Below are 57671 nucleotides of genomic sequence, written 5' to 3' on the forward strand. Positions count from 1 at the left end.
ATCAAAGTATTGACCAGGCTGCAACACAGCAGAAAAATTATCGGGAACAGCAGCATACATTTCACTCGCCTGCGAGGCTATGCTGACTTTACCTTCCAGAAGTGAGGCTTGATATTGTCCATTCCACGTATTGAGATTAAAGTGCGTACCTAACACCTGGAGCGTATGCCCAAGAGAATGCACATAAAACGGCACCCGACGTCCGGAAATTTCCAGCTGTTTGATTTCGAAATATGCTTCGCCCTCCACTTTGACATCACGTCGATCTCCGACAAAAGACACAGGATAGGTTACCGAGGAGTTGGCATTGACCCACATCTTCGAACCATCCGACAAGACCATGTTCACAAAACCTCCTGCAGCTGTCTTTACAGTATTATAAGTAATACCTTCATCGGTCTGAATATTGATATAATTAAACTGTCCATTAGCAGATTTGACGATAAGGAACTTACCTGTATTCAGCGTATCCCCCTCCTTGAGCAAAGAAAGGTCATACTCTTCTTGATTGTCTAGAACAATCTTAACATTGGCCTCTATCGGTGCCGTAATCTGATCTAAATCTACTAGCTCTAGAGGCTTTATTTGTTGCTTGATCCAAAATATGCCGCCCACTACCAAAACAAGAGCCGCCGCAATGGAGCTCCATTTTCTCCAAGGTATAACACCATCTTGTTTCGGAATTTTGTACACCCTACGGTCCAAGCCCTTCATGACACGGTTCAGCTGTGCAGGAGATATTTTCTTATCCACATTCAAATCTGAATACCAAGCTTCAACAAGCTCACACTCCTCTTCGGAGCAAACATTTGCCAAGTATCGTTTTAACAGATCTTTATTTGGTTCCATTTTAATTCGTCAGCTCTATAGTTTACAATTACTAAAGAAAACAGTAATCTTCCCTTAACATATAAAACTAGACGAGCAACTTAAAACTTTGTCCCTAGAAAAGTAAAAAAAGGTAGAGGATGAATAATTTGGATTTCAATTTCTTCAGTATAGCACTATACTGATTACGCACTGTTTTTTCAGAAATCCCCAACTGCTCGGCTATTTCGGGATTTTTATACCCTTCCATACGTAGTTTCAGAAGCTGTTGCTCTCTTTCAGAAAATTCAGCCATAACCTGATCGATTTGTTCCAAAAACATTTTTTCACGTACGCGGTAATCCGTCTTTTCGACCACAAAAGATGAAGCGTAAGATTTTAAGGAGTTGATATACTTCTGTCCATGGTTAGAATGAATCAGAATATCAATAATCCGGTTACGTAATGCTGTATAAAGATAAGCCCTAACACTAATCTGAACAATAAATTCTTGCCTGCTATCCCACAGCTTAGCCAGAACATCATGCACAGCATCTTCTGCTTGCTCAGAATCAATCTTTTGAAGAGCATGAAGCAACAACGGTCTCTTAAACCGTTCATACAAACACGTAAAGGCTTCTTGGTCATTTGAGCGAATCAATTCAACCAACTCGATATCGGACAACTCACTGTACTGAAACATCAACGAATCAAACAATTACAGAAAAAAGTTAATAATTAATGCTATTTTTCAAATGTACACAATTACATCTGAAAACAAACTTTTACTATTGTTTAGTTTCTAAGGCATATTCTTTAATGTTACCTCAATTTAAATTCCATCTGTTGCAGCAATTGCGGCACGAAACGAAATCTCAGCAAAACACCCTGTAGAAAACTGCCCATCCCGAGTGGCATTAATAGATCAAAATGCACACATACTTTATGAGTTAATTTCTTATTTTGCAACAAGTCAATCGTAAAAACGGGACCACAAGTCTTAGCCTCATTTCAAAAAGCTTAAAAACATGATTTTAGAAGTAGCAGTATTAAACGTAAAGCCTGGCAGAACCCAAGACTTTGAAAAAGACTTTCAAATAGCTACTCAATATATTTCGTCCATAGAGGGCTATCTGAAACACTCCTTACAGAAGTGCATAGAAGTAGATAACCAATATCTCTTATTGGTAGAATGGACTTCAGTCGAAGCACATGAAGTAGGATTTCGTCAGTCACCGCAATACCAACAGTGGAAAGCCTTACTGCACCATTATTACGACCCTTTTCCCCAAGTTCTACATTACGAAAGCATATAACCAACTATGATAAACTACAATAACAAAACATTTGTTGCTGTTGCCAACAGTGATAACGGAGAAACATCCGCTGATACCGTATTTAACTACAAACAAGAAGGCTCAATGCTTACGGCACATTATCAAGGCGGTAAAATAATTTATGGTCATCTGATTGGAATTGTGGACGAAGCAGGTATTATAGATATGCGCTACCACCAAATAAACAGTGAAGGTAAATTAATGACCGGAAAATGTATTTCTCGACCGGAAATTCTAACGAATGGAAAAATACGGTTGCATGAAGAGTGGCAGTGGACATCAGGGGACTTATCTTCTGGTCAATCTATTGTGGAAGAGATCTAACCTACTGTTGCAATCATTATATTCTAGGTAGTGGCTATAGTCTACGCCCTGCTATAAACAAGATGGTTCCCTATGAAGTTGAGACAATCTCTCGCTCAAAGTCCCCTTAAGTCCGTACAAGTCCGCTAAAGTCCGTTCAAGTCCGTCCTACCTTCGGTATAGCTGGGGTATAGCCGGTATTATCCCTTATACATTCTATATTACGATATATCTGATCAACTGAACACATTCCAACGAATCCATAGAAGCCTACGGCAACCGACTCAGAACAAGACACCGCGAAATGGTGAATCTTATGGGTTTTGATATGAGTGTATAGGGAAAGAGGAAATAGATATCAGTTCGGCAATACTTCTACCGAACTGATATTTTAAGCAGCTAAGTGTACTCTTTCGTCAATGTAATTCCGATGAGTCGAATTCGTTGAAAGCTTCATTTCGCTTACTCGAGTCCGTGTCCTTACCTAGTTTCATACTGCATTCACTATACATATACTGTCTATACACGCTATAGCAAGGGTAAAAGCGAGTTGTATCTATAGTCTCTGCGCCTCTAATCCACGCTATACTCGGACTCAACACGGAGTTGACACGGACTCAGCATGGAGACACTGTACTTTGGACTAGTATCCACAGTACCTCTTTAGTACATCAGACAGCCTATAGAAAGGTATTGCATAAACAAACAACAAACGCTGAACCCATTCTTGTCAATTGACAGCTGTTAATAAAACCGTTTACCAGACGACGCGGTGTGACGATCAAGACCACAAACTGCAATATCATTTCTAATCTTTATTCCTTTGCAAACTGTTTAGTTGTCAAATGCTCGCCAAAATGATGAACAATTTCGCTTAACACATAATCCTGTTGCATACGGTTAAATGCCGATGTCGCATCAGAAATTAAAAATGTATTGTACCCCTTTTCGTGGGCATCACGCAGAGTGCTTTCTACGCAAACGTGGGTGGCATATCCAACTAAATACAAGTTTTCGATTTTGTTGTTACGTAGATATGCGTCCAAATTTGAACCAGTAAAGCCACTTGCACCAACACGGCCTGTAACTATAAATTCGCTTTCCATCGGTTTTACCGTTTCATAGAATTGTGAACCAAATTCATTAATAGGGAAAGTTCCCGCACTTGGTATAGCTTTGCGCAGACCGCTTTTGCCGTTTGCTAATTCGGGATAGCCTTTTTCAAAACGTAATCCCACGTGAATAACTTCTATATTGTTCTTTCTTGCGTAATCCAATGCCTTTTCGATATTAGCTATTGAGTTGTGCATCATTTCCTTATCCTTTACCAATGCTTTATACAATTTACCATCTTGGTGCATCCATTCGTTTTGTGTTTCGATAAGGATAAGTGCTGATTTTTCTTGTGCATGTACGTAATTCACACTTAAATAGGTTAGTATAATTAGAATTGTCGTTCTCATATTATTTGATTAAAAAAAGTGAACTACTTATTTTCGGGCCAGCCAACCATCGTGTAACCATTTTTCAGTAATGCGTTTATGCTCGCTGTTATTCCATTTTATGTTTCGTTCAAATGTAATTACAGAGCCATCAAAACCAACAATTACCCACGCATAATCATTTTGTGATGCTCGATAACATTTGTACTTCATTCCTGCTATCACTGTTTTGATTCCGTTAACCAAAATTTCTTCATCGTGTCTTTCTATCCAAAGATTTTTCAGTTCATTAGCTAATGAGTTGTCTAACTTCAACAAAAAGTCTTTTGCTATTTTTTCAGTTTCCGATTTTGAAAGCATCTTGGTATTGGAATACCTTTTATCCATATTGGTAAATCCCAAAACTTGTTTATCCTTTTCTGAAATTACAAAGGAGTAATGTTCGCCTTCGACACCCTTGTTTTCTGTTTTTTCAAAACGAAACAGGTAAGCCTGAACATCATCTGCTTTTACTTTATTTACAGAAAGGAATGAATATCCATTGGGAATTTTTACTGTCTTTTGAAATGCTTCCAAATATGGTTGTGCATCATTCCAAGAAACTTCTTGTGTAGATACAGGGCTTAAACGATTTGCTTTTACAGTCATAGCTATTGTTATTAAAATTGTCAGTAATACTGTTAAAATAATGATTGTCTTTTTCATACCTAAAATGTTCAAAAAATTCAATAATTGTAAATTATTTACAATTGCAAAACAAAGACTATTATTTTATATTTGCAACATTAATTGTAAATAATTTACAAAATGAGCAAAAAGGAATCAAATAAAGATCTGTCATTTGACTTTGACTTTTTAGATAAATTAGTTGTCGGGATTGGTGAGGTATCGCAGATTACGGGTATTCCTACACGTCAAATTCGGTATTGGGAAGAGAAAGGAATTATTACAAGTCTGACTGAAGAAGAAGGTAAAAACAGACGCTACAATTATGAAAACATAAAAAAAATGTTACTCATAAAAGAAATGATTGACGAAGGATATACGCTTGATGCTTCTGCTGAAAAGGTCAAAAAGAGAATGGAAATGATTGAGGAAACGCTGAATAAGCTTACAAAACAGTAATTGCTATACAGATTTTTGTAATAGCAGTCTAAATTGAACCGTGCCACATCACTTCTTTTAGGGCTGGCAACCAGAAGTTCCAAACCTCCGTTTACCAACCCTAAGAGAAACTGCCAAAGGACTTATTTCTATCTCCAAGATACTACATGAAACCTATGACATTGAACGGACTTGCAGTTATCCTCTTACTTATGATTGGCTTTGAGGGGATTTGTCAACAACAGGATAGCATAAAGCTATCGGAGACATATCAAGCTGCTCTGAAGGAATATCATACTTTTGAAGAGCAACACCGCCATTATCATACGACTAAGAATATCCGTTTATCCTATCTGGACTGGGGCGACAACAATAATAAAGATCGTGTCTTCGTATGGTTACATGGGAGTTTAAGCAATGCTTGGGAATTTGCACCGTTTGCGGAGCAATTGGTCGATCGCGGATACCGCGTGATCTCTATTGATCAATATAATTCGGGCAAAACCCCACTTCCCCCATTTGATGCCTCTTTTGATGATCTCTGTCAAGACATTAAAAGTGTATTGGATTCTCTGGAAATATCTTCGGTTATACTAGGAGGTTTTTCAAGAGGCGGCTTCTTAGCGACCAACTTCTATAAATTACACCCCACTTATGTCAAAGGATTGTTTTTAGAAGATGGGGGCTCTGCCGCATTTCATACGAGCTATTTCAAACTCAACTCGAAAGAGCTTCGTCGAAAATTAGCGGAAGTTAATACTCCAAAAGAGATTGAAGAGCAATACTTCGGAATTTATGACAATCGATTTGAAGCGTTTAAAAGTCTATACAATACACAGGATAACGGCAATCAGCCGGAGCTGTTCAGCTTTATTAGACCCTATCAAGAGAAATGGGTGACCTACAGGGGGCAATCGGAATATTACCATATGCAGGATAGCTTACATATGGCAGAGGTCTTGTTCGCTAGTCCGAACGTGAGTCGCTATGCATCCTCTATTGTGCAAGTCGATCCACTAGCCATCTTTCAAAATCTTGGTATTCCCATTCTCCTCTTAGACCCTATTTCCGATCAGGACCCTATACCAGTGTATGAGGAAAACAAATTATTGGCGGCTGCTCATCCACAGTGGATAACACATATCGTCGTCAACAATGTAGAACATAATGTGCACTATACCGAACCTCAGATCTTTATACGAGAAATGATGAATTTTCTAAAACAAATCCATTTAGAAAACATTGATTAAGTCGTTTCTGAAGTAAGTAGGTTTTGGTTTATTTTGATGTTTTTTAGAGCTGTTTTTCAGATTTTTTAATTGTTGACTTTAGTTTCTCAATCTCCGTATTTGCGGTTTCCAGTAATTGGTTCTTTTCCTCTAGCTCCCGCTGCAGGGCCACCATCCTCATCTCCAACACACTAATCTTACGAGAATTTGTCCTTCTGACAGCAGTCAGTAGCTCTTCTAACGTATATAACAGGTATGAACGAAGTCCTACGCGATCTACTTCAACGAGATAAACAGCAGATTCTTTGGAGGTTGCTCCTTCTTTTTCACAAACGATGTTCGCATCCTTCAACCAAGCAATACCTTCTTTATCTGCGTCAGCTACATTGGTATTCTTTTTGATTTTAATCGATTTCTTGCCCCGCTCTAAATTTTTCGATCTCAGCACCCTTATAATAGGCATCAGTCGATGTTCTAATAGTGCTAGCAATTGATTAGGCGAATCATTGGAAAGGATTTTCTTGGACAGCTCCGCTGGTTCACTACTATTCATCCCTACGAAGAAGTTCACCCAGGTACTGGAAGACATTTCCTTTTTAGGAGGCATATTCCAATTGATCCCCATATTGCTCTGTATAAAGACAGTTGGGTACCATACTAACCTATCTAAATCCTCACTGGTCTCTTGAAATGTTCTTAAGCTCATTATTATAACTTAATTAATAATTGTTTCTATAACACCAAATAGTGAAACTGCTACTTGGAGATTCCAACACTGATCCCCTACGCTAAAATTCATTCTAAATATATTCATTTCGAGGTATACCGTCTTTTGATGTTCAAAACTTTAAACCAAAAACTCACTTTTACGACAATTATTAAAACTAAGGTTAAACCTAGATCGGAGTTACTATAATTAAAATATTTTTTGATTATGGGGTAACATTTGACCGACTCTGTTTATATCAATACAGACAATTAAAAAATATAAACTTTTAAATTTTTGAACTATGAAAAATTTTATCAAACCCCTGGGATTAATTGCACTAGTGCTGGTTGCTCTATTTTCTTGTGATAAGAAAGACAGTGTTCCTGTCGAAGAGCCAAAAGAACAAATGTATGCTGTCAATTTTCAATTAGAAGGTGCGGCCTCTTCAAAAGGAGTTCTTGTTGGAACGAAACCAGAATTAGAAAAAGCACTAAAACAATCGGACGGACCTCTAGTGGTCAAGAAGGTATCCAAAAACAACAATATTTTCGAACCCGTTGTAGGAACTACCAATCCGTCATTTGATCAATGTTGGGCAGAAATCCATAATTACTATGAGGCTCATTACGCAGAATGGTTACAAACTGCCAACCAGAATTGTAAGAAAGTGATGATTTGTCTGACCTGTCCTGAGGCTGGAGAAGGGCTCTTTGTTCTTTATGAAATCAAACCTACGGCTCCAAAATGTCTGGAAGCTGTACTTGCTGACGTAGTCTTTTCTCCATTTAATTTTGGAAAAGGTCAGTATGAATCTGGCGAAGTTGGTAAATTCATTGATTCAAAAACTCGATAAATAGACGTTTGAAATATTCCACTCCTTTGAGCGACCATTTTTGAAATGGTCGCTCTTTTACTTACTCTAGGATTCGATCTTTGGTTTTTCCTTCTTTTTTTTCTTACTTTTGCAAAAAAAATATTATGTTTTTCTATTTAAAAATTAGCTAAATAAACTCACTGGCTCTTGTCTCACGATAAGAGATATACCTGTTATTGGAAACCATTGTCTGGTTTCCAGAAGAGTTTTATTATCTAATATTTTTAAAATGAAAAATCAAAAAAAGTCATTCATTTGGCTTATTATATTTCTTGTTGGGTTTCCTCAAATAAGTGAAACCATATACACTCCCTCGCTTTCCGAACTCGCATCATATTATCAAGTCACGGGCAATCAGATTCAGCAAACCTTAAGTATGTATTTTGTTGGCTTCGCAATTGGTGTCTTCTTATGGGGTATACTCTCGGATTTCATCGGACGTAAAGTATCTATGCTGATCGGGATTGTAGTATACATCGTTGGTTCATTTCTATGCCTACATGCAGTCGATTTCCAGGCCTTGCTCTTAGCACGTTTTATCCAAGCTTTGGGTGCTGCCGTAGGATCTAATGTCAGCCAAACCATCCTTCGTGACACCTATAGTGACAAAGAGCGTATTTCGGTTTTTAGTAAAATATCGGCTGTACTCGCTTTCTCTCCTGCGATCGGTCCGCTACTTGGTAGCGTAGTTGTTTCCATATGGGACATCTCGATGTTATTCAAGCTCTTAATTCTAATAGGAAGTATAGCCCTACTTTGGTCAATCAGCAGCTTAGAAGAAACCCTGGACTTTCAAGCGAAGCCACATTACAACTTAAAAAATATTGCTGGCAACATACTTGCTGACCGGACTTTTTGGGTATTGGGTGGACTTATCGGAACAATAAATGGTATTATCTTCAGTTACTATGGAGAAGCGCCATTTATTTTTATAGAGCAGCTGGACTTCTCCCTTATTGAATATGGAAGTATAGGCTTTTTGGTAGCACTGGCTAGCTTCTGTGGGGCTAGGTTCTGTAAGACCATCAGTACCAAATACTCCAATCAATATGTTCTTAATACTGGAAATTTCGTCTTTTTACTGGGAACCTGTACCTATTTGTTAGATGTCTTTTTTCTTTCAGAATGGCGATTCGCATTCATCATCATCTTGCTATTATCGGTTTTTGTGATCATGTTTGGTATTACTTGCATGCTTCCTATCTGCCTAAGCAATGCTTTGATGCAACATAAGCCTTATCTAGGTATAGCAGGCGCTGTTTTAGGTCTGTATTACTACGCTATAGTAGGTAGCATTACCTGGGTGACAAGTTATTTTCACAGCTCATCGTTCCTGACCTTTCCATTACTGCTTTTGTTCTGGTTTGTGGTCAATAGTGGGCTAATAGCATTGAACAGAAAATAAAGACCATCATGATAAGCAAAGAGTCATTCTCTTCGAGAGAATGACTCTTTGCTGTTTATTCATCTTTGCTATTTTGCGTATCGCTTTAACATATCGATATGTTCTATTCCGTCTTCATCATAGGGCTGCCCCTCTGGTTCAAACCCCAATGACTGGTACATAGCTAACAGGTGGTACTGTGCCCCTATTTTTATATCAGCTTTGCCTAGAATAGCATAACAGGCCTCTATCGTTTCTTGCACAATGAGCTTTCCTAATCCCTGTCCTCTGAAATCCGGATTGACGAGAACTCTCCCTAGAGAGATCTCCGTATAAGAAAGTCCCGCGGGTACAACCCGACTGTAAGCCGCAAGCATATTCCCTATATACAGCATCACATGATGGCACGACAGATCTTTGCCGTCTATATCTTGATAAATACAAGTTTGCTCTACCACAAAAACCTCACTCCTCAGTCGTAGTATTTCATAAAGTTCGACATTGGTCAACTCCTCAAAAGCCTTGATTACTATACGTTGCTCCATTTTATCACTTGCTATTTTATGTTTTCAAACCTACATAAATTCACCTTTACCCCCATATAATTTCTTTGAAATAGTAAAAGCGTACACTGTAGTGAACATCTGGACATTTAAGGAACAATTAGAGTTGCATATGCAGAATCGGATAGGCTTTGCCCTGTCCATCTCGTTCGGATCTCCCAACCGTATGGAACCCGACATGTTCGTAAAAACCTACGGCTTGCCGATTCTGCTCATTAACATCCACTTTTACTACATCTAGATTGGCTATACCATACGCTATCAACTTCCGGCCTATTCCCTTGCCCCGCGAGTCATCATGGATAAACAACATCTCCAAGCAACCATCTGCTACTCCCATGAATCCCTGCAAGCCCGCTTCGTCCTCAACACCGTACAATGTCACATAACCGAAATAAACTGGTAATTGTTCTTTATAAAACACAAAATCTTCTTCTTTCAGAAAATCATGGGTATGCTGCACTGCACTAATCCATATTTCTATCAACCGTGGGTAATCCGCCTTTTCTATTTTTCTAATCATAACTATTCATTAAGAGCTACAAAAGTCGCTACTTCATCACTATAAACACTGAACCTGGGTTAAAAAATTCGTTTACGTATTCTGCTTAATGCCTGTGGTGTAATTCCTAAATAGGAGGCAATGTCTTTTAAAGGAATGCTATTGAAAACAGGTCCATACTCTTCCATCATATAGAGATAATACTGCTCTGGCGAATATTTAATTAAGTCAATATTTCTCTTTAACAATCGACTTAGTAGCCTCGCAGTTAAATCGCCAAATGTTATTTTCAAAGGAGGAATAGCTGCATATAGATCATTAACTTTTTCCGTATTGATTCGATAGATAACACTATCTACCAAAAGCTGCACACTGAATTCCGACTTTTCCTGTAGTGTAAAGGATATATTGGACATAGAGAATGTACCTGCTTTACAGAACCAGAATGTCTGTTCCTCTCCTTTATGATTTAACGTCCAACATCGCGCCATACCTTCAGCTATAAAGTAACTATAACGCTCTACCTCACCTTCCTGAATCAGGAAGGTATTCCGCTTGAGGGACATTTTTTCAAAAAAAGAGTCATACAAACGGGATTGCTCGGGATTGATCATACCGAGATCCATATGAAACTCTTCCAATAGTTTTTCTAGAAGCATACCAAGCTATATCTAAAAACAAAATTAATGACTAATCGATCCAATCCCTAAAAAAACAGTTCCTTGATCCAACATCTTTAAACCAAAAAGACAGTAAATAGCAAAAAAAGCCGATATTGTCTCAAAAAAGGAATGGAAGCAATTTTCACGAAAGTCTCCAGCGATTGGAAAAGAAAGCCGTATTTCGATTATTTCTACTATACAATCAAGACGAAATATAATATAACCCACCACCTGGATATTACTACTTTTCTTTCTAAAATCAAGCGTAATGATTTCAAGTTTTACCCTTCATTTCTTTTTGTCATCATGAAGGCTATCAATCAAAATGAGGCATTTAGGATGAGTTTTAATGAAGATGGAGATCTGGGAATCTGGAACTATGTAAATCCCTCTTATACCATTTTTCATGACGATGACAAGACATTTTCTGATGTATGGAGCTATTACAAACCTGACTTCCGTGAATTTTATCAGGAGGTAACGAGTGATATCGAAAAATACAAAGACGTCAAAAAGATTAAGGCGAGAGAAGGTAGACCCGCGAATTTCTGTCCGCTATCCGTACTGCCCTGGTTGAGTTTTGAAAGCTTTAGTCAGGATACCTATCAGGAGAGCAACCTCCTTTTTCCTATCATCCGCTTTGGGAAGTATTATGAGCGGGATGGCAGACACCTCATCCCTGTTTCCGTATTCGTCAACCATGCTGTAGCTGACGGTTACCATACCTCCAAGTTGATAAACGACATCGAAGAACTGGGGAATACCATCAACGGGTGGATGTAGGCTCTTGCTTACTGCCTGTATAGTCGTAGACATTACCCCTGCTATCTTCGAATGTGATATTGCGCTTTGTAGAACCTGTCACTTTTCTGAATCCAGCAACATCAGATATGTCAAGTTTTTGATCTTCAAAATAGACCGCATTATTATCTTTACCTACCCGCCCCTCTAACAATTGGTAGGTTTTTGAATCAGCACCTGGTATACGTCTTAGGTTGTAATAGACATAATTTTTATCTTTTGCGATCAACTCGTTATTGGTCTTAAACAGTACCTGCAAGCTTTTGGGATCGGCATACGGAATCAGCTCACCAAAAACAAAAACGGTGGTTTGGGTTTTCAAAAGGTCATCGTCAATCACTTCAATGGGAAGACTCGTACCCGGTATTTCATTTTCTATAATCCCTCTTTTCTGGAAGGGCTGATAATACCACAACTTGTTCCCGTTGACCAGTATGTATTCTTTATTTACCGCCTCTGCCTTATCCACAGATTTGCTCACGTTCAAAAAACCATTGCTGTTAATTAGATAAATACCTTCTTTATCCTTCATAAAACGTTCGTTGAGGAACTCAAAGCTAGAATAATCTACATTAATAGGGCTATTACGATAATAATAATGTTGCTTATCCTTTGCAAATGAACTGTAAGGACTACTTAATCGTTGAAATGAAACGGGGTCGGCCTGATCTATTGGCGATAGTATATCTTCCCCATGTCGATTGAAATCTATCACATCACCACTGTAGCAATATACATGTGATTTGTCTTTAATTACACCTTTTTCAACGCTAAAAGACGCAACATCTATATCCTCCTGCTTACTTCCCCGAAAATAAACATGGCGACTATCTTTTCCATAAGTTTCCGCAATCGGTTCAAAGGATGCCGGGTCTGCATCCATTTTCTTGGAGCCCCGCTCGAAGCTGTTTCCTCCAGGAATAAAATAGACATTGCCACGCTTGATGTAGTAAGATTCTGACTTGGTAGAGTCAATTACCTTTCCACAGGAAGCACAGGTCACCATCATCGTCAATAATTGAACAGCAGAAAAAATCTTGTTTCGCATGCAGGTTTCTATTTTTCCATAAAGCTAGGAATTACGATCAAAACAATGTTTTGCTTTTTACGATCCGTCACTTTCATTTATAATCTGCCCCTGTCTACAGCATCTTTTTATTAGAATAATTATATATTTAGCACTGTACTAAAAATAAGATGCATAAAGCGTATGAATGATAAGGAAAATAAAGATGCTATGCAAGAACTGGCATCGCAGCTCCGCTGTCCTTCGGGACATCAGGCCGAAGCCATTGCAGACAATATGTCCACCTCCAACCATACCATGATACAGGAAGCGATCTATACATTGACCTTAATGGATAAGAGCACGATACTGGAGATCGGTTTCGGTAATGGTAAGCATATCGCTCAACTACTCGATGTATCGCCCAACATAAAATACCACGGCATCGAGGTGTCTGAGGCCATGCACGATCTCGCTGTCCGCCACAACCAATCTGCCGTCGAGACCGGCAGGGCTCACTTCACTAAAGTAGATGGCAGTGGCTCGCTCCCTTTCCCGGACAATCATTTTACGCATATTTTTTCGGTAAACACCTTGTACTTCTGGCCCGATATTGAGCTTTCACTACGAGAAATACACCGCACATTACAAGATGAAGGCCAGCTGGTACTCACATTCGTAGAAAAGGAGTTTGGATCGAAGCTTCCTTTTACACAACATGGGTTTACTTTGTATACGGACGACGAGCTTGCAGAATACCTCTATGAGATTGGATTTGAAGAGATACAATCTATGACGTACCATGATGATACCATCAGTAAAGATGGAACGCCTGTAAAACGTACTTTCCTAACGGTACATGCTGTGAAAAGTGAAAATGGATAATAGCTGGACTACATGATACTAAAGTGCCGAAACATCATCAGTCCACCGATACCGATAGAAACAAAAGGATAGCCTTTCTGTAGGGGCATCGCATAATCATAGCCTACTCTACAGTGGAAAAATCCCTGATACTCTACATAGAGGTGTGGACTCACACGAAACTGATTGTCCATTCCTTTATTAAAATCAAATAGGTAGCCGGTCTGCACATTAGCTGAGACCAAGAAGTCTTTGTATCTATTATCAACTATATACCGGACAAAACCGAGTTGTGGGGCTAAGCCTGAAGGCTGTTTAGAATTTTTACTGGTGTAATCTACCCCTACCGTAAAGTCGTAATTCTTATCGGTGTTAAATACGAGAGGCACATTTAGTGCGGCCTGAAACATAGGCCTTTTATCTTGCTTCATTCCTAAACTGAAAATTTGGGCAACAGCTCCCGATATACCAAAAAACACAGCTAGTATTAGACACAGACAATATCTCTCCATGAATAAAGTACAGCAATATATATGCCTTAATTTATCATTTAGATTATTTCTTGTCAGACAAACCATTACAAATCGAACATTAGTCTATAAAAATTGAACATGTATTGCTTTTGGGAAAAGTTAACTTTGTAAACTATACCCTTACGGTTACCAAAAGAACAATGCAATGAAATTACCCTTTGAATCTTATACCTCTCGTTGGAAAACAATGTTTGAAACGCTTAAAGAAGAGCTGAGCGAAAAGCTATCCATTCTTTCTCCCGCTATCGAACATATCGGAAGTACATCGGTAGAAGGTCTCTCTGCCAAGCCGATCATTGATATCATGATTGGTGTGGCAGATAATAAGGACTTGGATAAGGTACCTCCTCTTTTGAACAATGGGAGTTATGTATACTATGAAAAGTATAATGACGATATGCCTTACCGCCGATTTTTCGTTCGTTTGACAAATAATGCGGTAGACCTAGGCTTGCCTCTTGTTATCCAGACGAAAGACGAAATCCCCGAACGTATGCATGACCACACTTTCCGTATGGCGCACATCCATGTCATGCCCAGCAGTTCGGAACATTGGTTGAGACATCTTGCTTTTCGGGATTATTTACGTGAACATCCAGCTGTTCTCCACGAATATCAAACCCTTAAGGAGCGTTTGGTTCAAAAGGAATGGGCTGATGGTAACGACTATAATGCCGGAAAAGATGTATTTTTAAAGAAAGAAGAGCAAAATGCCATAACATGGTATAAAAAGCTACATCACAAATGAAAAAAGAAAACATACACTTAAAAGGAGAAAACTATATCCTATATATACAATACCAACAAGATAACACTCTGCGTCAGGAATTTAACCGACTGACACAGCAGTTTTGGGGCTTTGATTTTGAAAACTATTACCAGTCAGGATACTGGGACGAAAGTTGTATCCTATATTCACTCTTTGATGGAGATAAAATTGTCTCGCATGCTACAGTGAGTTTCTTTGACTCTGTAATAATGGACAAATCCAAGAGACTGATTCAGATTGGTACCGTGATGACGGATGAAAACTATCAGAAAAGAGGCCTGGGTCGCTTTCTAATGGAACGTATTCAAGCAGACTTTGAACAATCCACTGATGGCATGTTCTTATTTGCAAATGAAACGGTTTTGGATTATTACCCCAAATTCGGATTGGTTCCGGTTCCTGAGTTTAAAGCTGTACAGAGCGCAGTTAAGGCACATGGCAATCCACTAATACTTGCACAAAAATTAGATCTAGACGTTTCACAAGAGTTAAGCCTGTTCGAACGCTTAGTTGAAAATAGTGTTTCCAACAGCCAAATGACCTGTAAGAGCAAAGGATTGAGCTTTTTTTACACGTATGCCTATCCTGAAATGGGGTATAAAGATTCTCTCTATTACATTCCGTCACTGGATTGCGCTGTACTGGCCGAAATTGATGAAGATACATTACATATAACAGAACTATTCAGTACCCAAAGGGTAGATTTAAGTGCGGTTATATCGGCCTTTACATCCTTCGAATTTGATAGCATTTCTTTAGGCTTTACGCCCCTACAGGATGGCTTTGCGCTGGAAAGCTGGAAGGATGATGACCTACAGCTTTTTGTTTCGGCCCATTTACAGCAGCTATTTGAAGAAAATAAACTGATAGTACCTTTACTTTCACATACCTAGCATAAAAAAAGAACATGCAGATACGAAGACTTACCACAGAAGATATTCCTGCTTTACTGGAATCGGTTAATGGTGCCTTTGCGGACTATATCGTCCCTTTTCAACTTAATGCCGAACAACTGGAATTTAAGATACGTTCGGAGGACATTCTTATGGATTATTCCGTAGCTGTGTTTGATGAAGAGAAACTTATTGCATTCATTATGCATGGTGTACGTCATCATAATGGCGCTTATGTTGTCTACAATGGAGGTACAGGAGTACTTCCCGATTATCGGGGCAAAGGGCTTGTAGGAAAAATGTATGCGCATATTCTTCCTTTCCTGAAAGACAAAAAAACAGAAAAAATAGTACTGGAGGTTATTGAAAGCAACCAATCTGCCATCCGAGCTTATGAAAAACAGGGCTTCAACGTCAATCGTAAGCTGCTGTGTTTTTCCGGGCAATTCGCGTTACATCCTACTCCACAGGCAGCTGCTATAGTACCTCTAGAAACACTTCCCTGGATGGATCTTCCTACTTTCTGGGATATTACTCCAAGCTGGCAAAGTGATATACCAAGCATGATGACTACGGCTCCGAACATAATGGGGGCTTTCGTAGAGGAACAACTTATTGGTTATGTACTTTTTAATCCAACTAAAAAAAGGATATATCAACTGGCTGTGGCTCCTGCATATCGTCGTAAAGGTATTGGCCAGCAGCTTTGTGCTGCTGTACAAAGTCTTATTCCGAATGATACACTAGAGATCAATAATGTAGACGAGGCCAGCACTGGTTTAAAACTATTTTTCGAAAGACAAAGACTGACCAACGATATCAATCAATTGGAAATGGTTATGGCAATAGTGAAGTAATGATACGATTAGCACAGGAAAAAGATTATGACCGTATGGTCGAGATTTGGCTGGAAGCGTCCATCAAAGCGCATGACTTCATTCCTTCAACATATTGGGAAGATGGAGTTTCTGATATGCGAACGGTGTACCTACCGCAGAGCCAATCTTGGGTTTATGAGGATGAACAACAGCAGATACAGGGCTTCGCTTCGGTATTGGACCATCATATAGCCGCATTATTTGTCAATAGTCAATTGCAGGGCCAAGGAATAGGATCTCTCTTGATCCGGTTTTTAAAAACAACATCCCGAAAACTCTCCTTGAATGTATATGCAGATAATAAGGAAGCTGTAGATTTTTATAAAAAACATGGATTCCAAGTTGAGGAGGAGACGATGGATGAGGCCACTTTCGCTAAGGATCTGGTGATGAGTTGGACTACTGAGTTATACACCCCTTAAAGTATTACAATGGAAGAGCACCTACATAACTTCTATCTCGATAAATCGGAACCGAGTAAAAGTTGCTTGTTAGCCTTGCGTTCAATCATCCTTCGTAGAGATACTCATATGGTGGAAACCACCAAATATGGTATGCCTTGCTTTTGTTATAAAAACAAGGCATGCTGTTATCTTTGGGTTGATAAAAAGAACGCTGAGCCTTACATTCTTTTTGTCGAAGGAAACTTATTGGCACATCCTGAACTTGAGGTAGGCGACCGCTCACGTATGAAAATATTACGTATTGATCCCACTCAGGACATTGCGATTGATACCGTGACCGAAATACTAGATGACGCTTTGGAACTGTATCGCAACGGTACGATTAAAACCAAGGGCTAAGTTTTACTTAGCCCCTAGCCTGAACTCTGTACATTCCGAAAACCACTAATACTAATAATATCGCGAAGAGCAAATAGCGTACCGCCAGATCTGCCTGTGTAGATACATTACCGCTGATAGAAATTAACGAACTTGCTATCGAGGTAATAATATATACCAATCCTCCCATCAGCCCTCCTGCCGTACCGGCATTTGCTGGAAAAAACAGCATACTACTCGTAAAAAATGTAGTAAATAAAACACCCGAGATAATATGGATTAAGAACGCAAAGCTTACCATAATGTAGATACTCTGATAAAAGCAGCTTACTACCAATAGACTCACTATGGCCGTCAACTGAACAGCTATAGGATAGGCGACCCGTTTTTTGAATGCCATGTTCATACGACGCTTTGCGATAAGCCCTCCAATCACCCACGAAAACCCGAGCAGTAAAGTACAGTAGCCGATCGTTACCGAGGTAAAATGAAAGGTGTTCTCAATAATAAATGGACCTGTTATATTAAATAACATGACGATGGAATAGCTCAGCCCCAGTACAAGAATACCAAGGATAAACAGCTTGTTCTGTAGCATTGTTTTATACACCTTGACATTCTCGCCAATACTTATCTTTTTCTTCTGTGCTATGCTTTCTCCACTGTAAAACAACTCCAGCAAGAGCAATACAGCTGCATATCCCGCCAGGAAATAAAAATTGGCTTTCCAATGGAATATCTTTTCGAGGTAGCCTCCTAAAAACGGCGCCAATATAGGACCACAAGACCATACAATGGTAAAATAACTTAAGTAATTTTTAAGACGCTCCCCTTGGTATAAGTCGGCAAATAATGCCCTAGTAGCCACTACCAGTATAGATACAGCTATTCCCTGTATCGCTCTCCATAGACAGATAATAAAAACACTATCGGTATAGGTGATAGCCATGCTGCTCAACAAAAGGATGAACAAGGCTAATAATCTAGGGCGATAACGACCAATGCTATCCAAGATACTGCCGATAAACAGCTGCGAGATACCATAACTCAACAAGTATGTCGTCAAGGTCAATTGAATATCTCGCTCGTCAACACCAAGGTTTCTGGCCATTGCCGGAAATGAAGGTAAATAAATATCCGTTACAAACCCCGATAGCGGCATCGATATAAATGCCATCAGTGTTACCAATTTAATCCGTTCCTGCGAAGCCTGTCTCAACATATCATTTGATTTATTATGGAACAAAAGTAGAGACTATCTCCTATTCACACATTTTACCTGACAAAGCAATAATTATAAAAATCAAAGATTACTTACTTTCCTGACGAAACCGTAGCGGAGCAACCTGCGCATTCTTCTTAAAAAAGTTATTGAAATGTGTTGGTTCCTCAAAACCCAAGGTATATCCGATTTCTGCGACATTCCAGTCGGTATAGGTTAGCAGATTCTTGGCTTCTTCGAATACCTTTCTTTTGATAAGCTGGGTCGTCGTTAGATTCGTAACTGATTTGACAGAAGCATTCAGGTGGTTGACATGCACATGTAAGCGAGTGGCAAAATCTGCTGCTGTACGCAATTCGAGTGGATAAGCGGGCGAATCCAACGGAAACTGTTTATGAAGCAACTCATCAAACATACGGTAAAGGCGTACAGGCCCCGACTGATTCTCTACCTCCAAATCATCAACACGCCATTCCAATGCCAAGTGCAATATCGCGGCGAGATTGCTTTTTATAGCATTACATCGAAATGGGTAATTGGAATGGTTCAATCGGTACATATTGTTTAAAAACGTCGTTACCGTCTGCAGCTGCTCTTCATCCAGGAAGATAATCGGTTTACTCCACTCTTTGAAAAGGGATGTTTTCTTGAAGGGTTCGAAAGCCTGACTTCCCGAAAAAAATTCTTGGTTAAACAGGCAGAAATAGCCTTCTTGCTGATTGGTGTCGCAGACCCAGGAATAAGGAATATTAAGTGCCGGCAAGAATAAAACAGGACGGTCTATATACAGTTCATGTTTACCATACTTGAACCATCCCTTCCCGATGATTAAACTAATTTTATAAAAATCGCGACGATTATAAGGGGTTTTAAAATCGCAGTATTTGCGTGGCGAAATATTAAAATGTGATTTTCCAATTTCGAAATCATTGATTTCACCGTTGCTATCGTGTAGATGGCTCAACCGTTTGTAGTAATCTTCTAATGTTTCTAGCCGTTCACTCATGTAAACACAAAACTACAAAAATCAAACATTAATCGTTAAAACCAAAAATCTATCTAATGTAAAGATTGCTTCGCACAGCTCGCAATGACGTACTAGTATAGGCGTCACTGCGAGGGTTAAGTTTTTTAACAAACACAGAGGAGGTTTGATGACAGTAAAAGTAAACGTCACCTCGACCTTGTGGAGAGGTCTATTAACTGCATAGGGTTAATACATAGCTTGTAGATCTCTCCACTACGGTCGAGAGGACGACATAGTTTCCAAACGAAGCTCGCGAGCTCACCGTAGATAATCTGTCATTGGTAGGGAATGAAGCAGTCTCTATAAAACAGATTGCTTCGCACAGCTACCAAGGACGTACTAATGATTACTTCTTGTATTCTCTTTGCAATACGGCAAAAATCTCTCCATCGACAAAACGTCCTTTTTCAAAGAAGTAATCCCGCAGTATACCTTCGGATGAAAGTCCTACTTTTTCCAATAATTTACGCGAAGCGATATTTGCAGGATCGATAAAGGCTTCTATACGATTCAACTTAAACTGCGAAAAACCGTAATCCAATATACATTGAATTGCTTCGGTCATCATTCCTTTTTGCCAAAACCGGGGATGCAGTTCATATCCTATCTCTGCCCGGCTATGCTCGGTGGCAAAATTATGAAAACCACAGGTACCGATCAGTGCTTCAGGCTCTTCCTTTAGGCAGATAGCCCAACGGATGCTATCTTTCTGGGCATAGCGATCCTCCCAGCTCTTAACGAGGTCATGTGCTTCCTTAATATCCTGAAATGTAGGTAGGTCGAAAAATTCTGTAACCTCATCTTTGGAAAAATAGGAATACAGCGCCTCCGCATCGGAGGGCTGTATTTGTCTTAACTGTAAGCGTTCAGTACTTAACAGTGGAAATTTATCAAAACTCATAAGCCATAAAAGTACCTAAAATTACAACCAGGTGTTGAACTTTTTAATAAACCAATTCTTGACTACCTGGGTAAGTAAGCAATACGATACTAATATTCCGATCAACCAAGGGAAGTAACTAAGTGGCAATGGCTGCATCTTTAATGCTTCTGCAAATGGTGAGAATGGCAATAGAATACCGATCAACATAATCAGTGAAGTCAACGCTACTACCGGTGCCGCTGCCCAGCTCTGTATAAATGGAATCTTACGGGTACGTATCATGTGAATAATCAACGTCTGCGACAGCAATCCTTCTACAAACCAACCCGTCTGAAACAGGGTTTCATGCTCTGGGCTATTGGCTTTAAAGACGAAATACAATACGGCAAACGTCGCAAAATCGAATATAGAACTAATCGGGCCTATATATATCATAAATCTGGATACACCTGCCGCATCCCATTTACGTGGCTTTTGGATGAAATCTTCGTCCATTTTATCCCAAGGGATAGATATCTGCGAGATATCGTACAACAGGTTCTGGATCAACAGGTGCATGGGCAACATCGGCAGGAAGGGCAAAAAAGCACTCGCCCCCAACATACTGAACATGTTTCCAAAGTTACTGCTAGTCGTCATATTGATATACTTGATAATATTACCAAAGGTCCGTCTTCCGTAGATGACACCTTTACGCAATACCATGAGATCCTTCTCTAATAAAATAATATCTGCACTTTCTTTAGCAACATCGACAGCGGTATCAACACTGATACCAACATCAGCTTCTTTCAATGCTGCGGCATCGTTGATACCATCCCCCATAAAGCCAACGGTATGTCCTTTATCCCGTAATGCTTTGACAACACGTACTTTTTGAAGCGGGTTGAGCTTAGCGAATACCGACACGGACTCCACACAGTTACTCAAATCCTCATCCGACATCTGCTCCAATTCGGCTCCACGTACAATATGCTGTACAGGAATACCGATATCTTTACATATCTTCTGGGTCACTGTTTCATTATCTCCTGTCACCACTTTTACTTCTACGCCCAACTTATGCAACGCCTCGATAGCTGGTTGAGCTGATGGCTTGGCGGGATCCAAGAAACCGATGAAACCTGTTAAAGTCATTCCTTTTTCATCTCCAATACCATAAGTCAGCGGGTGTGATGCATCAAACTCTTTAATAGCTACAAGGAGTACACGCAGACCTTCATCGTTCATTTTCTTGGAAGTCTGCAATACAATCCTACGCATGGTATCATCCATTGGAATGGCCTTATCATTCTCGACATGGAGGCTTCTATCTTCTCCTGGCTCAAAAGCATAATCACAAAGTGCCAACATTTCCTCTACTGCACCTTTACAGATCAACAAGTGTTTGCCATCGTGTTTTTTCAGGATGACCGACATACGACGGCGCTCAAAATCAAAAGGTATCTCATCTACTTTCAGATACTGCTCCTCGACCTTCAGGTAATCATGCAATTCGACATGTTCCAACACGGCTTTATCCATTAGATTTTTAAGTCCGGTCTGATGAAAGCTATTCAAATAAGCCCATTTCAACACCTCATCGTCTTCAATACCATACACATTAAGGTGTTTTTCAAGGACGATTTTATCAAGGGTCAATGTACCTGTCTTGTCTGTACATAACACATCCATCGCTCCGATATTCTGTATAGAGTTCAGGCGTTTGACGATCACCTTACGCTTGCTCATATTGACGGCTCCCTTTGCCAGGTTAGCGGTGACAATCATGGGTAGCATCTCTGGTGTCAACCCTACGGCTATTGCTATCGCAAATAGTAGCGCTTCCAGCCAGTCTCCTTTGACTAAACCATTGATCAGGAATATGACCGGAACCATCACTAACATGAAACGGATCAGCAACAGACTGACATTATTGATTCCCTTATCAAAGCTGGTCTCTGGTCTTTCACTGGTAATGGATTTACTGATACTACCGAAATAAGTGTAATTGCCCGTAGCCACGACTACAGCCATCGCTGCACCACTCACCACATTGGTTCCCATAAAACAAAGGTTACGCAATTCTATGACCTGCATATTTTCTGCGTCGCGCACAGGCAGATGATGCTTTTCTACAGGCAATGCCTCTCCTGTGAGCATACTCTCACTCACAAAAAGATCCTTACTGGTAAGGATACGGCAGTCTGCAGGAATCATATCTCCTGCAGACAGGTAGACGATATCTCCAGGTACCAACTCCGCAATTGGAATTTCCCTTTTTACCTTAGACTTACGCGACACGGTAGCAGTGGTTTTCACCATTCCCTTAAGCTTTTCGGCGGCGCTATTGCTTCTAAACTCTTGGATAAAACGTAATAGTACGCTTAGGAATACCATAACCAATACGACTGTAACGGTCATATAATCCTTCTCGTGCGTAGGAGCTAACCATACATCAATGATAAAAGATACTAAGGCTATTGCCAATAATATATAAATAAAGGGGTTGGCAAAAGCCTGGAGCAACTGTATATACCACTTGGGCGCCTTTTGATGCTGTACCTCATTAGGGCCAAATTTTGCACGTCGGTCTTCGGCGATACGATCGGTAATGCCCTCCTCATTGGTCTCCAACATAGCATACACCCATTTGTCATCCTGTGCAGAAGCATTCCGCAATTTGGTCACGGTTCCTAGGTTCATACCGCTAGAGCCTAGTGTTGTTTGGAGTGCATCCTTAATCCTGTTGTTCATCTTTAATGCCATAAGATTCTCTGTTTATTGTAATTTCAATGCGTCAAAATCTGTTAATAATCGTCTCTATTGGAATTTCTCTTCCTATAATTCCGACTGCGCGCCTATAATCTCCCAGCTCACCTTCGCTACTTTTTCCTGTATCGTCAGGCGGCTGGCAACACTTTCGATTAAGCTATCCTGCGGGGTCACTGCTCTGATAATAGCTGTGATTATAACATACGACTTATCTTCGCTATCGTCACTGGCCAATGACTTTAGCAGTACTCTGTCCTCATTGCTCAACATCTGCATCAAGGATACCCGAACGGCATTCTCCACATCTGTATTACATTTGAGCTTAATCATATAATCCACCTGTTCGTGCTCCGACTTGGAGAAGCTAATGCGTCCTAAAAACAAACCAAGCGGTCGTAACAACAAGTGGGTCAATATTATTGCCAGAGCTACCAAAGTCGCCTGTGGATACAATCCTACTCCACATAGGGCACCTACAGCAGCAGAACACCAAATGGTAGCCGCTGTATTCAAGCCCTGTACCGTCCCCCCATCTTTCATGATAACACCTGCCCCCAAGAAACCGATACCACTGACGATATAGGATGCTACTCGACCAGTCGCATCTCCAGCAATCTCGGCAGCGAGTAATAAGAAAGAGGCAGCACCCAATGATACTAATGTATTGGTACGGAGTCCGGCGCTTCGCTGGCGCCATTGTCTCTCTATACCTATTAATGCGCCTAATAAAAAAGCGACGGCAAGTCGTGTTGCAAAGTCAAGAATTCCCATTGTCACAGATTTTTATTGTTTACAAAAACAAAGATCCTATAACAACAACAAAATAACCGTTAGAGTGTTGGTAGAAAAAGATTAGAATTTTATTAGAAAGGGATGGGGTGGTTTATAAATGTGGTAATTTGAGATGAAATGTTGTTCCTTTCTGCGGGGTAGAATCGATCTGTATGCTTCCGTGATGTAAGGAGACAATTTTATGGGTCAGGGAGAGACCGATACCATTGCCGTCAGTAAAAGTTTTGTTCTCCCCTCTAAAAAAAGGCGTAAATATGCGCTCGATATCTTCTGCTGAGATTCCGATGCCATTATCCTCAAATGTCAGAAAGACATCTGTTTTATCAAATCCAATGGATACGGTACACTTGTGTTCGTCAGAGAATTTGCACCCATTGTCGATAAGGTTGGCAAAAGCCACTTTGAGTAGATAGGCATTCCCCTGAACAGAGATGAAGGTATCGTCTTCAATCTCGCCATCGAATTCCAGACCTATTCTATAGGAGGGCTCAGCCGACTGTACCTGTTGCAGCGCATCGATCAATACTTCGTCTATACGTGTCGGCTTGAATGTTATTTCTGTTGGATCATAACTTGCCTTGGCCAGATCCAGTAGACTATTGGACAATTTGGTCAAGCGTTTAGCATCATTTAGCGCTCTATCAATAATCAATTTATAATCTGCAATAGCCTGGTCCTTGGAAGTCGATAGTTCCAATTCAGCGATTATAGCAGCCAAGGGGGTACGTAGCTCGTGGGCGATATTAGACACGAAATGCTTCTGGGCATCAAAAGAACTCTCTAAACGATCCAACATACCGTTGAATGTATCGGCCAAGCGTGCCAATTCGTCGCCATTAGCCGAACTCTCGATACGTAAATCTAAATTCGTAGCTGATATATTCCGTGCCCGCTCTGTCATGGCATTTATCGGCCGGAAGAAGCGTCTGGAGAAATACTTACCCGCTATATATATAATCAACAGCGCTACGACCAACCCGACCAGCATCGCCTTTAAGAGATAATCAAGCTTACGGTAGCCGTATTCATCATAGGCTGCCGCTGTCACGATATAGTCTTTACCCTCATACGGATATAATAAACCTATTACCTGCCATTTGTCCTGATAGAAATATAGCTTTTGCTCCTTTGCCAACTTGCTGAGCATATCGGGTGTTTCCTTCACAAAATCGATATCAACCGCATCATGGTATAGGAGGTTGTGCTCGGTATCATATATCGCAACCTCGACCTCATTTAGAATCTTACGGTTATTGTGGTATATATCCTGCAGAGTCTGCTTATCGACGCGTGCATTCAAAAAAACATTGGCCTTCGTAATGGCCTCTTTCTCTAAAAGTGCATAGAATTCCCGTTCGCGGTTATTCACTGAAGTGTGATATACCGCAAAAGCGAACAACAAGAGAATAGCTCCTGTAATCGCTGTAAAAACTAAGGTAAGCTGCGTCCGAATCTGCATTAATCCTGCTTTAATATGAACCCCATTCCCGATTTAGTATGAATGAGCTTCGTATCAAAATTCTCATCCACCTTTTTTCGGAGGTAATTTATATATACATTGATAAAATTAGTCCCTGTATCAAAATGCGTATCCCATACTTTCTCTGCTATTTCTACGCGAGACAATACCCGTTCTGGATTCTGCATCATGTACTCTAAAAGCTTAAATTCCTTAGGTGTCAGATTAAGCTCCACCTCTCCCCTTTTTACCACCTTGGTATGTAGATTCATTTCCAGATCACCATATTTCAAAATGAATCCTGTTGGTGATGCAGGTCTTCCATTACGTTTTAATAATGCCCTTACCCGCACCATGAGCTCGCGCATTTCAAACGGTTTGACCAAATAATCATCTGCTCCAGCATCAAAGCCTTCAACTTTATCGTCTGTTGTCCCTAAAGCAGTAAGCATTATAATAGGCACATCGGGTTTAATCTGTCGGATTTCTTTACATAAATCCAATCCATCCATTTTCGGCAAGATGATATCCGTAATGATTAATTCGTAATCGTTCTGTAACGCCAATTTTTTAGCAGACAATCCATCATAGGCAATCATCGATGTAAATCCTTGTTCGTCCAACCCCCGTTGAATCAACTCTGCTACACGAATATCGTCTTCGACTATTAAGATGTTCATACGTAAATACTGTTAATAGTAGTCCAAAACTAAGTAAATATATTCAATTTGACTATCCTCTGAAGCTTTGCTTTTACCCATTGTCCGAAATAGGAAGTAGACATGTTATAAAATACCTGCACTTTGATATATAATTAACTTCCCTTGTAGCTTAATTGTTTTAAGCACCGTTATAGTTCTACAATCAGAAACTAAGTTATTATGAGAAAAATCATTATCCTATTGATAGCCGTAACCTTTGTATTGGGCTGTAAGAAATCAGAAGAGAAAGTAGACATTCCCGATTGTATTGGAGAGATGGTCAAACGTTATGAGAAGGAGTTGAAATGCACCAAACAAGGATCTATGGAGACCAATCTATACCGTGGTACCTATAAAAATCAGCAGGTATATTTCGCTCACACAATATGCCAAAACTGTAATGTAGTCCCTCCTCAACATGGTTACGACTGCTCGGGAAAGAAGATTGATTTCAGTGACTACCAAGAGGTAAGTGATATAAAAGAAGTGTACAACAGTTGCACCAAAAAGGTGACCGAATAAACTCTACTTGATTTTGAGGTTATGTCTTTTATCGAAAGGCATAACCTCACTTTCACTTGCTAGACCATCACATTATAAGTCGGGTCTTCTATTATATTGACATCGATCACTCCCTCGGCATTTTTCAACAGCTTACGGCAGTCTGCGCTGAGGTAACGTAATCGAAGCGTTTTACCTTGTTGATGATATTTTTCGGTCAGCTTATGCAGTGCATCTATCGCTGACATATCTGCTACTTTACTCGCTTTAAAATCTACGATTACTTCATTCGGGTCTTCTGCCACATCAAACTTCTCCATAAAAGCCGTAGTCGAACCGAAAAAAAGAGGTCCCATTATTTCGTAATACTTCACCCCCTGCTCATCGGTGTATTTGCGTGCGCGAATCCGTTTTGCATTCTCCCAAGCAAATACCAAAGCGGATACAACCACACCGACCAACACAGCCAATGCCAGATTATGAAGGATTACCGTTATTGCAGCTACCAGAATACCGACAAAAATATCTGATTTGGGAAATTTATTGATCACCCGCAGGCTAACCCATTGAAAAGTCTTAATAGCGACGATCATCATCACACCGACCAATGCGGCCATAGGAATCTGTTCAATAAATGGAGCGCCAAATAATATCACCAACATAATGGTAATAGCACCAATGAAAGCAGATAGACGGGTACGGGCTCCTGCTCCGATATTGACCAAAGTTTGCGCAACCATAGCGCAGCCTCCCATACCACCGAAAAAACCGTTTGTGATGTTAGCGATACCTTGAGCTACTGCTTCACGGTTGGACTGTCCTTTTGTATTGGTAATTTCGTCTACCATATTCAATGTCAACAGCGATTCGATAAGACCTACCCCCGCCATAACCAATGCGTAGGGAAAGATAATCTGTAGTGTCTCTAGGGTAAATGGAAGCTGTGGTATATGAAATGAGGGTAAAGAACCGCTTACAGATGCTATATCTATTACTTTTTTGGTATCGATGTGAAAGAACGATACCAATGCAAAGATGATTAAGATAGCAATTAGTGAAGCCGGTACAGCTTTTGTAATTTTGGGCCACAACAATACGATAGCAATAGTCAATACCGTCAACCCAAGCATCCAATATAAGGGAATACCTTGCATCCAGACAGCGACACCATTTTCTACGGTTTTAAACTGTGCGACCTGTGCCATAAATATTATTATAGCGAGGCCATTCAGAAAACCATACATAACAGACTGAGGGATAAGACGGACAAATTTCCCTAACTTAAATAATCCGACCAAAGTCTGTAACAACCCGGCCAAGATAACTGCAGCAAATAGATATTGTACACCATAAGACGAAGCTAAAGCAATCAACACGACTACAGTAGCACCGGCACCTCCTGAGACCATACCTGGCCGCCCCCCTAAGATTGCAGTTACCAATCCCATTAAAAAAGCAGCATAAAGACCAGTAAGTGGTGAAAGCCCAGCAAGTATGGCAAATGACAATGATTCTGGAATCATGGTCATTGCAACAGTCAATCCTGCTAAAATCTCGTTTCTATAATTTATTCCTTTGTTGAAACCCAAGACTACCTGTATTCTCTGCATAAACTCAAACAAAACTAAAAACGTAGACCGATACGGATATAGGGCAATACGGCTTCATTGGAAATACCCCAAGCAGCCTGTATCAGCATCAGATCAGCAGGGATAAAATAGACACCACCACCATAACCATGATGCCATGACTGCGATTTTTCCTGCGACATCCAAACACGACCTACGTCATAAAAGCCGACTAGACCTACAGTGCCTGGTACAAGATAGGAATCGTAACTAAATAATTTGGCACGCATCTCTAGATTATTATAGACCATCGTCTTACCTGTAAAGCGTCTGGAATTAAATCCTCGAAGACTGCCTTCGCCTCCAAGCTGAGCATGCTGAAAGAAGTAGGGATCGCCCCATACCGCCTCTAGGCCAGTACGGTTCGCTAATGTAGCTACATCTTTTCCAAAAGTATGGTAAAAGCTAAATGCGGTATTCAGATAGGTATGCTGTTTCCTATCACCTCCTGTCTCTGACTGCCAACTCACCTTAGCATAGGCATGCATTCCTTCTTTGGTATTTTCCATATTGTCTCGTCCATCGTAGTCTATCCCCACTTTGGCTCCCGTAAAGAATTTACTTCCGTAAAAACTTTCTGTGGGATGTTCGTTTTGATAGTCACCCAAGAACCGTCCGTTATTTTTACTTTCTTGTGCATTAAAATAGGTGGAAGACGAACCATAGCCCAACCGCAACTTGTTAGAGAGTGGGTATAGCAAGGCTACATCCGCATCCACTACATCGTAACGGTTTCGGTAATAATGTATACCTCTGTCTTCTCCTTTTTCATACACAGTATTATTGCCGTAACCAAAGAAGTTGCTCAGATTGAATGGTCCTTGGGATTCGATATCGATGTACAGATCCTGCTTTCCCCAGATTGATTTTGCTATCCCCTGATAACTTAACATAAAAGACTCTCTCCCTGTTAGATAACTTGCCTTAAGAATATGCTTGATGGCAAATGGAGATTTTCGGAACCCCTGATTCTCGATGATATAACCAAGCCCCATGATCAGCCCACGGTCAATACCGTAATTGACATCTACCAGGACTCCTTTACGATCGTATACAAATGAATTATAATCGTATGCGTGAATAGCGGTATCATTACGTAATCGATACTTTATACCCATTTTACGGGGAATCGTATTTAATGATGCATCCTTGTCATCGTATAGATACAATTTCTTCCTATTGGAAAATGAGGGTTCGATGTTGTAATCATCTTTTCCATCACCACCGACTATACGCACCTTTATTGGTGACTTGCCGTTGCCATCGATGGTATAGCTATCTGTACCGCCTATTCCATAAATCCGTAATTCCTTGGTTTCATGTGGAAAGAAGTTTCGTTCTAAAAGCTTTCGGCCTTCGGTACCATCTTTCTTTTTATTATTGACCTTCAATGCTACTGTACCGTCTTCCCTATAGTCGAGTTTTACGAACTCGTTTTTAGCAGACAATGGAATATCTACAACATTTGCCAAAGCTTTATAATACGCTATCCCTGTCGTCTCCATATCATCCCTTCTGGAACGGATGTTATGCACCAATTCTTCGGCACTGAGCTTTACTATGGTATCCGGCATAGCTAACATCGCACGCTGAATCAACGAATCGGTCAATGCCTGTTGAACAAAACGAATCTCTTTCTCCCAATCCGATTGGCTCAAGTGATTCAAAAAGAAACGGTCAAAATGTCTAGCATTGAAATTCCAATGGGAGATATTTCTGATATGGGGGCTAAACGGCTGCAGATGTGCTTTCAACCATTGATGAGACAATAAAACAGGGAATACTCCGGAAGTTTTGTAATACACCTTATCCCGATCTCTAGGAACTGGTGTATAGGTCTTTTTGCCCTTTTCCTTTTCTGGATCCCAACGCCAATTGTCTTCATGCCTATCCCAATCTCCCAGTATCATATCCAGTAATCTGGCCCGTAATGTCAGGTCTTGTTCTACCTGGGTATCGTTGTCTTCGAGTACCTTACGGATTACCTTGAGGGTATTGTCTGTCTTGCTATCTTCAAAAGGCATCCGAGGTTCAAAAATATAAGCTCTATTCTTGAAAATGTCCCTAAATTCGCCCAAGCGCGGATCATCTCCTACATACACCAACTCGGGTTTAGCATGAGGAATATCCAAGGCTTCATTAAAAGGAGGCACCGTCAATGCGCCGAAAGGATGGGTAATAGAAATCTGATCTTGAACGATATCTTTTATAATCGTCTTTCTAAGACTCTCCGGTAGACTCCGTTCAGGATACTTTTGGATAGAACGTAGTACCCATTCGCGACCATTAGGGTCTACCAAACGTAAAGACTGGGTCTGCATCCCTCCCCCGAGCTTGACAATCTCCAATCCTCCCTTTTCGATGCTCAAATCCATTACCCGCATAGGGACAGGTGTGTTATATAGTTTTCGGTAACTATCGCCAAACCAAAACCGACGGACTGGACCTACTTTGTCATACTCGGGAGCAATCAATGCTGTAGTACTATCTGCCTTTTGGGCATATGTATCCGTGCCGAATGTACAGCCCAACAAACCTAAAAACAGGATATACTGGATTTTATTTCCGACTGATATCATCTTTTTCCTGTGAACTTGCATAAATAAGTGCTTTTTATTTTATAAAATAACATCTACACGTAATGCGTGCAGCCCACTAACTCCCTGTAATTCTTCCAATTCTAACTCTTCTATATCAGGTTTAATCAATCCCATATCCGCTACCGAGAGTAGATCTTCGATCAAAATAGACACTTCTGCTTCTCCCTGTACGACAACCGCTATTTTCCCTGGCTGAACAAGTCGCTCATCTGTACCACGGATCAAGACCTTATCGATTCTCTTTTTGATCATCTGATAGCGGATATTATAACCGCCTTCGACATCAAACCGTCTTTCGTCTCTCCTAAACGAAATATCGATTGCAGTAGGGTGTACAAAAATCAACTGGGTCGTATTCATCGCTATAGGCAATGAATCCTGCAATCTATCAACCTGTTGGCTGATTTGTGCCATAGAGACCAACTGTTGCCTTCTGAATGTTCTCAAAATAGTTGGATTAAACACCATAGACGGTGTTATGGACTGTCCGATATAAAAATCGTACTCAATGCCATCGGTTCTGAATTTTTCGAAATAGGAAGGAAAACGCTCTTGAACAAACTCATTCAGCTTGTTAATATTACCAGCTATCAAAGTATTTACCTGTTTTAAGGATTCTTCAAAAGCATCCTGGTAATAGGTTATACCCAATGACTCTGCATATATTTTAATCTGTCTATCCAATTCATCATCCAACCAAGATAATGTCAGAATAAATGTAGCGACTTCCTCTTGGAAAAAGGCTGTAATGTCATGCATCCGCTCGACCTTACGATCTGTTGCCAACCAGGTGTCTACCTTATCCATCTTGCGTTTAAAACTTTTCAACGCAGCCAAATCAGGGAACAAACCTTCAGGCAAGTATTTCATAAGGCTTCGCAGTCTATCCAGATGAAGCTTATTATCTTTCCTAAAGGCAATATTGCGAAGCTTCGTAGAATCTTTGATATCCACCCCTCCATACAGCGGATATACATTTGAAAAGCTGATCCGCTCCAATGGCAACGACTCATGGGTGTTTTCGTAATCCTTCAGATACTTTGCTGCAGCCTGATTGAAACGCCACTGCACTGCAGGCTGGAGTGCAGTATAGTTCTGCAAAATCACGGTATCTAACCTATTCTTGAACTTTAAACGTAAATCATATCCCAATTGGATTAATACAGGAAAAAGTGGTGATAAACGAGTCAGAATAGAAGGCGACAACGTAGACTCTTCCTTCGTATATAACTCCAAGAAACCAACAAGTTCCTCTTGGTGTTTTAAGGGAAAACAGACGTAACTACTCACGTCCAACGCCTCGATCTTCGCTCGGAAATATTCCAGCTTGGTATCAAAATCGGGGTGAATATTATACGACAGAATAAAAGGAGATTCTAAATATCTAAGTACATATTCTTCGATATTATCGATATTTCCTCCGATATATTCGTTAAAAAGCAAATAACTTTTGGCCACCCCTTCCTTTAGAATAGGCATGCCATTGAGGTATAAAACAGGAAAAAGTGAACAGTTGACATCCTGCTTGCCAAGTACACTCTTTATTTTATCCAGAAGACTATGAACAAATTCGTTGCGTGTGTAGGTATTAAAGTTCAATATCATATCCTGTATACTATCCAGGACAAAGCTCTCGGTTGCATCCGTAAACCTTAGCATAGAAAAGCCTTCAAATATAAAATTATCCAAGTGTATACTTTGGAGAAGAGGCTGCACATTGGCCTCATCAAGCATTTCCCGATTATTGACACATGAAAAATCTAACGTCGGTAATACAGTCTTGGGGCGCACCGTGACAAAACTGAAATCAACCTCTAACTTCAAATATTTGGTAACTTCTTCCTCTCCTATATATTCAAAGATGTAAGGAGTTGCAGTCATTGGGATACCGTACAGTCTATCAAGTACCAACTCGTACATAATCTTATCGGTATGAATCACATCCCTACAAAATAGATGCGCACGCTGATCTATAACCGGAGATAATGTTTGTTCAAGCAGATCGTACATCGGAACTGTTCCAGCAAATAGAACCGAAGGGATAGGCGTAGACATACCCCAAGCCTGAGGTGTATCTGTTGCTAAATTATTTGCCCAACCAAAGATCAACTCAAAAGCTTCTAAAAAATCCTGAGCATTGTCTACAGACAGCTCTCCCTTTTCTTTTTCTATTTCTGCAATACGCTGTTGTACCAATTGGGACATGCTTTGCCCGATTGAGCCAACATCTATAGTCCGCAAATGTTCATATAGCTTAGCGAAAGATAAATCACTATATGCACTTGTTACAGCAATTAATTTATTTATATAGACATTTCTTGTCTCTATCATTACTTTTTCACCTGTTGTATTTTACAAATTTCGGCATGGCCTTTATCCCCAGCTTCACTGGATATATAGAGATTTAAATGCTCGTCAAACACCATTCCCTCAGGCTGCTCGAAGGTTTTCCTATCGAATCGCACTACTTGTTTCAACCGGAATGTTTCATCCGTAACAATCAATGCTTTATCTATGGAAGATATAATATACCATTCGTCATTTATAGGATGTTTGGCCATAGCCGATGGCTTAAAAGACTTAGCCATTCTCTTGTCCAACTGTCTGATTTCGTCTGTATGAATAGAAAATGTTTTCTCTACTGTAAGCTCTCCGTCGGAAGAGTGACTGAGTATGTATCCGGTTGTGCTAGCAGTCTTTTTATCTATTTTACAGCTTTTGCACAATACATATAAGCGGTTAGTCTTCGAATCAAAAGCCATAGATTCATATTCTCCTGACGGCAACACCCCTGTATGATGTGTGACCTTGGACCGATCCGTCGTACCGATGGCGAAGCTATAAATCGAACCATTACTCTTCAATATGAAAAACTCTTTTCCATCGTTGGCAATACCCTCATAGTCTCCTGAACCTGCAAATTGAAACTGCGCTGTAACCTCTCCCCTTTCCAGGTCATAAGTAAAGAGAATTCCATCCTCATCTTGGATCGCAAAGACAGTCTGTGGTATCGTAGAAAGATAAGTCAAACCCGATATTTCCTCCAATACATCTGGCAAAACATAAGTCTTCCCGGAGGCTAATGGATAGGGAAAACCGGTCGTATCTGTTTCCAATTGGCTATCCTGTTGAGAAGCCGTTTTGAAATTACAACTGAGTAAGCTATGTACAATTAGCACAAAAAGAAAGCCTAAAATGACTTTTAGCTTTCTTTGTTTTGGTAGGGAGTAATGCTCAATCATATCGTTAATAGGTAATAATGGCTATAAAAAATGCTATTACGGATAGGACCAGCCCAAACATAAACACGCCATACGCATAACGGAGCAGTCTATACTTACGCCCTAGAACTACCCCTTGGGAATACACATCCTTGGTCATCATACCGTATAAGAATTCGCTATCTTCCATTGCTTGCTGCATTCCATCCTGATAGGTATGAAATGGCATTCTAAAGAAATTACCAAAGAACAGAAGATTTACGGTTTTATTTTGGACCTCTTCGTCCTTAAAGTAACCTGCAGGAATTTTAGGTATAGTTGCTAAAATCGCCAACACCATTGTAATGACAACTGCAGTCATCAAAGTAAAAGTAGGGATAATGAGATGTTGGTTACTATCCAGTTTTCGCAAGAGTCCCGCAGCCACCACAGATAGAATAATAGAGTTGACAGTCAACAATATGTTGGCTTTATTATCAGCCATATCACTCAATCGTTGATTATTGGATGAGGTAATCCGAAACATTGTTTCAATGCCACGTTCAGGTCTAGACTTCTTACCACCTACTTTAATGGCCTTTTGTTGGGATATCTTATCACCATTTCCTTTATTGTTTTTCTCCAACAGTGTATTCAAATTGTGCTTTTTTATGCTTTCGCGTCGTTCCTGAGCATATTGTGTGTGGTAGTGATGGTTTTCCATAAGCCGAATAGTCTGCCTCCTCCACATTTCCTTGTCTATCGTTTGTCCTGTGACCAATTCCGACTCCTTACGCATGAGTTTATTACGTTCGGCAAAATTCATCCCTCCTAAATGAAAGAGATCAGCGTCGCAGACAATCTGTTGTAATAACCCCTCAGGTTTCTGGGGCATTCTGGTTGCCAATATACAAGCCATGACTTGCTTGCGTGCATCCTCCTCCACATCATATTTAATCAGAAACTGATCAGCAAACTCTGCACTCCGTTCTTCATGCCCCACTGCACCACCATTCGCATAGCCAACGTCGTGAAAATAAGCAGCACAGATAACAATAAAACGGTCTGTAGGCGACAAGAGATAATAATCAGCCATTTCGCGTACCGCTGCCACGACATCCAGCACATGAGTCTCATCGTGAAAACAATACGTCATACCTTCTGTAGACTGCCGTATGTTTTCCTTGATAAAAGAAGGTATCTGCGCTACAATATGTTCATATTCCATAAGTATCTGTGTTAAGCATATTATACATATCTGATATAAAATAAGCACAAAAAGTCCAAAGAACAAAAAATACTATGCAGTTTGAACAATTGTTTCAAACAGGTGTATATACGTTTCAGTAGGAATTATTCTCGTCTTGGCCGATAACAATGGGTAAGCCCCATATTATTGCTTACTTTTAAAGTGGTTTATATACTGGTTTTTACACATTTTTGTAGATGAAAGATTAAACGGCAACAACGACATTGAAGGAAAAATTTAAAGTAATCAATCGCACAGCTTCACAGAAGGATGCTTTTTTTACCGATATGGGCAAACGGATTCTCATTGCTACATCGGCATTCTTCTTATACAATATCGTTTCCTATATTGTGGATCCTTTATCTTATTTCTGGCAAAACTATTTTCAACACGGATGGCGCTATATTCTAGCCGATTGTATTATCTCTTTTTTATTTTGTTTTGCGGTTTCAGAAGCAAGTATATTAATTGGCAGAAAACTAGATAACTTCATCTCCTGGAAAGATAGTCCCATAAAACGATTATTGCTTGAATCTACTACTACCCTAGCTACAGTACTTATCCTCCTCTATATACAGACTTTTATCTTTATCACTTTTTTTGAAGATGGAAACGGGAAGGCAACCCCACCTACCGTACAGGATACGGTAGAATCTATCCGATGGCTTGTTGTCAGTCTAATTATCTCTTTTGCTATAATGGCCATTAATACTGGTGACTATCTCATAGCCAGTTGGAAAAATGCGGCCTTAAATGCTTTAGAATTAAATCAGCTTGCTGTAGAGGCCGAACTACAATCGCTAAAACTACAACTGGACCCTCACTTTGTTTTTAACAACCTCAGCGTACTGTCAGAGCTTATTCTGACAAATCAACAATTGGGGCATGAATATGCTGAAAACTTCACCAAGCTATACCGATATCTCCTTATACATTCCAAAAAAGATCTTGTCCAGCTGGAAGATGAAATCAAATTTTTAAACGCTTACATTTTTCTACTAGAACAACGCATCGGGAGTGGCGTACGTTTTGAAATTGCGATTGACGAAGCTTATTACGGACTTTCACTCCCCCCTATGACCTTGCAAATGTTGGTTGAGAACGCGCTTAAACATAACAAGACCCTCCGAACGGATCCTTTATTGATCCGTATAGAATCAGATGACAAGGAATGTATCGTGGTCGAGAATAGCCGACGTCCTCTCGAGCATACAACGTTATCCTCTGGGATTGGCATCTCTAATATCATCCGACGTTACCGCCTTCTAGGAAGCCTAGTTCCATCTATAGACACAAGCGAACAAACTTTTAGTGTAACCATTCCCCTATTAAAGTAGCCTATATGAATGTATTAATAATTGAAGACGAACAGCCAAATGCCGAAAGGCTAAAAAGACTGATACTGGAGATCCGCCCTCAGGCTGTGATCCTAGATGTTCTGGAAAGTATTGTAGAAAGCGTAGATTGGCTATCCAACAACCCTTTTCCAGATGTCATTATGATGGATATACAGCTCTCTGATGGCGTGAGCTTTGAAATCTTTAATCAAATCAAACTAGAAGTTCCAATTATCTTCGTTACCGCCTATGACGAATATGCTATTAAAGCGTTTAAACAATATAGTGTTGACTACCTCTTAAAACCTGTAGACAGGGATGAATTGGTCGCAGCATTTGAAAAACTAGATTATATCACGCAGATTTCCGATCGACAATCTTTCGAAAAGCTTTTGACAGCTTTTCAGCCCAAAGAATATAGGAACCGTTTTCTGATACCTTTTCGAGATGAATTCAAAACCATACTCGTCTCCGACATTCATTATTTTTCTTCTGAAATGCGGATTACCAAAGCTTACCTTATCGATGGCAGTGAGATCATTATTCCACAGACGCTAGATGAGTTGGAGAAACAATTAGACCCTCGTTTATTTTTTAGAGCAAATCGGCAGTTTATTGTACACATAGATTCTATTTCCCGAGTGTTCAATTATTTCAATTCCAAACTAAAAGTCATACTAAAAAACAATTCCTCGATCGAGATCATCGTGAGCAGAGATAAAGCACCTCTTCTAAAAAGTTGGCTTGGCTATTAAAAACACCTTTTAGGCTAATCAATCCATCAGTAATTCCGTCAATTCAGTCGTTAATATCTACGTTTCAGTAAGATTATAAACATAATACATCAAAGGTCTACGTTTATTTGCATCCTTAAAATACAAAGAAGTAGAATCTATGATGACAATGAATCATGTAAAAATCGCTTTAATCTACACATCGGCAATTGCCCTGTTCCTGACCTCTTGTGGACCATCTACATCAGAACACCATGGAGCGGAACAGCCTGCTGTAGAAACGGATTTTATCCGCCTTGAAGTTGAAGATGTAAACACACATAAAGAATATCCCGGTGCTATAGAAGGTATTGTGAATATAGAAATCAAACCTCAGGTCACAGGCTATCTTTCGGAAGTACTGGTGCGGGAAGGAGATTTTGTGCAGAAAGGACAGACACTATTCCGTATCAGTCCGGAGGTATATACAGAGCAGGTCAAGAATGGACAGGCGGCAGTTAAAGCTGCAATAGCAGCTCAAGAAACGGCCCGCTTAGAGATCGAGAAACTAAGACCTCTGGTGGATGGCAAAGTAGTAACAGAGATACAGCTAAAAACGGCGATGGCTACTTATGAGTCTGCCATTGCTCAGGTCGAACAAGCTAAAGCCAGTCTCGGATCTTCAAAAATAAACGTAGACTTTACAGTAGTAAAAGCCCCAGTAAGCGGCTATATCGGACGCATTCCTAATCGTAAAGGTGCCCTTGTGTCTCCTGCAGATCCTATTGCACTAACGACACTCTCGGATATCAGTTCGGTACAGGTTTATTTTTCATTGAGCGAAGCCGATTACCTCAGTTATCAAAAGTCAAACCTGCTATCCCAAAGCGGAAAACAGGTCACATTAATTCTTGCGGACGGGTCGGCTTATGACCAACAAGGAACCTTGGAAAGCGCCAGTGGAAATATTGATAAAGCAACTGGAAGTATCACGATGAAGGCTGTCTTTAGCAATCCGCACAAATTGTTGCGTTCAGGGGGAGCAGCCAAGGTGATGCTCAACCGTACAGTCAACAATATTATCCAGCTTCCGAAATTGAGCGTTAAAGACATTCAGGACAAGTTTTTTGTATTCAGGCTATCGGATAGCAGTACCGTAAACATGGTTCCCATCGAAATTGAAGGTGGAACAAAAGACCTCTATTTTGTCAAGGCTGGTGTACAGCAGGGCGACAAAATAGCCATTAACAGAATCGATATGTTACAAGACGGCTTAAAAGTAGCCGCTAAGGACACGACACTATCGATTCAGTAAGCAAAGCTAATACAAGTATCATGTTAAAGAAATTTATAGACCGTCCGGTACTTGCGACGGTAATCTCCATAATCATTGTAATACTGGGTGTACTGGGTCTTAGCCGACTGGCTATCACCCGATTCCCAGATATTGCTCCTCCTACCGTATCCGTCTGGGGTTCATTCCCTGGTGGTAATTGTGAAACGGTAATCCGTTCGGTCGTCACACCGCTTGAGGAACAGATCAATGGTGTAGAGGATATGGAATACATGCGGTCCACAGCCAGCAATGACGGTTCCTTTTCGATCACTATTGTATTCAAACAAGGGGTAAATCCTGACCAAGCGGCTGTCAACGTGCAGAACCGCGTACAACAGGCTACACCGATCCTACCTCAGGAAGTTGTCCGCATGGGACTCACCACATCCAAACAACAAAACAGTATGGTTTTGCTGTTCAACCTGTATACGGAAGATAACTCGCGCTATGATGAGACTTTCTTACAGAACTATGCCAATATCAACCTGCTGCCACAGATAAAGAGGGTAAAAGGCGTTGGAAAGGCAGAGGTATATGGTATGAAAGACTACTCGATGCGTATCTGGCTGGATCCACAAAAAATGGCGTCCCATGGGCTTCAGCCTTCGGATATATCGGCAGCAATTGCAGACCAAAGCTTGGAAGCTGCACCAGGAAAACTAGGCGTAGAATCAAATGCCGCGTTGGAATATGTCATTCGCTATAAAGGAAAGAAAAATCTTCCTGAGCAATATGAAGATATCATTGTCAAAAATGAGGAGTCGAATTTAGTACGTCTTCGCGATGTAGCCCGGATTGAATTTGGGTCGATATCCTATAGTGGAGACAATACGACCAATGGCAAAAATGCGGTATCCGTAGCTATCATGCAGGCTACAGGCTCTAATGCCAATGAGATTGAGATAGGTATCAACAAAGAAGTTGAAAAATTGTCTAAATCTTTTCCTCCTGGCGTTAAATACTCTAAGGTAATCAGTTCGAAAGAACGCCTTGATGAGGCTACCAGTCAGGTAAAAGCGACTTTAATAGAAGCGTTTATACTGGTATTTATCATTGTATTCTTGTTTTTACAAGACTTGCGGTCGACTATCATTCCCGCTATAGCTGTTCCGGTAGCAATTATAGGGACTTTCTTTTTTCTATTGGTATTTGGCTTTACAATCAATGTGCTGACCCTATTCGCTCTTGTACTTGCTATCGGAATTGTTGTCGATGACGCTATCGTCGTCGTAGAGGCTGTGCATGGCAAAATGGAAGGCACCAATCTCAGTCCTCGAGAGGCTACTTATAGCGCTATGGGTGAGATCACCGGAGCTGTAATCTCCATCACCTTAGTGATGTCTGCGGTATTTGTACCGATTGGCTTTATGTCTGGTTCGGCAGGTCTCTTCTATAAGCAATTTGCGTATACACTAGCTATCGCTATTATTATATCGGCGGTCAATGCCCTGACGCTTACTCCTGCCCTATGTGCATTGTTCTTGAAAAATGATCATGCAGAAGGACATGATAATAGGAAGAAAGGTTTTGTGAAACGATTCACAACGGCGTTCAACGCTGGATTTGAGAACCTAACCGGAAAGTATGTATCGGGTATTCAGCTTCTATTCCGAAAGAAATGGCTTGCGGGTGGAATGATTATAGGTACGATCGGACTAGCGGGATTTCTCATGATGAGTACCCCAAAGAGTTTTGTACCTATGGAAGATGATGGTTTACTGATGTATGTCCTTAACATGCCTCCAGGAACGGGGTTAAGTAAAACAACCGAAGTGGCAGAGAAAATCAATGAAATGCTGAAAAGCAACGAAGCTATACAAGAAAACACATCCATCACTGGTTACAATCTACTAAGTGGTAGTGCCGGATCAGGATATGGTATGGGATTCGTCAAACTCAAGCCTCAAAAGGAACGTGGCGCGGTTAAGGACATCAATGTCATCACAGAAGCGATCTCTCAACAATTGACAACGGTAAAGGAAGGTACTATTCTTACTTTTAGAATGCCTCCAGTAGAGGGATATGGTATTACAAATGACGCCGAGATTGCGTTACAAGACAGAGTAGGCCGTAGTCCACAGGTTCTAAAAGCTAAAGCTGATGAATTAATTGGGGAGTTGATGGCTACACCTGGTGTCGCTTACGCCTATACCATGTTTCGTACAGACTATCCACAATTGGAACTGGAAGTCGATGAAGACAAGGCAAAACAAATGCAAGTAAGTGTTGCAGGGCTGTTAAATACGATCCAGACTTATTTTTCGGGTGATCAGTCGGCTGATTTTTCCCGCTTTGGAAAATTCTATCGGGTGAGCATAAAGTCTGATGGCGTATTCCGTATGGATGAACAAGCTTTCAACAATGTATTTGTAAGAAGTCAAACGGGAGAAATGGTACCTGTCAATACATTGGTAACATTAAACAAGGTTTATGGTCCGGAAGCAGTCAATAGGTACAATCTCTACAATGCACTGACGATTAATGTATCTCCGCAACCTGGGATCAGCAATGGAGAGCTTATGAGTCGTATAGAACCGATACTTGACCGCTTACCTTCGGACTATAGCTATGAATGGACAGGGCTTAGTCTCGAAGAAAAGTCAGCAGGTAATCAAACGATTATCATACTTAGTTTATGTATATTCTTTGTTTATCTGATTCTTTCAGCACAGTATGAAAGTTACCTTCTTCCACTTTCTGTCATTTTATCGATTCCTACTGGAGTGATCGGTGCTTTCCTTGGAATACGGGCTATTGGTCTAGACAACAACATCTTTGTTCAGGTAAGTTTGATTATGCTGGTCGGACTACTTGCTAAGAATGCGATTCTAATTGTCGAATATGCGGTACAACGTAGAAAAATAGGATTATCGATTATAGAATCGGCTATCGCTGGAGCACAGTCGCGTCTACGTCCTATCGTGATGACGTCTCTCGCCTTTATAGCAGGTATGATTCCATTGATGGCTTCATCCGGAGGAATGGCAGTTGGAAATATTTCGATCAGTATCAGCGCGGCTCTGGGCATGCTGAGCGGTGTGATACTTGGGGTATTTATTATCCCCGTTCTATATGCATTGTTCCAATTTTTACAAGAGAAGGCATCTGGAAAAAAAGAACAGCATGAGATAAATACTAAATCATAATACAAAGGAACACCATGAAAATATTATATAGCGCAATCGCAACCATTCTGTTTGTGAGTTCCTGCTCGGTAACGCAGCAATACAAACATCCTGAGCTCGATTTGCCCGAGAACTACCGCACAGACTTAACGCTGACGGCGGATAGCGTACAACTACCCTGGAAATCATTTTTCCAGGACCCGTTGTTGATTACCTTAATCGATAAGGCGCTCGAGAACAATCATGACTTGCAGATGGCTCTAAAAAGCATAGATCAACTCGATTTACTGATGAAGCAGGCTAAACTGGCCTTGTTCCCTACTGCTGCTTTTAATGCTAATGGTAGTAGAGGCTGGTCATCGAACAATAGTCTAAATGGAGCTATGAGCAGTCAGTTTACAAACAGCAAATACATAGACGACTATAGCGCAGGAATAACTGTTTCTTGGGAGGCAGATATCTGGGGCAAATCCCAACTGTATAAGGAACAGGCTAGAGCTGCTTACTTCGGTCAAAAGGAAAATTATGCTGCATTACGTACCCGTATCATTGCTCAGGTAGCTCAGGCCTACTACCGCTTGATAGCGCTGGACGAACAATTGAAAATAGCACAGGAAAACGTAAAACTAAGTGAGGAGCTACTACGTATCACACATCTGCAATATCAGTCAGGTCAGGTCAACTCGCTTGCTATTGAACAATCGGAAGCACAGAAGAAAACCGCAGAACTGATTGTACCGCTTTCAATACAATCAATTAACGTTCAAGAAAATGCTTTATTGATTCTATGTGGTGTGTATCCCGACCGTGTACAACGAGGAGTGCAATTGGTTAACCTCCTCCCTCAGGGACTATTCAATACGGGTGTGCCGGCACATCTGTTGAGCCGACGTCCAGACCTAAAGGCTGCAGAATATGACGTCATAGCACTTAATGCCAAAACCGGACTTGCAAAAACGGCAATGTATCCTTCATTAAGTCTTTCGGCTCAAGCTGGATTAAACTCTTTCTTATTTAAAAACTGGTTCGATTTACCGGGGTCTATTACAAAAAATCTTGCGGCAAATCTAACGCAGCCTATATTCCAAAAGAAAGAACTGCAAACAGCCTATCAAACAGCCGTATTGGAGCAGGAGAAAGCCGCTATACAATTTCAAAAGACGACCCTGCTAGCGGTAGCTGAGGTATCTGACGGCCTAGCCAACTATAAGGGGAGTTCAGATAGGTTAGCTTTGACATTGGAAAGAGGTTTAGCTTTGGATAAAGCTACAAATGATGCCCTGCTGTTGTATAAAAGCGGTATGGCAACCTATCTCGAAGTCATAAGTGCGCAGAATGCTAAATTGCAGAATGATCTGGAGCGCAATAACCTTGAACAGGAAAAACTAAATAGTATAATTGACCTGTACCGTTCGTTGGGAGGCGGTGCAGAATAAACAATAAAAAGCGGTCTTTAGGACCGCTTTTTATTGTTTATTCTTTTTCTTTGGCTTTGATCGGAGCTTTATTACCATCTTTATCCATTACATAATACCAGCCATCCTTTTTCACGATAATGGGCCATGTTTTGTCTTTGCCGTGATAATTTCTACGGATGTCATCATAAATAGCAGGGACAACCCTATTTCCGTTTTTATCGGCCATACCTGACTTCCCGTCCTGCGTAAGCATAATATTCGGATAGCTGGCACTCAGCTCTACATAATCAAAAATAGGTTCCAGTAAGATAAGACCGTCACGACGTGCCAAGCCATAGTGCATTCCCTTCTGTATTTGCAAAATACCGTCTTCGCTCCCTGTGGCATACACATTATCATACTCAAAAGGCAATACCACGCGACCTGCTACATCAATCATCCCATATTTATATTTCCTTCTTTCACCTTCTCTCCCGACATCACGCTTAGCAGCCAATGCCACTCCTTCATAGAATGCATCGACCTGCTCTATGCCCTCGAATCGTTTTTCTTCCCCGCGGTCATTGATAAACAGATTCCCTTCTTCGCCATATATTTTCTTCAATCCGCTGTAAAATCCGCCATGATTTTTATCATTGTAGGTCGGAAAACGAAGTAAGTTATACCCTGCATCAGTCCTCCATGTTGGATTTTTATAGATCAGTCTACCTTGTAGATCGACGAGCTTATACTCCTTATTCTGCATCTCGAGCAGCCAATAGCGATTATCTACCAAATGACATTCCGCTATTTGCTGTAACAAGCTGTCCATCCGATTTTGCTTTATATTATAACTGTAAAAAGCATTATCATAGTTTTCCAAACGCTTACGCACCAGCATCCACTCTTCATTTAGTATATCGATATACTGCTCAGCTATTGGTAGAATTAGCTTTTTCGTCTCCAGATCGAAGAGTCCGATTTGCTCAAGGTAACTTCCTTCCCGCTTTCCTTTAGAGAAAGCCAAATACCGCTTAAGCACCTGAGGTTGGTATTCTACGCCCCTATTTGAAAACTGATAGGAGTTTTCAACAACATAATCCAGAGGAAGAATTTCCTCGCCAAGCTCATCAGCTACTCCTATTTTACCTTGATTTTCTACTCGATAGAATGTCTTTCCATTATAGTAATGTGCGTCTATACCGCTATACTTGCCCATAGGAAGAATGGGGTGCCCCTCCCAGTTATAAATCCCCTTCTGTCCGTCATTCATTGCTGCTATTAAATAAGGCATTTTATGAACTTCGCTTTCGTAGTCCATACGGGCTTTCCATCTGGGGTCACGATCGTAAGCACTCGCTCGCCCGCCCAAAGAAATCGTTGGGACAGATTCATCGGTATATCTGCCATCAGCCTTTAAGAAGCTGACTTCATCGTATTCAAAATCAAGCACTATCTCTCCTTGTGCACCAATCACACCGTATTGCCCTTTCTTTTTTGCTCTCGCTAGATTACGATTAAATCCGCCAATATACTCCAACGAAGCCGGTACAATCACTTTTTTGGACACAGGGTCTATAATACCTAAATAATCCTTTTCTTTAAACACCAATAAACTAGAGCCTTCGATAGCCCGATAGAGCTCATGACCGGAGATCAGCACATTCCCGGTAGTATCAAAGACATAGGAACAAGTTGAGATATTCGCTTCAAAGCGGACCTCCTCCCCATCGTAAAGTATACGCATATAATCATCGTACTTTATAGGGATAATGACATCACCTGTCGCTTTTGCCAGTCCGGCCTGTTCGCCGTTCCTAATCTCTACGAAATCATCACTATAGAAATTTGTTACATACTCGAATTGTGGTTCTTGTAATAATTGTCCCGTCTGCGCGGAAACCCAGCCCCATACTCCTTTTCGAGATACTGCTATCACTGCCTTATTGATGACTTTAGCGTCTTCGTAATCAAAGGGAACAATAATATTTCCTTGTTCGTCTGCTACCCCAACGCTACCTTTACGCTTCAAAACCGCAAATTTATAGTCATAAGCTATCCCTTCCTCCCATTGTCCTTCATAACGTGTCTCGAGCTTGATATGATCGTATACACAGGGCAACAGTACTTTTCCATCCTCTCTCAACATACCATATTTACCGTCCTTAACAACAACAAACAAATCTGCGGCATGCTCTTCGACGTCATCGATCCAAAAATCACTAGCTGGATGGTAATAATACGTTTTACCTGATTTCTTAATTTTCATTAGGGGAGAAAGGTAGTCCCCGAACTCAATAGATTCTACAACTTGATATTCCTGAGTGTAACTCAAGCTCAACTGAAATAATAAAAAAAGGCAGATCAGGTACTTCATATACAACAAAATATACTCAAATATCGCTATTATTTGTCACTATAAAATCCCTGAATACAGTTAATCTATAGTTTATAACCGTCCTACCTGAGTATAGTTCTAGCCCTCCAGCCTCCCATCAAAAGACTGGATAAGCATCAAAAAACGGACTAAGCGGTCAAACTATCCTTGGAAATACCGATGTACATCCTTCCAGTCCTGCAGACGTTCAAACCGATGTTCATTGATATTGTGAAAACTATTGAACATTAAACCTTTTCCTTTAAAAGTAAGCAAATTCTTCACATGATCATCGATTAGATAGTCGGTATGGATAATATGTTTATGTCCACAGAAGACAATATTATGCCAAGAGATAAATGGAAAATACTCAGCTAACCAGTCTCTTTTTTCCCGAAGGCTCCACGGAAACTCCATCGCTGCCGATACCACAAAAACATCGTATCTATCGTGCAGTTCTTTCACGACCTCTTGTGCATCCTTTGCTACAGGCAGTGTTCTAAAAAAGCCTTCAGAGCCAATGTAACGTCTCACCGCTGTTTTATCGGGAACACATTCTCCTTCAGGTAATCCTAACACATCCGCATCAGTAAGCTGTATACCTGTCTCTTGATGATAATAATTGAGATAATGATCCAGGTTGTTGGCCAAGACCCCATCCATATCCAACGCTATTGTTTTTCTATTGTGCATATCTTATAATTTTAATCAAATATAGCAAAAATTAGAAATATAAAGCAAAACATTGCAAACAACAGCAATATATAGAAACAATAATCTTATCAATTTTACATTAACACGCGATTATATTGCGTACAATATTGAATTTATGTAGGTTTGCCTTATGTTAAAAGAGGATCGTCATAATATTATTGTTGAAGAGACCGTTACCAATGGCTCGTCTTCCTTTCAATCGCTATCTAAAAAACTAGCTGTTTCAGAGGACACAATAAGACGAGATATCAAAGAACTAGATAACAAAGGCTTATTACGTGCAGTTCGTGGTGGGGCGGTATCTGTATCCCGTATTCCCCATCATTATCGGGATCGAGAGAATACCGATATCGATCAAAAGAAAATTATCGCACAGAAAGCAGTATCACTCATCAAAAGTGGACAAGTGTTATTCTTTGACGGCGGAACATCTGTTTTAGAATTAGCTAAAATTCTACCTCTAGACTTAAAAGTAACAATCATCACCAATAGTTTTCCCGTAGCTAATGCTATTGAAGACCATCCTACTGCGGAGCTTATTTTTTTAGGCGGAAAGCTCAATAAAACTTCGTTTGCAACCTACGGCAACGAGACACTGCAAGGTATTGCTAAATTTAAAGTGGATATCTACTTTTTAGGTATATGCAGCATCGCCCCAGATAACCTTTCCTGCAAAGACCTGGAAGACGCAGAAATAAAGCTGGCGATGATGAGGCACAGCGTCAAAACCGTGGGTTTATGTACTTCGGACAAGATAAATAGTGAATCGCCCTATTTTATAGCCCAGACCGACCGTATGCATACCTTAATAACAGAGAATTCCAAAGGTACGCCAGGAACTAAAGCTCTGACAAAACTGGGAATAGAAATTCTATAGTCTCTGATTTCTTCGTATAAACTTAATCTTTTAATAACATATAATTGACAGTAAATCAGTAGATTTATGTAAACATTATTCCAAAACAGGATTAACAAATTTACATGGCCATGAAAACAATAATCTACTTTTTTCAGAACGTTGTCTCTCGTCTATTTTTAGCCCGGTTCAGCTCATTTTATTCGCCACTTCGGTCACACAGAAGCTAATCGAACAAATTGAAATAGATGTTAATAACTAAAAACACTTTTGGTAAGGATTTTATTTGGGGTGTTTCTACCGCAGCTTATCAAATAGAAGGTGCGCATGACCATGATGCAAAAGGTCCCTCCATCTGGGATATTTTTGTCCAAAAGAAAAATAAAATTGTACATAATCAGAACGGCAATGTCGCTTGCGATTTCTACTATCGGTATGAAGATGACCTGAAACTGATGCGGAGTCTGCATATTCCTAATTATAGATTTTCTATTGCTTGGAGCAGAATACAACCTGATGGGATGGGAAACGTAAATCAGGCTGGTATCGATTTTTACAATAGACTTATCGATTATTCCCTTAGTCTGGGAATCACTCCTTGGGTTACACTCTATCACTGGGACCTCCCTCATACACTTGAAGAAAAGGGTGGTTGGACAAACCGAGATGTAAAAGATTGGTTTGGCGAGTATGTAGCTCTCTGTGTCAAGTATTTTGGCGATCGTGTAAAAAACTGGATAGTCCTCAATGAGCCTACGGTATTTACAGCTGCGGGTTATTTTTTTGGAGTACACGCACCCGGTAGAAAAGGCTTGAACAACTTTCTAGCTGCGGCGCATCACGCCGCATTGGCTCAAGCCCATGGTGGCAGAATCATCAAATCTCTGCAAAAAGAAAGTCGTGTCGGCACGACCTTCTCCTGCTCCCATGTGGAACCTTACTCTACGAAGGAAAGGGACATCATTGCCGCAAGAAAAGCAGATGTACTGCTCAATCGCTTTTTCATTGAGCCTTTGTTGGGAATGGGATACCCTACTCAAGAGATCAAAGTCTTAAATCGAATCGAACGCTATATGAAACAGGGAGACGATACGGATTTAAAATTTGATATGGACTTTATTGGTATACAGAATTATACCCGAGAGGTGATACGGCATTCGCTATTTGTTCCCTTCTTACGTGCTAAGATTGTAAGTGCAAAAAAACGAAAGGTTGAAACGACGGCTATGAACTGGGAAATCTATCCTGAGTCGATGTACCATATACTTAAGAAATTTGATGCCTACCCGAATATTCCTCCACTTATTATCACCGAAAATGGAGCAGCATTTGAGGATCTGGTTGAAGATGGCCGTGTCGATGATTTACAAAGGACACAATACCTAAAAGATGTTATCGAACAGGTATTCCGCGCGAAAAGTGAAGGTGTAAATATTAAAGGTTATTTTGTCTGGACTTTCTTAGACAACTTTGAATGGGCTGAAGGATATCATCCCCGATTTGGACTCGTACATATTGATTTTAAAACTCAGCAACGTATTATCAAAGCATCGGGACATTGGTACGGAAACTTTCTCCGCTAAATAATTAGCGAAACAAAGCCACTAAAGTATGCTCTTTAGTGGCTTTATATTCAATCAAACGAAGTTATTATTTTCTAATACCCCCATTTGACATTCAATTGATGCTTATCGGCATATTTCTTTCCTAAATCATAAACATTCTCGAACAAACCATCTACTTTAGGCAAGTATTCCTTTTCAATTTTTTGAAGAAGTTGTTGTTTTTCTTCATCCGTACCCTTGGTATCGCAAAGCTTCGCGTAAGCTGCGTACTCATTTTTATAAACAGGAAGTACCGCTTCAAATAATTGAATAGATTGCTCTTGTAAAACCTTTGCGTCATCATCCGATACCGTTAACCCCTTGATGTCTTTGATGGCCTTCTCTACCGTTAGGACCTTCAGATTGACAATCTGTTGTGCTTCGTCCCCATTCTTTTTACTGGCTGGTACATCAGGAAACTCTCGAGTCTCCTGCTCTAGTCGCTTACCAAATGTTACAGGATCAAAATCGGCTATAAGGTTGGTATTCAACACAACCTGTCCAAAAAATTTATCTGGACTAGCAGACTGACAGGCTATAAAAAATAAACTCGTTAATGTGAAAATAATAAAACGGAACTGCTTCATATATAAATAAATTTTAGTGTGCAAATTAACGAAATCATCAATGGATATTCAAACATAGGTCTACACAGCATATCGCTCAAATCCTAATCCTCTTAAATATCCAACGAATACATCAACTCATCATCCGTTGATCCATCTGGCCAAGTAACCTTTTCGGAATGTGTATACACAAAACCAAATCGTTGATTCGCCGCTTTAGAAGCTTCATTTCCGGCTCGATGCGATACTAGAATAGAACGACAGTTTTTCTGACGTGCCCAGGCCATGCGTTCTTCATAGAATAAAGTAGACAACCCTTTTCCTCTATGCTCTGATTTGATGTAAGAGGAAAACAATAGCGCTTTGGAATGGTCTCCATAAAAAAGGGCCACACCAGTCAGACCAACCAAATTACTTTGATGATACAGCCCAAAAATTGCACGGTTGTCATTTTCCAACAAAGTTGACCACTCTTGATCACTGTAGTTCGATTCTTTTGCATAATTACTTCCAAACTTGCCAGGTTCAGCCTGCAGTGCTTCAAGTCGAATATCCTTATATGCTTGCCATTGGTCTGCTGACAGACGTATTAGGTCGTATTGTCCAATATTATTTTTCACTAATCATAATTCTATGATGATACATCTCTTTAAAACATTACAAAAATAAATATTCTAGGCTATTATCGCCTATGCTTGACTTTATGATTTGTAATTCCATATTATTTTCCGATTTTTATTTCAGACTTTATTGGTTTGATATTTGTTCTCTAAAATCAAATTGTGGATATGACGAAATTCTTAACTCTTCCGTTTTACATCAAATTAGCCTGTACGTTAATCAGCATTATTGCAATCGTCTATATTGCACGTGTAGGCCAAGCCATCATTGTCCCTTTTATTTTAGGAAGTCTTTTTGCCCTGCTGTTAACCCCACTTGGGTCTTGGATGGAAAGAAAGTTAAGAATGCCTCGCGTCTTGGCATCTCTCATTTCGCTACTGCTTTTTTTTACTTTACTCATCGGTGTAGTTGTTTTATTAGGCTCACAGATGACCAATCTAAAGGAAGATTGGCCTGCGTTTGAACGGCAGGTGGTGCAAGGTATGGAAGTATTTCAGGATTGGATTTCCAAAAATCTGCATATCAACTATTCGGATCAGATGGAATACCTTTCCGATACGTTGACCAAATCCGTGAGTCGCGGTACCGCTATCCTAGGGGTAGCTCTTCTATCTATGTCTTCCACATTTATCCTACTGGTATTTACTTTTTTATATACTTTTTTCATCTTGGTCTATCGCCGCCATATTGTACGTTTTCTCCTATTGCTGAACCATGACAGCCATCACAACATTGTGCTTGACATTGTCTCACAAGTACAATATGTGGTAAAGCGTTACCTTATTGGTCTATTTTTGCAAATGATTATCGTGGCCACAATGACTTTTATTGCGCTCACGGCTATAGGTGTCAAATACAGCCTGATGCTGGCCATATTTACAGGGATTTTCAACGTACTCCCTTATGTGGGTATATTTCTTTCTATGTTGATTATTGCCCTGATAACTTTTGCTACCTCATCGTTAATGCATGTCATTCTGGTTCTGGTCGCATTGGTTGTCATCCATTTTATCGACAGTAACTTTGTCGTCCCGAAAATAGTAGGCTCCAAAGTTCAGGTAAACTCTATGGTGGCTATGATGGCTATCTTTTTCGGTGAGCTGCTGTGGGGAATATCAGGAATGTTTTTGGCTATCCCCATCCTTGCAATCTGCAAAATTGTCTTTGACCGTATCTTAGAATTAAAGCCTTGGGGATTCCTCTTGGGAGAAGACGATGACAAAGATCATTATATGAAACTCAAAAAGGAGATCTGCGACAGAAAATCATGACTTCAATAAGAAATCGGCATAGAAATCAGGAATCTCACTGTTGTAGATAGCATCTGCTACCGCGTGTATCGGATATTCCACTTTCTGTATTTCGGCCATTATGCTATCGGCAGAAATAGTCAAAATGGTGTATGTCGCTTTCCTATCTGCTTCCTTACTACGACCTACTGACCCGCAATTGACTAAAAGAGCTTCGGAAAATTGCTGTATGTAGGAATGATGGGTATGCCCCATGACGAGGACGTCCATGCCTCTCCTTGCTAATTCCGACAGTACAGTTCCTTTATCATCTTCTTCAAATAGGTATTCTTCATTACTAGCAGGGGTTGCATGCACTAATAAAACACGCTTGAATATACCCTCTACTTTAAAAGTCAGAGACAGTTCAAAAGGAAGGTTGGAAAGCCATAATTTATTTTCCGGAGAAATAGTCCGTTTGGAGAATGCAATGGCAATATCACGATTTGCGGTCTCTACCGCGTCATGATGTGTCAAAGGTACCACCGGATAATCGAAAGCAATACGCTCATCGTGATTGCCCAGTAAGCAAGGGATCCCCCTCTGTTTAAATAGAGAAATCACTTCATCGCCCCAAGGTGCAAAGTCTACCAAATCCCCTAAACAATATATTTGATGTATCCCCTTTTGACAAATATCGGCCAGAACATGTTCTAACGCTGTAAGATTGCCATGGATATCACTAATTATTGCTACTTGTATTGATTTCATCGAATTTGCTTATTTATGAGAAAACAAAGATACCGAATCATCTTTCTGCGAAGAAGTGTTTTTGGCCTATTCTGTGGTACAATTGGAATAGTTCGGACAATAGGCCCGAACTACCTAGGTAAAACGCACCTTAGCCTAAAAAGGCGAATTTGTTTTCAAAGAGTCCACCGATTACGGGAATAGGTTTCTTCTGTTCATTTACTGCATTTATAATGCCGAATATCCAAAGAATAAAAAGCACTATACCTACATAGTTTATGAAAGCTAATGTTGGAATAATAGTAACGATAATAGAAAGCCCCACATTAACAACTAGCGACAGAATAAAGAAGCCCAACCCTTGACGCAAGTGGTAACTTACTAAATCGCTTTTAGGCTGAATATCTTTGCTCTTTGTATAGGCGATAATCCAACCAATAATGGTCACGTAACTTAAAATAGAAATAGTTTTATTGCTCATGATTAAAAATAATTTTAGCCAAATCTATGCGCTAGGAACGGCATCTACGATAGCCAATCTGTATTCTGCTATTTTCAGTTTGCATATACATCCTTTGACTTTGAATCATCAAAAGAGTCTCCCTCTAATGCAAGGATAGTTTAGGAAGGCTTCATCTGTTTAAAAAACATTTCTTTATTAGCCCTAGATATAGGTATCGAGGTACCATCACACATTTGCACCATTCCCTCTCTGGAATAACTAACGATATAGTGTAAATTAATCAGATGTGACTGATGTATTCGCATAAACTTCGGAAGAGCGAGAATTTCTTCGTAGTGCTTAAGCGGCTTTGACACAATAATATTTTTACCATCTACAAGCATAAAGGTGGTATATGATCCAGAAGTTTCGCATCGCACAATATTATCCACCTTGACAACATGCATAGCCTCTTGCGTCGGTAATATAATCCGATCCGGTATTACTTTATAATCTGCTGTGATGTGCTCCAGTTGCGTATCAGAGATCTTCCGCCACGCCTGATCTGCCAAGCGGTCTATTGCTTCTTCGAGTTCTTGGGAATCAATAGGCTTCAATAAATAATCTAGCGCATTAAACTTGAAAGCACGAACAGCATGCTCCTCATAGGCCGTAGTAATAACCAGTTGAAAATCTTTATAGGCGACTTGGTTAAGTACATCAAATCCGGTCCCTCGTTTTAACATAATATCCATAAACACCAAATCTGGTTTGAGTCGATCTATTATTCTGACCGCTTCTACTATATCCTCTGCATAACCGATGACCTGTATCTTATCTGGAGCAACCATTTCCAATAAAATGGATAATGCTTCTCTCAAATGGTATTCGTCTTCTACAATGATGGTTTTATACATAAAAATCAAATTAAAGGGATGGATAAAAAGACCACGCAACCAGCCCCTTCTTCTTCATTTCTATCTGTCACTTTTAATTGAACAGATGGATTATTGGGATACAGAAGCGCTAACCTTTCATCTGTTATCCTCGTAGACAAGGAGGTGTGTGATGCGTCTATTTTTCTACTTTTAGACGCTCCTAACCCTATCCCATTGTCGGTAATCGTACATTCAAGGATATCAGCGTCTATATCAAGGTGAAAAGCAACTTTTAAAAATCCACGTCGCCTATCTACCAAGGGTTTCAGTCCATGTTCAATCGCATTTTCGACAAATGGTTGCAAGAGCAAAGGGGGGATATATACAGTCGAATCAACAGTCTCATCCACTTGAATCTCGTAATCAAAACTATGATTAAGACGCAACTGTTGCAGTTCTATATAATTTTTTAAGGTCTGTATTTCTTGTTCGATGCAAATGCGGTCCATACGGGATTGCTCCAGTACCTGTCGAGTGAGTTTAGCAAATTTACCGAGATAAGAAACAGCAACTACTCTATCATTTTGGAGAATCATACTTTGGATATTCCCCAACAGATTAAAAATAAAATGAGGATCCATCTGCGATTGCAGCAATCTTCGTTCAAGAGACAATTTCTCAGCTAAAACCTCCAATGATTCCTTTTCCATCAACTGTACCTTTAGTTCACTATTAGTTTGCTGTTCTTGAAGAATATCTTCTCTATTTTGGAAATAGCGCTGTCTATAATAATACGATCGGTACATAAATACCAAACCAATCAAGAGAATCGCCGAAATGCCATAACCGAGGAACTTATTCTTCCGTTCCAGTTCATTTTCCTTTTCCAGCTGCTCAATCAGTGCCAATTTCTTCTCCGATTCAAACCGCGCATCTGTATTCTGCAAGATCTTTTGTGTGGCCTCATCGTATTTTAGCTTATTATACTTATTGAAATAGGTGTCATACTCGTGATACGCCGCATAGTCTTTCTCTTGTGCAGCCAATTCTTTGAGACAACCGAAGAATGTCGCTAATAAATCGTTGTCTTTATAGGGTAGCGTCTGTTGATAAGCAATGCCCTCTTTAAATAGATTTTCGGCAGTTCTATAATCCCCTTTTTGCATAAAAAACTGTCCCTGGAGTCCTAGTGAGCTGCGATATATATTCCGCAGACTATATTGCCTACCGATATAGGTAGCTTGTTCCAGATGGGAAAGAAATGCTTTTTCGTCAATCGGCTTAGGTCCATTCATATACAATACAGCAAGATTAATATGCGCAATGCCAATATTGCTCTTACTTACAATAGCATCTTCAACCTGCTCTGCTTGACGGATTGTCTCTTTAAAAAACAAGACTGCTTTCTGCCATTGTTCTAAATCTCCTCCACCAGCACTATCCAAGAGATAACTCCCCACCGCCAGTCGCGCATGCAATATACTTTCTGGATCTTTAGATTGCATCGCATAGCGGAATGCTTCATCTGCGTATTTCGTTACGTTTGCTTCTGAGCCTGGATAAAAGAGATAAGAAACATCTGCTCCTATTTTAGCACAGTAAGCGTATTCCTTCAATTGCACAAATAAACCATATGCTTTCAACATATAATCAACAGCGCTGGCCTTGTCGTCGATATAAGACCGCAGCAACCCCATTGCCCAATTAGAATAAGCCACAGCCCGATTATCAGCGGCTTGATTCGCTGTTTCATAAGATAAATCGGCATAGCGCGTAAATTCCTTTAGTTGAAGAAGCCTTCTGTAGGTCATAGCCAGATAGGCGTAACATATGGCTTCATCGGTCTTACTATTCTTCGTTTTTGCCAATGTAAGAGCTTCCGTCTGTATACGAACACTGGCTGTCGTATCAGAAAACCGCAAAGCATAACCGTCTGCAGCCATCTTTTCAATGGAGGTCTGTCCTTGTACCACTCCCATAGGGGTCCAAAGCTGTATAAGCAAAAGGAAAACAACCGACATTAGTGTACAGCCTGAATGCCTATAACTATTCAAAATATTAAAAGCTCCGTTCATGGAATTCATTAAAAGCCTGCTAATTTAATCAATAAACTCACAACTCACTCCTATGAGGAACCCTACAACTTTTTCTTCTCTCCATTACATGTCCACAGAAACGTTATTACCCACTCTTGCGAGTATCGACAAAGCCTCTCCTGAATCCAAATACAAATTCAAACCTACCGATTGCAAATCCATCAAAGGAGGTGTCCCAATGAATTTTTAATCTTGCTCTACTAAAACTCAGGAACTATGAAAATCACAAATCAGCTCAAGGGCGCTCTACTTCTATTCATCATCACATTGTGTTTTGTATCCGGCTCCCAAGCTCAACAATGGGATCGAAATAGAATGAAAATTGAACTATCGGTCCAGGATGGAAAAGAAACGGTTCTTTCCAACCTTACCACACTTTCTATCTCCTTCAGTAAGCCTTCCACGACGACAGCCGTCGATTCCGCCATTCAACAAACTGTCGATGATTATAATCCCTGTTATATCGTCATCACATTTGATCGCTTAGATATCCCACTGTTGCGTCTATTGATGAAAAAGAACACAACCTTGACTGGTAAGATCATGGTCACGGATTCTTATGGTAAACTTCCTACACGAAAAATAGAATTGAATTCTATAGTAATGGATGGGATAAATGATAATTTTATCAACGATGAAGAGACTTCCTATATGAACCTGAGTTGTAAAGAATTGATCATTGACGGTGTGGTGCTAAAGAAGTAAATTCACAAGCTATAAAACAACGACTCTTTTAACAAAAGTAATACCGTACACGATCTCCATGAATACCATAAAACAAAGCGAGCTAATAGCATTGATAGGTTTATCTTCTACCAACGCAAGATTAGTCGATTTTTTTGAACGGCATGATTTAGGAAAGCTACCGAAAAGCCTCACGCCTAATCAAGGAACTAAAAGTATAATTTATAAACCCTTAAATATTTCATTTTGGTTTAAATATGATATAAAAAATGACATTTTCCAACCACCTATAAGTCCTCGAAACGACAATTATAAGTTTGTAGCATATCTATCCAGTATTCTGTTTACTCATGTCGATCATTCCAACAAACGACCTGATCCCAAGCCGCAGGACTTTTGGGACGTACTTCCTTCGCCTGGTCTACATCCACAGGAGATCGAACACCTTATAGGTTCACCGCTATATGAGAATGAAGTTGAAAAAGCTTATGAAAAGCCTGAAGGAAAGGAAAATATATTAACCATAAAATACACTAAAAATGGAAAAGACAATATATCTTACAGTAGCTGGATTGCTATAAGAGAGCAATTAGAAATTGTCAACCGGGACTTTTTCAATCGCTCCATTGAGTTAGAAAGTTTTCCATTTTTACGAAGAGCGTATACCGCAATTATCAAATGGTTATTCGACAGCCGGTTCTTATCGATTGATGACAATCTATATCAGCTTCCTCTAAAAGCTGAACAGGACCACATTTTAGATTTTGTTGACCAACACCTGAACAGTCACCTTTGGAAAAATCAACTAAAAGATCTGCCCTATTTACCTTCCTTTTTATACGCCATAACAACCAATAGAAAGCTGACTGATCCTAAGGGAAATACCGTATCATTCTATATACGCGACATCATTTTGACGGCTTTAGATCAAAAGGAAACCTTTGAAGATTTATATGAGGATAGTTTTAATGCTGTTGATCAATTTCTGAATGGAATTGTATTCGATGATAATCTTTACAAACAACTCTCCATTTTATTAACCGAGAAATTCAACGTGTTCCACAATTGGAAAACAAATCGATAACAATATTATTCTTTATACGACAATATGCAACGACATATACATCAACAAGCCGAAGAAGCATTGCTGCAAGGAGATTACGACACAGCTGCCAAAATATGGATACAAGGCAATGCTTTGCCTCAAGATTTGAATGCCGTAAGCGCAATTTTCCAACAGGTATCTACCTTAAATGCTGAATCCCCAAGCCCCAATCTATATGCCATACTAGGCATTATTGCTTTGGATTACAATGAAGTATTTGAGAGTGACCGACAGAAAGCACTTATAGAATGTATACAATGGAGCAAGAATGGACTAGAAATAGATCCAGACAATTATAACTGTAACCGACACGCAGGCTCAGCACTTTACTGGCTTGGCGATAGGGATGCTGCGACAAAGTACTACAAAAAAGCCATAGAATT

55 protein-coding genes (2 of these 55 running past the window's edge) are annotated in these 57671 nt (G+C 40.2%); 25 read left to right on the top strand and 30 right to left on the bottom strand.

Features of this window, described 5'->3' with window-relative positions; genetic code table 11:
• Nucleotides 1-849 carry the 5' portion of a FecR family protein gene (locus M472_RS43905; RefSeq protein WP_021072351.1) on the bottom strand. Its footprint begins 282 nt before the window's first position, so the window shows 849 of its 1131 coding nt (coding positions 1-849); it begins with the start codon at nucleotides 847-849; its stop codon lies off the left edge, out of view.
• Nucleotides 850-943: 94 nt separating this feature from the next.
• Nucleotides 944-1510, bottom strand: coding sequence for an RNA polymerase sigma factor (locus M472_RS43910; RefSeq protein WP_021072352.1), 567 nt, complete (start codon nucleotides 1508-1510; stop codon nucleotides 944-946).
• A gap of 325 nt (nucleotides 1511-1835) precedes the next feature.
• On the opposite strand from M472_RS43910, the gene M472_RS43915 reads away from it, so the two are divergent.
• Both M472_RS43915 and M472_RS43920 read left to right on the top strand, forming a co-directional pair.
• Nucleotides 1836-2123 (top strand): antibiotic biosynthesis monooxygenase family protein, encoded by a 288-nt coding sequence (locus M472_RS43915; RefSeq protein ID WP_021072353.1) that lies wholly within the window; start codon nucleotides 1836-1838, stop codon nucleotides 2121-2123.
• 6 nt (nucleotides 2124-2129) lie between these two features.
• Nucleotides 2130-2468, top strand: a complete 339-nt coding sequence (locus M472_RS43920; RefSeq protein ID WP_021072354.1) for a hypothetical protein — start codon at nucleotides 2130-2132, stop codon at nucleotides 2466-2468.
• A gap of 794 nt (nucleotides 2469-3262) precedes the next feature.
• On the opposite strand, the gene M472_RS43925 is transcribed toward M472_RS43920, so the two are convergent.
• Complete coding sequence (locus tag M472_RS43925) at nucleotides 3263-3910, bottom strand: cysteine hydrolase (protein WP_021072355.1); 648 nt, start codon at nucleotides 3908-3910, stop codon at nucleotides 3263-3265.
• A 27-nt stretch (nucleotides 3911-3937) separates the two neighbouring features.
• Nucleotides 3938-4594 carry a hypothetical protein gene (locus tag M472_RS43930; protein WP_021072356.1) on the bottom strand — a complete coding sequence of 219 codons (657 nt, stop codon included), beginning with the start codon at nucleotides 4592-4594 and terminating at the stop codon, nucleotides 3938-3940.
• Nucleotides 4595-4696: 102 nt separating this feature from the next.
• On the opposite strand from M472_RS43930, the gene M472_RS43935 reads away from it, so the two are divergent.
• On the top strand, nucleotides 4697-5014 hold the full coding sequence (locus tag M472_RS43935; protein ID WP_021072357.1) for a MerR family transcriptional regulator: 318 nt from the start codon (nucleotides 4697-4699) through the stop codon (nucleotides 5012-5014).
• A 146-nt stretch (nucleotides 5015-5160) separates the two neighbouring features.
• A complete protein-coding gene (locus M472_RS43940; protein ID WP_021072358.1) occupies nucleotides 5161-6243 on the top strand; it encodes an alpha/beta fold hydrolase in 1083 nt (360 codons plus the stop codon).
• A gap of 43 nt (nucleotides 6244-6286) precedes the next feature.
• Here M472_RS43940 and M472_RS43945 read toward each other — a convergent pair whose 3' ends face one another.
• Nucleotides 6287-6928 carry a hypothetical protein gene (locus M472_RS43945; protein ID WP_021072359.1) on the bottom strand — a complete coding sequence of 214 codons (642 nt, stop codon included), beginning with the start codon at nucleotides 6926-6928 and terminating at the stop codon, nucleotides 6287-6289.
• A gap of 304 nt (nucleotides 6929-7232) precedes the next feature.
• Here M472_RS43945 and M472_RS43950 point away from each other — a divergent pair, with 304 nt between their 5' ends.
• Together M472_RS43950 and M472_RS43955 are read left to right on the top strand one after the other, a co-directional pair.
• Nucleotides 7233-7784 (top strand): hypothetical protein, encoded by a 552-nt coding sequence (locus M472_RS43950; RefSeq protein WP_021072360.1) that lies wholly within the window; start codon nucleotides 7233-7235, stop codon nucleotides 7782-7784.
• A gap of 250 nt (nucleotides 7785-8034) precedes the next feature.
• Entirely contained in the window at nucleotides 8035-9210 is a 1176-nt protein-coding gene (locus M472_RS43955; RefSeq protein ID WP_021072361.1) for a multidrug effflux MFS transporter, read from the top strand.
• 68 nt (nucleotides 9211-9278) lie between these two features.
• Here M472_RS43955 and M472_RS43960 read toward each other — a convergent pair whose 3' ends face one another.
• From M472_RS43960 to M472_RS43970, 3 genes are all read right to left on the bottom strand, one after another.
• The gene (locus tag M472_RS43960) at nucleotides 9279-9734 is read right to left on the bottom strand and encodes a GNAT family N-acetyltransferase (RefSeq protein WP_021072362.1); all 456 of its coding nucleotides are present in this window, start codon (nucleotides 9732-9734) and stop codon (nucleotides 9279-9281) included.
• 118 nt (nucleotides 9735-9852) lie between these two features.
• Entirely contained in the window at nucleotides 9853-10275 is a 423-nt protein-coding gene (locus tag M472_RS43965) for a GNAT family N-acetyltransferase (protein WP_021072363.1), read from the bottom strand.
• Nucleotides 10276-10334: 59 nt separating this feature from the next.
• Nucleotides 10335-10913, bottom strand: a complete 579-nt coding sequence (locus M472_RS43970) for a Crp/Fnr family transcriptional regulator (protein WP_021072364.1) — start codon at nucleotides 10911-10913, stop codon at nucleotides 10335-10337.
• A gap of 132 nt (nucleotides 10914-11045) precedes the next feature.
• Here M472_RS43970 and M472_RS43975 point away from each other — a divergent pair, with 132 nt between their 5' ends.
• On the top strand, nucleotides 11046-11699 hold the full coding sequence (locus M472_RS43975) for a CatA-like O-acetyltransferase (protein ID WP_021072365.1): 654 nt from the start codon (nucleotides 11046-11048) through the stop codon (nucleotides 11697-11699).
• Here the strand turns inward: M472_RS43975 and M472_RS43980 are convergent.
• Nucleotides 11683-12765: a DKNYY domain-containing protein gene (locus M472_RS43980; RefSeq protein WP_021072366.1), complete on the bottom strand. Its 1083-nt coding sequence runs from the start codon at nucleotides 12763-12765 to the stop codon at nucleotides 11683-11685. The genes M472_RS43975 and M472_RS43980 overlap by 17 nt on opposite strands.
• Nucleotides 12766-12927: 162 nt before the next feature.
• Between M472_RS43980 and M472_RS43985 the strand changes: the two genes are divergently transcribed.
• Complete coding sequence (locus M472_RS43985) at nucleotides 12928-13608, top strand: class I SAM-dependent methyltransferase (protein ID WP_021072367.1); 681 nt, start codon at nucleotides 12928-12930, stop codon at nucleotides 13606-13608.
• Between the two features lie 8 nt (nucleotides 13609-13616).
• On the opposite strand, the gene M472_RS43990 is transcribed toward M472_RS43985, so the two are convergent.
• Nucleotides 13617-14018 (bottom strand): hypothetical protein, encoded by a 402-nt coding sequence (locus M472_RS43990; protein WP_144062811.1) that lies wholly within the window; start codon nucleotides 14016-14018, stop codon nucleotides 13617-13619.
• 247 nt (nucleotides 14019-14265) lie between these two features.
• Here M472_RS43990 and M472_RS43995 point away from each other — a divergent pair, with 247 nt between their 5' ends.
• From M472_RS43995 to M472_RS44015, 5 genes are read left to right on the top strand one after another with little or no spacing between them, the layout of a single operon-like run.
• On the top strand, nucleotides 14266-14868 hold the full coding sequence (locus M472_RS43995; RefSeq protein ID WP_022829461.1) for a GrpB family protein: 603 nt from the start codon (nucleotides 14266-14268) through the stop codon (nucleotides 14866-14868).
• Nucleotides 14865-15782 (top strand): GNAT family N-acetyltransferase, encoded by a 918-nt coding sequence (locus tag M472_RS44000; RefSeq protein WP_021072370.1) that lies wholly within the window; start codon nucleotides 14865-14867, stop codon nucleotides 15780-15782. The genes M472_RS43995 and M472_RS44000 overlap by 4 nt, the downstream gene beginning before the upstream one ends.
• Before the next feature lie 14 nt (nucleotides 15783-15796).
• Entirely contained in the window at nucleotides 15797-16639 is an 843-nt protein-coding gene (locus tag M472_RS44005) for a GNAT family N-acetyltransferase (protein ID WP_021072371.1), read from the top strand.
• On the top strand, nucleotides 16639-17082 hold the full coding sequence (locus tag M472_RS44010) for an N-acetyltransferase (RefSeq protein WP_021072372.1): 444 nt from the start codon (nucleotides 16639-16641) through the stop codon (nucleotides 17080-17082). Before M472_RS44005 ends, M472_RS44010 begins: the two co-directional genes overlap by 1 nt.
• A gap of 9 nt (nucleotides 17083-17091) precedes the next feature.
• Complete coding sequence (locus tag M472_RS44015; protein WP_021072373.1) at nucleotides 17092-17463, top strand: DUF1801 domain-containing protein; 372 nt, start codon at nucleotides 17092-17094, stop codon at nucleotides 17461-17463.
• Between the two features lie 7 nt (nucleotides 17464-17470).
• On the opposite strand, the gene M472_RS44020 is transcribed toward M472_RS44015, so the two are convergent.
• The 7 genes from M472_RS44020 to M472_RS44050 form a co-directional block, all read right to left on the bottom strand.
• Complete coding sequence (locus M472_RS44020) at nucleotides 17471-18664, bottom strand: MFS transporter (protein WP_021072374.1); 1194 nt, start codon at nucleotides 18662-18664, stop codon at nucleotides 17471-17473.
• An 88-nt stretch (nucleotides 18665-18752) separates the two neighbouring features.
• Nucleotides 18753-19670: a helix-turn-helix domain-containing protein gene (locus tag M472_RS44025; protein ID WP_021072375.1), complete on the bottom strand. Its 918-nt coding sequence runs from the start codon at nucleotides 19668-19670 to the stop codon at nucleotides 18753-18755.
• Between the two features lie 367 nt (nucleotides 19671-20037).
• Nucleotides 20038-20592, bottom strand: coding sequence for a GNAT family N-acetyltransferase (locus M472_RS44030; RefSeq protein ID WP_021072376.1), 555 nt, complete (start codon nucleotides 20590-20592; stop codon nucleotides 20038-20040).
• 21 nt (nucleotides 20593-20613) lie between these two features.
• On the bottom strand, nucleotides 20614-23322 hold the full coding sequence (mgtA, locus tag M472_RS44035; protein WP_021072377.1) for a magnesium-translocating P-type ATPase: 2709 nt from the start codon (nucleotides 23320-23322) through the stop codon (nucleotides 20614-20616).
• A 72-nt stretch (nucleotides 23323-23394) separates the two neighbouring features.
• A complete protein-coding gene (locus M472_RS44040) occupies nucleotides 23395-24099 on the bottom strand; it encodes an MgtC/SapB family protein (protein ID WP_021072378.1) in 705 nt (234 codons plus the stop codon).
• A 112-nt stretch (nucleotides 24100-24211) separates the two neighbouring features.
• Nucleotides 24212-25579: a sensor histidine kinase gene (locus M472_RS44045; protein ID WP_021072379.1), complete on the bottom strand. Its 1368-nt coding sequence runs from the start codon at nucleotides 25577-25579 to the stop codon at nucleotides 24212-24214.
• Nucleotides 25579-26259 carry a response regulator transcription factor gene (locus tag M472_RS44050; RefSeq protein WP_021072380.1) on the bottom strand — a complete coding sequence of 227 codons (681 nt, stop codon included), beginning with the start codon at nucleotides 26257-26259 and terminating at the stop codon, nucleotides 25579-25581. Before M472_RS44050 ends, M472_RS44045 begins: the two co-directional genes overlap by 1 nt.
• A gap of 201 nt (nucleotides 26260-26460) precedes the next feature.
• Between M472_RS44050 and M472_RS44055 the strand changes: the two genes are divergently transcribed.
• Nucleotides 26461-26802, top strand: coding sequence for a hypothetical protein (locus M472_RS44055; protein WP_021072381.1), 342 nt, complete (start codon nucleotides 26461-26463; stop codon nucleotides 26800-26802).
• Nucleotides 26803-26861: 59 nt separating this feature from the next.
• On the opposite strand, the gene M472_RS44060 is transcribed toward M472_RS44055, so the two are convergent.
• The 5 genes from M472_RS44060 to M472_RS44080 are packed head-to-tail and all read right to left on the bottom strand — an operon-like array spanning nucleotide 26862 to nucleotide 35437.
• Nucleotides 26862-28391 (bottom strand): SulP family inorganic anion transporter, encoded by a 1530-nt coding sequence (locus M472_RS44060; protein WP_021072382.1) that lies wholly within the window; start codon nucleotides 28389-28391, stop codon nucleotides 26862-26864.
• 14 nt (nucleotides 28392-28405) lie between these two features.
• Nucleotides 28406-31009 carry a BamA/TamA family outer membrane protein gene (locus M472_RS44065; protein WP_021072383.1) on the bottom strand — a complete coding sequence of 868 codons (2604 nt, stop codon included), beginning with the start codon at nucleotides 31007-31009 and terminating at the stop codon, nucleotides 28406-28408.
• Nucleotides 31010-31027: 18 nt separating this feature from the next.
• Nucleotides 31028-33340, bottom strand: coding sequence for a GAF domain-containing protein (locus M472_RS44070; protein WP_021072384.1), 2313 nt, complete (start codon nucleotides 33338-33340; stop codon nucleotides 31028-31030).
• Entirely contained in the window at nucleotides 33340-34251 is a 912-nt protein-coding gene (locus tag M472_RS44075) for an SdiA-regulated domain-containing protein (protein ID WP_021072385.1), read from the bottom strand. The genes M472_RS44070 and M472_RS44075 overlap by 1 nt, the downstream gene beginning before the upstream one ends.
• Before the next feature lie 4 nt (nucleotides 34252-34255).
• Entirely contained in the window at nucleotides 34256-35437 is a 1182-nt protein-coding gene (locus tag M472_RS44080; RefSeq protein ID WP_021072386.1) for a Pycsar system effector family protein, read from the bottom strand.
• 245 nt (nucleotides 35438-35682) lie between these two features.
• On the opposite strand from M472_RS44080, the gene M472_RS44085 reads away from it, so the two are divergent.
• The 5 genes from M472_RS44085 (at nucleotide 35683) to M472_RS44105 (ending at nucleotide 43405) form a co-directional block, all read left to right on the top strand.
• Complete coding sequence (locus M472_RS44085; RefSeq protein WP_021072387.1) at nucleotides 35683-36795, top strand: sensor histidine kinase; 1113 nt, start codon at nucleotides 35683-35685, stop codon at nucleotides 36793-36795.
• A 5-nt stretch (nucleotides 36796-36800) separates the two neighbouring features.
• Entirely contained in the window at nucleotides 36801-37550 is a 750-nt protein-coding gene (locus M472_RS44090; protein ID WP_021072388.1) for a LytR/AlgR family response regulator transcription factor, read from the top strand.
• 139 nt (nucleotides 37551-37689) lie between these two features.
• Nucleotides 37690-38823 carry an efflux RND transporter periplasmic adaptor subunit gene (locus M472_RS44095; RefSeq protein ID WP_021072389.1) on the top strand — a complete coding sequence of 378 codons (1134 nt, stop codon included), beginning with the start codon at nucleotides 37690-37692 and terminating at the stop codon, nucleotides 38821-38823.
• A 20-nt stretch (nucleotides 38824-38843) separates the two neighbouring features.
• The gene (locus M472_RS44100; protein WP_021072390.1) at nucleotides 38844-41990 is read left to right on the top strand and encodes an efflux RND transporter permease subunit; all 3147 of its coding nucleotides are present in this window, start codon (nucleotides 38844-38846) and stop codon (nucleotides 41988-41990) included.
• A gap of 14 nt (nucleotides 41991-42004) precedes the next feature.
• The gene (locus tag M472_RS44105; RefSeq protein WP_021072391.1) at nucleotides 42005-43405 is read left to right on the top strand and encodes an efflux transporter outer membrane subunit; all 1401 of its coding nucleotides are present in this window, start codon (nucleotides 42005-42007) and stop codon (nucleotides 43403-43405) included.
• Nucleotides 43406-43442: 37 nt separating this feature from the next.
• Here the strand turns inward: M472_RS44105 and M472_RS44110 are convergent, their stop codons facing one another.
• Together M472_RS44110 and M472_RS44115 are read right to left on the bottom strand one after the other, a co-directional pair.
• On the bottom strand, nucleotides 43443-45635 hold the full coding sequence (locus M472_RS44110; protein WP_158499951.1) for a WG repeat-containing protein: 2193 nt from the start codon (nucleotides 45633-45635) through the stop codon (nucleotides 43443-43445).
• A 270-nt stretch (nucleotides 45636-45905) separates the two neighbouring features.
• The gene (locus tag M472_RS44115) at nucleotides 45906-46436 is read right to left on the bottom strand and encodes a 5' nucleotidase, NT5C type (protein WP_021072393.1); all 531 of its coding nucleotides are present in this window, start codon (nucleotides 46434-46436) and stop codon (nucleotides 45906-45908) included.
• 151 nt (nucleotides 46437-46587) lie between these two features.
• Here M472_RS44115 and M472_RS44120 point away from each other — a divergent pair, with 151 nt between their 5' ends.
• Complete coding sequence (locus M472_RS44120) at nucleotides 46588-47334, top strand: DeoR/GlpR family DNA-binding transcription regulator (protein WP_021072394.1); 747 nt, start codon at nucleotides 46588-46590, stop codon at nucleotides 47332-47334.
• Between the two features lie 227 nt (nucleotides 47335-47561).
• Nucleotides 47562-48896 (top strand): GH1 family beta-glucosidase, encoded by a 1335-nt coding sequence (locus tag M472_RS44125; protein WP_021072395.1) that lies wholly within the window; start codon nucleotides 47562-47564, stop codon nucleotides 48894-48896.
• 74 nt (nucleotides 48897-48970) lie between these two features.
• On the opposite strand, the gene M472_RS44130 is transcribed toward M472_RS44125, so the two are convergent.
• Both M472_RS44130 and M472_RS44135 read right to left on the bottom strand, forming a co-directional pair.
• A complete protein-coding gene (locus M472_RS44130; RefSeq protein WP_021072396.1) occupies nucleotides 48971-49504 on the bottom strand; it encodes a hypothetical protein in 534 nt (177 codons plus the stop codon).
• A gap of 92 nt (nucleotides 49505-49596) precedes the next feature.
• Entirely contained in the window at nucleotides 49597-50103 is a 507-nt protein-coding gene (locus M472_RS44135) for a GNAT family N-acetyltransferase (RefSeq protein ID WP_021072397.1), read from the bottom strand.
• Nucleotides 50104-50271: 168 nt separating this feature from the next.
• On the opposite strand from M472_RS44135, the gene M472_RS44140 reads away from it, so the two are divergent.
• Nucleotides 50272-51375, top strand: a complete 1104-nt coding sequence (locus M472_RS44140) for an AI-2E family transporter (protein WP_021072398.1) — start codon at nucleotides 50272-50274, stop codon at nucleotides 51373-51375.
• Here the strand turns inward: M472_RS44140 and M472_RS44145 are convergent.
• From M472_RS44145 to M472_RS44160, 4 genes are all read right to left on the bottom strand, one after another.
• Nucleotides 51370-52104 carry a metallophosphoesterase family protein gene (locus M472_RS44145; protein WP_021072399.1) on the bottom strand — a complete coding sequence of 245 codons (735 nt, stop codon included), beginning with the start codon at nucleotides 52102-52104 and terminating at the stop codon, nucleotides 51370-51372. The two genes, M472_RS44140 and M472_RS44145, sit on opposite strands and share 6 nt — an antisense overlap.
• Nucleotides 52105-52234: 130 nt before the next feature.
• Complete coding sequence (locus M472_RS44150; RefSeq protein ID WP_021072400.1) at nucleotides 52235-52564, bottom strand: DUF4870 domain-containing protein; 330 nt, start codon at nucleotides 52562-52564, stop codon at nucleotides 52235-52237.
• Between the two features lie 140 nt (nucleotides 52565-52704).
• The gene (locus tag M472_RS44155) at nucleotides 52705-53442 is read right to left on the bottom strand and encodes a LytR/AlgR family response regulator transcription factor (RefSeq protein WP_021072402.1); all 738 of its coding nucleotides are present in this window, start codon (nucleotides 53440-53442) and stop codon (nucleotides 52705-52707) included.
• A 5-nt stretch (nucleotides 53443-53447) separates the two neighbouring features.
• Nucleotides 53448-55424: a sensor histidine kinase gene (locus M472_RS44160; protein WP_235049543.1), complete on the bottom strand. Its 1977-nt coding sequence runs from the start codon at nucleotides 55422-55424 to the stop codon at nucleotides 53448-53450.
• Nucleotides 55425-55715: 291 nt separating this feature from the next.
• On the opposite strand from M472_RS44160, the gene M472_RS44165 reads away from it, so the two are divergent.
• The 3 genes in view from M472_RS44165 to M472_RS44175 are tightly spaced (at most 58 nt apart) and all read left to right on the top strand, a layout consistent with a single transcriptional unit that may run on beyond the window.
• Complete coding sequence (locus tag M472_RS44165; RefSeq protein ID WP_021072404.1) at nucleotides 55716-56204, top strand: hypothetical protein; 489 nt, start codon at nucleotides 55716-55718, stop codon at nucleotides 56202-56204.
• A gap of 58 nt (nucleotides 56205-56262) precedes the next feature.
• The gene (locus tag M472_RS44170; RefSeq protein WP_021072405.1) at nucleotides 56263-57267 is read left to right on the top strand and encodes a hypothetical protein; all 1005 of its coding nucleotides are present in this window, start codon (nucleotides 56263-56265) and stop codon (nucleotides 57265-57267) included.
• Nucleotides 57268-57291: 24 nt separating this feature from the next.
• Nucleotides 57292-57671, top strand: partial view of a tetratricopeptide repeat protein gene (locus tag M472_RS44175; RefSeq protein ID WP_021072406.1) — the beginning only. Its footprint extends 1306 nt past the window's final position; the window shows 380 of its 1686 coding nt (coding positions 1-380); the start codon lies at nucleotides 57292-57294; its stop codon lies off the right edge, out of view.

Origin of the sequence: Sphingobacterium paucimobilis HER1398, from assembly GCF_000416985.1 — a bacterium.
Classification (GTDB): Bacteria; Bacteroidota; Bacteroidia; order Sphingobacteriales; family Sphingobacteriaceae; genus Sphingobacterium; species Sphingobacterium paucimobilis.

Bases quoted from the DNA above. Each gene is read 5' to 3' on its own strand.
- M472_RS43910 (WP_021072352.1), bottom strand. From the start codon at position 1,510: ATGTTTCAGTACAGTGAGTTGTCCGATATCGAGTTGGTTGAATTGATT.
- M472_RS43915 (WP_021072353.1), top strand. From the start codon at position 1,836: ATGATTTTAGAAGTAGCAGTATTAAACGTAAAGCCTGGCAGAACCCAA.
- M472_RS43920 (WP_021072354.1), top strand. From the start codon at position 2,130: ATGATAAACTACAATAACAAAACATTTGTTGCTGTTGCCAACAGTGAT.
- M472_RS43925 (WP_021072355.1), bottom strand. From the start codon at position 3,910: ATGAGAACGACAATTCTAATTATACTAACCTATTTAAGTGTGAATTAC.
- M472_RS43930 (WP_021072356.1), bottom strand. From the start codon at position 4,594: ATGAAAAAGACAATCATTATTTTAACAGTATTACTGACAATTTTAATA.
- M472_RS43935 (WP_021072357.1), top strand. From the start codon at position 4,697: ATGAGCAAAAAGGAATCAAATAAAGATCTGTCATTTGACTTTGACTTT.
- M472_RS43940 (WP_021072358.1), top strand. From the start codon at position 5,161: ATGAAACCTATGACATTGAACGGACTTGCAGTTATCCTCTTACTTATG.
- M472_RS43945 (WP_021072359.1), bottom strand. From the start codon at position 6,928: ATGAGCTTAAGAACATTTCAAGAGACCAGTGAGGATTTAGATAGGTTA.
- M472_RS43950 (WP_021072360.1), top strand. From the start codon at position 7,233: ATGAAAAATTTTATCAAACCCCTGGGATTAATTGCACTAGTGCTGGTT.
- M472_RS43955 (WP_021072361.1), top strand. From the start codon at position 8,035: ATGAAAAATCAAAAAAAGTCATTCATTTGGCTTATTATATTTCTTGTT.
- M472_RS43960 (WP_021072362.1), bottom strand. From the start codon at position 9,734: ATGGAGCAACGTATAGTAATCAAGGCTTTTGAGGAGTTGACCAATGTC.
- M472_RS43965 (WP_021072363.1), bottom strand. From the start codon at position 10,275: ATGATTAGAAAAATAGAAAAGGCGGATTACCCACGGTTGATAGAAATA.
- M472_RS43970 (WP_021072364.1), bottom strand. From the start codon at position 10,913: ATGCTTCTAGAAAAACTATTGGAAGAGTTTCATATGGATCTCGGTATG.
- M472_RS43975 (WP_021072365.1), top strand. From the start codon at position 11,046: ATGGAAGCAATTTTCACGAAAGTCTCCAGCGATTGGAAAAGAAAGCCG.
- M472_RS43980 (WP_021072366.1), bottom strand. From the start codon at position 12,765: ATGCGAAACAAGATTTTTTCTGCTGTTCAATTATTGACGATGATGGTG.
- M472_RS43985 (WP_021072367.1), top strand. From the start codon at position 12,928: ATGAATGATAAGGAAAATAAAGATGCTATGCAAGAACTGGCATCGCAG.
- M472_RS43990 (WP_144062811.1), bottom strand. From the start codon at position 14,018: ATGAAGCAAGATAAAAGGCCTATGTTTCAGGCCGCACTAAATGTGCCT.
- M472_RS43995 (WP_022829461.1), top strand. From the start codon at position 14,266: ATGAAATTACCCTTTGAATCTTATACCTCTCGTTGGAAAACAATGTTT.
- M472_RS44000 (WP_021072370.1), top strand. From the start codon at position 14,865: ATGAAAAAAGAAAACATACACTTAAAAGGAGAAAACTATATCCTATAT.
- M472_RS44005 (WP_021072371.1), top strand. From the start codon at position 15,797: ATGCAGATACGAAGACTTACCACAGAAGATATTCCTGCTTTACTGGAA.
- M472_RS44010 (WP_021072372.1), top strand. From the start codon at position 16,639: ATGATACGATTAGCACAGGAAAAAGATTATGACCGTATGGTCGAGATT.
- M472_RS44015 (WP_021072373.1), top strand. From the start codon at position 17,092: ATGGAAGAGCACCTACATAACTTCTATCTCGATAAATCGGAACCGAGT.
- M472_RS44020 (WP_021072374.1), bottom strand. From the start codon at position 18,664: ATGTTGAGACAGGCTTCGCAGGAACGGATTAAATTGGTAACACTGATG.
- M472_RS44025 (WP_021072375.1), bottom strand. From the start codon at position 19,670: ATGAGTGAACGGCTAGAAACATTAGAAGATTACTACAAACGGTTGAGC.
- M472_RS44030 (WP_021072376.1), bottom strand. From the start codon at position 20,592: ATGAGTTTTGATAAATTTCCACTGTTAAGTACTGAACGCTTACAGTTA.
- mgtA (WP_021072377.1), bottom strand. From the start codon at position 23,322: ATGGCATTAAAGATGAACAACAGGATTAAGGATGCACTCCAAACAACA.
- M472_RS44040 (WP_021072378.1), bottom strand. From the start codon at position 24,099: ATGGGAATTCTTGACTTTGCAACACGACTTGCCGTCGCTTTTTTATTA.
- M472_RS44045 (WP_021072379.1), bottom strand. From the start codon at position 25,579: ATGCAGATTCGGACGCAGCTTACCTTAGTTTTTACAGCGATTACAGGA.
- M472_RS44050 (WP_021072380.1), bottom strand. From the start codon at position 26,259: ATGAACATCTTAATAGTCGAAGACGATATTCGTGTAGCAGAGTTGATT.
- M472_RS44055 (WP_021072381.1), top strand. From the start codon at position 26,461: ATGAGAAAAATCATTATCCTATTGATAGCCGTAACCTTTGTATTGGGC.
- M472_RS44060 (WP_021072382.1), bottom strand. From the start codon at position 28,391: ATGCAGAGAATACAGGTAGTCTTGGGTTTCAACAAAGGAATAAATTAT.
- M472_RS44065 (WP_021072383.1), bottom strand. From the start codon at position 31,009: ATGCAAGTTCACAGGAAAAAGATGATATCAGTCGGAAATAAAATCCAG.
- M472_RS44070 (WP_021072384.1), bottom strand. From the start codon at position 33,340: ATGATAGAGACAAGAAATGTCTATATAAATAAATTAATTGCTGTAACA.
- M472_RS44075 (WP_021072385.1), bottom strand. From the start codon at position 34,251: ATGATTGAGCATTACTCCCTACCAAAACAAAGAAAGCTAAAAGTCATT.
- M472_RS44080 (WP_021072386.1), bottom strand. From the start codon at position 35,437: ATGGAATATGAACATATTGTAGCGCAGATACCTTCTTTTATCAAGGAA.
- M472_RS44090 (WP_021072388.1), top strand. From the start codon at position 36,801: ATGAATGTATTAATAATTGAAGACGAACAGCCAAATGCCGAAAGGCTA.
- M472_RS44095 (WP_021072389.1), top strand. From the start codon at position 37,690: ATGATGACAATGAATCATGTAAAAATCGCTTTAATCTACACATCGGCA.
- M472_RS44100 (WP_021072390.1), top strand. From the start codon at position 38,844: ATGTTAAAGAAATTTATAGACCGTCCGGTACTTGCGACGGTAATCTCC.
- M472_RS44105 (WP_021072391.1), top strand. From the start codon at position 42,005: ATGAAAATATTATATAGCGCAATCGCAACCATTCTGTTTGTGAGTTCC.
- M472_RS44110 (WP_158499951.1), bottom strand. From the start codon at position 45,635: ATGAAAATTAAGAAATCAGGTAAAACGTATTATTACCATCCAGCTAGT.
- M472_RS44115 (WP_021072393.1), bottom strand. From the start codon at position 46,436: ATGCACAATAGAAAAACAATAGCGTTGGATATGGATGGGGTCTTGGCC.
- M472_RS44120 (WP_021072394.1), top strand. From the start codon at position 46,588: ATGTTAAAAGAGGATCGTCATAATATTATTGTTGAAGAGACCGTTACC.
- M472_RS44125 (WP_021072395.1), top strand. From the start codon at position 47,562: ATGTTAATAACTAAAAACACTTTTGGTAAGGATTTTATTTGGGGTGTT.
- M472_RS44130 (WP_021072396.1), bottom strand. From the start codon at position 49,504: ATGAAGCAGTTCCGTTTTATTATTTTCACATTAACGAGTTTATTTTTT.
- M472_RS44140 (WP_021072398.1), top strand. From the start codon at position 50,272: ATGACGAAATTCTTAACTCTTCCGTTTTACATCAAATTAGCCTGTACG.
- M472_RS44145 (WP_021072399.1), bottom strand. From the start codon at position 52,104: ATGAAATCAATACAAGTAGCAATAATTAGTGATATCCATGGCAATCTT.
- M472_RS44150 (WP_021072400.1), bottom strand. From the start codon at position 52,564: ATGAGCAATAAAACTATTTCTATTTTAAGTTACGTGACCATTATTGGT.
- M472_RS44155 (WP_021072402.1), bottom strand. From the start codon at position 53,442: ATGTATAAAACCATCATTGTAGAAGACGAATACCATTTGAGAGAAGCA.
- M472_RS44160 (WP_235049543.1), bottom strand. From the start codon at position 55,424: ATGTCGGTTGTTTTCCTTTTGCTTATACAGCTTTGGACCCCTATGGGA.
- M472_RS44165 (WP_021072404.1), top strand. From the start codon at position 55,716: ATGAAAATCACAAATCAGCTCAAGGGCGCTCTACTTCTATTCATCATC.
- M472_RS44170 (WP_021072405.1), top strand. From the start codon at position 56,263: ATGAATACCATAAAACAAAGCGAGCTAATAGCATTGATAGGTTTATCT.